The sequence below is a fragment of the Catenuloplanes japonicus genome (assembly GCF_000717135.1).
GTDB lineage: Bacteria > Actinomycetota > Actinomycetes > Mycobacteriales > Micromonosporaceae > Catenuloplanes > Catenuloplanes japonicus.
The window spans coordinates 1-57671 of sequence record NZ_JNXY01000046.1; the positions used below are offsets into that span (position 1 = coordinate 1).

The following is a 57671-nucleotide window of genomic DNA, read 5'->3' on the forward strand; positions in this document are numbered from 1 at the left end:
CATCGGCTACAACGAGTCACTGTTCCTCCTGCTGTCCATCGGCGCCCTCTACGCCGCCCGGCACGGCCACTGGTGGCCGGCCGGCAGCCTCGGCGCGCTGTCGTCCGCGACCCGGCTGTTCGGCATCCTGCTCATACTGCCGCTGGCGATCGAGTACCTGCGCCAGACCGGCTGGCAACCACGCAAGATCCGATGGGACGTGCTGGGGATCGCGCTGGTCCCGGCGGGCCTGGCCGCCTACAGCCTCTACTGCTGGCGGACCATGGGCCACCCACTGCAGTTCAGCATCGCCCAGGACCAGTGGAGCCGCCGCTACACCCTCCCCGGCGAGGCATGGCTGATCGCCGCCGGGCAACGGGACAGCTGGCTGGGCCCACGCACCCTGGGCACAATCATCGACGCCGGCTCGATGCTGGCCGCCGTGGTGCTGCTTGTCTTTTGCGTGAAGAGCCGGTTCCGGTTCCGGCCCGACCAGGTCTACCTGATGGCGTACTCGGCGATCAGCCTCGGCCTGATCCTGTCGACGGAGGTCGGTGGCCGGGCATTGCAATCGGCACCCCGGTACGCGATGGAAGCGGTCGCGATCATCATCGTGCTGGCCCGGATCGGTGCCACGCGACTCGTCGACCGACTCGTACTGACCGTCGGCACGGCGTTGCACGCCGCACTGCTGATGATCTTCATGACCGGCACATACCTGATCGCCTGAGACGCTTCTCAGACCGCCGGCGACCGGCCGGTCCGATCGTGAAGAAAGCGAGCGGCGCTGACACTCGCCGGTCCGGACCAGCGAACCGGCGAGTGGAGCGGGATCCGCCGAGGCCCACCGCCTGTGCGTTACAGGCGGTGCAGCCACGTGTAGAGCTCGGCGGGCAGTTCGACGCGGGCCCGGTCGTGATATTGAGCGAGTTCGTCGTCGTTGAGCAGGCTGGGCCCGTCACCGGACCGGCCGCCCCGGAAGAAGGCCTGGCTGCTCTTCAGCGGCTGGCTGGGAACCAGGTCGTCGGCCCGTTCGGCCATCCGCTTGAAGGAAGCCGCCTCGACCAGGGCAGGCCAGCGGCTCTGCGGCACCTCGATGCCCAGGCGCTCCGCGATCCGGCGCATCTCCCGCTCGAGGTCGGCGGACAGGTCGGCGTAGTGCACGAGGACGACACCCGGGTCGTTCCGCCGCTCCCAGGCGGTCCGGATCATGCGCAGATGGCTGGTCAGCGTGGACTGCTCCGGCGCGGCCGGGTCGCTCTCGGCGATCCAGGACGTCAGGTAGTCGTGCGCGCTTCCGGTCGGGCTGGGATCGTACGACGGCGGCAGCCCGAGACGTGTCATCAGCACGGGGAAATCGATGTTACGAAGATGGTGGTACCACGAGATGCCCGCGTCCAGGGGATGTCGCGCCCCGGCCACGACAGTCATCCCGGGTACGACCGGGATGCCGTCGATCGGCGTGTGGGACTTGATGACGCGCCGGTGCGTCTGGGCTTCCAGCGCCGAGACGACGTCCTCGACAGGGCAGTCGTTCGACTCCAGCCAGGGGGACAGTGCTCCCAGGCGGGCCGGCAACTCCCGGTCCTGGAAGAGCAGCGATGTGCAGATCGTCTGCAGCCATGAGGTCCCGGACTTCACCGGCGCCGAGATGACGATGTCGTCGGCGCGCAACGGCAGCGCGTCCCAGCGGCGGCTGTCATAGGTGACATCCGCGTACACGGCGAGGTCAGTCCGTTTGTCTTCCACTTCTTCTCTCCAGATCTCACATTGATGACGCGCTGAGCCGCCGAGTGTCAGCTCAGGTCGAGAACGATCCGGCCCGCGACACCGCCGCGTGCGAGTCGGCGGTGCGCCTGCGCGGCGCCGTCCATCGCCAGCACCTCCGTGACGACCGGCCGCAGCAGGCCGTCGTCGACCGCCCGGGACAAGGCCGTCAGCTCAGCCGTTCCGGGTTGTCGGTGAAGGCCACGATGCCCGGCCGGAGGGCGGAGACGAGCTGCCCCCGCTGGGCCACCGGCTCGGGAAGGTCGACCGGGCGCAGCACCTCGGCCGGGCCGTACCGGTCATATCTGATCGCTCGCACGAGATCCCACCGTACGGAGACCCGCCGTTTGCAGGTATCAGTCGCGCGACTGCATCATGGGTCATGATCATTGGGCGGGCCGCGGAGCTGCACAGGTTGACGGCCGGCGCAGATCCGCTGCTGCTGCTGGCCGGAGACCTCGGCTCGGGCAGGACCACCATGCTGGAGCACGCGATCGGCGCGGCGCAGGACGCCGGCAGCCGGGTGCTCCGCGCGGTGGGCAGCGAGGCGGAGTCGGCCCTGCCGCACGCGGCCCTGCACCAGCTGCTCCGGCAGCCGCTCAGCTCGCCCGCGGCGGATCCCTTCGCCGCCGGCCTCGCCCTGCTGGACGCGTTGACCCTGCTGGAGCCGGCGCTGGTCGCGGTCGACGACGCGCAGTGGATCGACCGGGCCTCCCTCGACGCCCTGGCATTCGCCGGCCGGCGCCTGAGCGGCACCCGGGTGCGGATCGTGATCGCGTACACCGGAGAGCCGCCGGTGCAGGGGTTCCCCACCGTCACACTCGGCCCACTGGATCCGCGCGCGGCCGCGCAGCTCCTGGACAGCCAGCCGTCCGCCCCGACCGGCCCCGACCGGTCCGAGATCCTCGCACAGGCCGACGGCAATCCCCTCGCGCTGATCGAATTCGCCGGTACGCCGGCAGCCCTCGCCCTGGGACCGTTGCCTGTCTCCGAGCGGTGGCACCGGCACTTCGCCCCGCGCGCGGCGGAGCTCACCACCCGCGAACGGGAAACCCTGCTCCTCGCGTACGCGAGCGGGGAGAAGACCGGCCCCGCCTGGGCACATCACCCGCTGGCCAGGTCGGCCATCTATCACGGTGCCGCCCCGGAGGCCCGGCGTGCCGCGCATGCCACGGTCGCCGCGACGCCGGGGCTCGATCCCGACCGCCGCGCCCGGCAACTGGCCGCCGCCAGTCCCGGGCCTGACGCGACGGTATCGGCGGCGCTGGAACGGACCGCGGACCTCACCCACCGCAGGGGTGGCCATGCGGCGGCGGCCCTGGCGCTGCAACACGCCGCCAGACTCGCCCCGGCGCCGGAGGAGCGAGTACGGCTGTTGCTCCGGGCGGCGCAGGCGGCGGTGGCCACCGGGGATCTGGCCTGGGTGGAGAGCCTCGCCGATGCCGTACGGGTGCAGACCGGCGACCCGCACCTGCTCGCCCAGGCCGCACTCCAGGTCGGCATGCTGGCCGGCATGACGAACCGGCACCCGGTCGTCTTCGAACGACTGGTCCGAGCCGCGGTTCCGCTGCTCGGCCTCGATCCGGTCGTCGCCGGAGACCTGCTGGCCGCGGCCACCGTCGTGCGCTACCAGTCCGGTGACGACGAACAGGGGCGTCGGCTGCAGGCGTTGCTGTCCGCCCTGCCCGACGCCCCGTCCCGCGCCGGCCTGCGCGCGTGGCTCACCGCTCTCTGCGACCCCCACCCCGTCTCGGGGCGTGGTGACCTGCTCGCCGCGGTTCACGGTCCGGGTGAGGACGGCTGTGCGCTGCCCGAGTCGCTCAGCTCCTCCGCCGTCATGGCCTGGCTGCTGGACGAGACCTCCGTGGCCGTACGGCTCTTCGACGAAGCCGCGCAGAACCCGCCGGCGCACGGCTCCCCGGTGGACTGCCTGGGCGGAGCGGCGCCGTACGCCTACCTGGAGCGAGGCCGTTGGCAGCAGGCCCTCGACACCTGCGACCTCATCACCACGACCGGGAGCGCCCTCGGCCTGGATCACGCGGTCGCCAAGGCGGCCGTCGCCGAGGCGACCGTGCTGGCCCTGCGCGGCCGGACCGCTCAGGCCCGCGCCCGTACCGCCGACGCCCTCGCCCTGATCGACCCGTTGGAGAGCCGCGCCGTTGCGGTATCCGCCCGGCGCGCGCTCGGCACCGCGGCCATCGCGGACGGCGACTTCGGCAGCGCGTGGGAACAGTTGCGTGGCGCCTTCACCGCCGACGGCTCCCCCGTGCACTACCACGCCAGCTTCCCGCTGCTCGCCGACCTGGCGGCCGCCGCCACCCACACCGGCAACGACGACGAGGCCCGGCGAATCGTCGAACGCAACGCGCGAAGCATGGACAGCCCGCGCCTGCAGGCGATCCTGCACCGGGCCCGAGGTCTGCTCGCCGGTCCGGAACAGGCGGAGACACACCTACGGGCGGCCCTCGCGGATCCCGCAGTGCGTCATTGGCCGTTCGAATACGCCCAGTCCACCCTGGACCTCGCCGTCTGGCTGCGCCGACGGCGCCGGATCACCGAATCCCGCACAGCGCTCACGGAAGCCCTCGATCTCTTCGACCGTCTCGGCGCCGCCCCCTGGTCCGACCGTACCCGTGCCGAAGCCCGCGCCGCCGGACTGACCACGGACCGCGTCCACCCGGGCGGTCCGACCGGAGGGCACGGTGCCGCCGCCGGCGAGGCGCTGACCACGCTCACTCCGCAGCAACGCGAGGTCGTCCGGCTCGCGGCCCGAGGGCTGACCAACCGCGAGATCGGCGAACGCCTCTATCTCTCGCCCCGCACGGTCGGGTCACACCTCTACCGCAGCTTCCCCAAGCTCGGCATCACCACCCGCGTGGAGCTCAGGCTAATGAAGATCAATTCAGACTGAACAGCCGCCCGGAGCACGTCCGCGAGCCCGGATCGGACCGGGCATCACCGGATCGGCAGGGCCTGGAAGGAGTCCGGGCCGGTGGCGGCAGATCCCGGCGTTCTGCGCCTGAGCGCGGTGTCCGGGCGGGCAGGTCGTGCATGTCCGCACATGAGCCGTCTCACGTGGCGGGTGCGTCCCGGGTGTAGAGCTCCATCATCAGTTCCGTGCAGCGCACGCGGGCCGGCGAGAAATCGTACGGCATCTTTCTGATGGCTTCACCCGCGCTCATGGAGCCGGGTTTCCGCCTGCCGGCGAGCATGTCGGCCTCCTCCTCGGCGGTGAGAGGGTGCAGCGCGTCCCAGGCGTCGAAGATGGCCTCGGTCTCCTTGTCCAGGCCGGACTCCTCGATCGCGGCATTCAGGGCCTCCTCGAAGGCGCACCGCTCGGCGGCCACCGCAGCCACGCGGGGATCGTCCACGGCGACGCTGTCGTCGAGCGCTTCCTCGGCGGCGTCGACGCGGTCGGACTCCGCCTGCAGCGCGGGATGCGCGGCCAGGGCGACGAAGCGGGTGGTCTGGACGGCCGCGCCGAGCGGGCCGAAGATCCGTTCGGTGACCAGCAGAGCGTCCAGGTCCGCCTGGCGCAGGTAGCCCTCGGGCAGGCTCTTGAGGCGCGCGGTGACGAAGTCGGAGAGCAGGCCCATCCTGCTCCCTTCGGAACGCATGCGCTGCACGGCGGTCCGCTGCCGCCGCACGGCCTCCTCCTGCGCGGCGAGGGTTTCCTCCAGCCGCTCCAGGGTGTCCGCGATATCGTCCGCACCGGTGGTGAAGGCGTCACGGATGTCGTCCAGGGGGATCCCGGCGTCGGCCATCCTGCGAATCCACAGCAGGCGGATCATGTCCTCGTACCCGTAGCGGCGGCGGCCGTCACCGCCCCGCTCAGGCTCGGGAAGCAGCCCGATCTCGTGGTAGTGGCGAATCGCCCGTGGCGTGATACCGACGAACACCGCCGCGTCACCGATCTTGACCTGGCGGGGTGGCGTGAAAGAGCGCATTGGCAGGGACCCTTCTCTCAGGGGACCGGGACGTGAGTCAACTGGACCACATGCCGTTACGGAAGGTGCAAACCCTGTGGGCGCGGCGCAGGGTCGTCGCCGCGACTGAGTTCCACGAGCGTCAAGGCATGAACCTCAACGCCTCGCCGAGGAGCCGCCGCACGGTAGCGGCGTCGACCTGTGCGCCCGGCCCGGGATTGAACTCTCGGTCGTAGGACGGCATCTCGCCGCCGAGGAACTGAGCGCGCCATCCGTGGTGAATCCGAGCAGCAGACGCGGATCGTCGTCGACGGCGCCGGGCGCTGACGCCCCGTCGAGGAGCTGTCTCCGAGCGAACATCGCGGTCGCGGGCCGGGCCCCTCGTCACCCCGCGGGACGATCGCCTGGTACTCCCGTTCTCTGGTTACCGCCTCTGATCCGCCGGACAGTGGTAGCCATGACCACCGCACCCCTGATCACCCGCCATGACCGTTCGGTACCCATCACCGTTCAGCGGCGCAGCCCGCTCTCCCCCGCGGACGCGTTCGCGATCGTCGTGCCGATCGACCTCGCGAGCGTGTTCCCGCGTATCCCCGGCGTGCCGGTCATCGCCGGCGTCGAGCGGCAGACCGGCGCATGGGACCACGCGGGGGCGTCGCGCTATCCGCGGTTCAGCGACGGGTCGCAGGCGTTCGAGCAGCTCACCGAATACACCACCGGGCACAGCTTCGCCTACCAGCTGACCGGCTTCACCAACGTGCTGCGCCGGCTCACCCACGGCGTTCGGGGTGAGTGGACGTTCACCCCGGACGGGGACGGCACCGTGCTGCGCTGGACCTACGAATTCCAGCCGAGGCGAGGGCGCCGCTGGATCCTGGCCGGCCCGTTCGTACCCCTGTGGCGGATCCTCATGCGGCGCACGCTGGCGAACATCGCCGATGCGGCGGAACGCGGGTGAACGCCCATCCCGAGCTGGGCAGCGCGCTGCGCGCCTGGCGGGACCGTCTCTCCCCGGCCGATGCCGGACTGCCCGGTACCGGCCGGCGTCGCTCCCCCGGCCTGCGCCGGGAGGAGGTCGCCGAACTGAGCGGGCTTTCCGTGGACTACCTGGTCCGGCTGGAGCAGGGCCGCGCCGGGCGGCCGTCCCGGCGCGTCGCCGAGGCGCTCGCCCGCGCCCTGCAGCTCACCGAGACCGAACGCGACCATCTGCTGCGGGTGGCGGGAATCGCGCCGGCGGCCACCAACCGGGTGCCCCGGCACGTGCCGCCGGGCGTGCAACGGCTGGTGGCCCGGCTCGGCGAGGTCCCGGTCGCGGTGTTCACCGCGCACTGGACGCTGCTGACGTTCAACCGGCCCTGGCAGGCGCTGCTCGGCACCAGCCCGGTCGACGGCAACGTCCTGCACACGATCTTCGCCGGTGGGGACCTCGTGCCCTGGCCGATCACGTCCGACCGGGATCCGGCCGAGATGGCCGCGGCCTTCGTGGCCGACCTGCGCGCGGTCCGCGGCCGTTACCCCCACGACCCCGAGCTGGCGGACCTGATCGCCGGCCTGCGGGTGACCAGCCCCGCGTTCGCGGAGGCCTGGGACGGCGGCGCGATCGCGGAGTACCGGTCGGAGCGCAAGACGATCCACCATCCGGCGGGGCCCGTCACGCTCGACTGCGACGTCCTGACCGTTCCCGGCGCGGACCTGCGGGTCGTCGCCTACACCGCGGCCGAGGGCTCCCCGGACGCGGAGGCGCTGCGATTCCTCACCGTCACCGCCTTCACCTCACTGCACTCCCGTTGAAAGGTACCGTCATGTCCGTTCACACCACCTCGCTCGCCGTCGCGCGCCAATTCTTCGACTCCCTGGAGAGCGGTGACGTCGACGCCATCGGCGCGCTGCTCGCCGACGACGTCGTCCAGGTCCTGCCGCTGTCCTTCACCGGCGATCCGGAGCCCGGGTACACGTTCACCGGAAAGCAGGAGGTGCTCGGCTATCTCGGTAGCATCCCGCAGCGGTTCTCCCGCCGAGTGATCACCGACCAGCGGTACACGGTCAGCGCCGACGGGGACGTGGTCTTCTTCGAGGGCAACGGCGACCTGGCGCATGCCGGGACCGGCGCGCCGTACCGCAATGTCTATGTCTTCAAATTCGAGTTGGCCGGTGGGCTGATCACCCGGATCGACGAGTACGGAAATCCCGTCACCGCATCGAAGGCGATGGGCATTCCGCTCGGCTGAGGCCGGCACTCCATGGCATGATCCCCGGCTCACCCGACCACCGTTGATACCGGCCGGCACCTCCTCGCTCAGCCAGGCGCTGCAGGGCAGCCTGGAGGGATCAGCGTGCGAGCCGGGTGAGCCCGGCCAGGAGGCCGCTGCGCCGCGCGCGCCGCAGGCCCTGCTTGGCGAGCATCCCGTTGCCGAACTGCTGGATGGCCTTGACCGCGGGCACGGTGAAGCCGGACCGGATGTGTGCCGCATACACCGCGCTGCCGTCGTCGGCGACCTCCAGCCCAGCCGGTGCACATCCGGCTGGCCAGGCCGATCGCCCTGGCCCCGGACGAGTGGCCGATCAGGCCCGCCCGGCGCCCTCCGCGGGTAGCGACCCGTGCCGGATCCGCCCGAGGGAGACCCGCGCCGTCCCCTGCGCCAGCACGAGCCCGTCCGCGGTGGCGAGCCCGTGCGCCCGGGTGTGGTGGCCATGGTCACGCAGCAGACGGGGCAGCTTGTGAGGGAATCCCAGTGACGTGGTGAGCGTGATCTCGCCGGCGTCGCGGTCGGCCGCGCCGGCCGGGGCCACCGGCACGGCGAGACATCCGCCGGCCGGCGTGCAGGAGGCCAGCACCGTCACGATGCGCCGCCTGGGCGTCGTCGGGCCGGCGCACCGGCTCGCGGACGTCACTCAGGGGTGGCCGGGAAGCCGATCGGAACGCCGGTGAAGCGTGCCCGGGGGTCGACGCGGGTCTTCACCGCGTGCAGGCGGGCTAGTTTGTCGCCGAACGTCGCCGTGGCCCGCACCGTGTCGCTGTGCTCCAGCAGGTTCGGGCACGCGGCCGGGAGCGCATGCGGCAGCAGGTCGGCGTAGAGCCGGTCGGCCCACGCGGCCTGCGCGTCGTGCTGCTCCGTGTTGGAGGTGATGAGCCACAGTGATCCGTCCGGGGCCACCTCGACGGTACGGATGCGGCCGTACTCGCAGGTCAGGTGCGCGATCGGCGGCCCGGTGGCGGTGGCACCGTCGACCGGGAGCTGCCAGAGCCGCTGCCCGCCGAGCGCGCCGATCCACAGCGAGCCGTGCGCGTAGGCGACGCCGGACGGGCTGGCCTCGTCCGGGTGGATCGTCGCGATGGGCGGCTCGCCGGTGTCGCCGGCGGTTCCCTCGGTCTCGGGCCAGCCGTAGTCGGCGCCGGCCTTCAGGGCCGCCGGCCTCGTCGAGGATGCGCGCGACCGCCGCGTCCGCCGAGGACTGCGAGGTCACGTCCAGCTCCACGACACGCAGCTCACCCGGTTGCGTGTCGCCGTAGGCGATGAGTTCGGCGGCCACGGCGGCGTTCGCGCCGCCGGGTACGCGCATCGTGGCGTAGAGGGAGGGCGTAGTTCTCCGACCAGGCGGCCGACCGGAAACCGACAGATCGCCGTTCCGCCGACGATTCTGCCTCGTTCCCGCGCACCCGCCGGTGATCCCCTGAGGATCGGAAGCCGGGCGGACGACCCGGCGCGGAACGGAGCGGGCGATGTCGGAATGCCGGATGCCGAGCGTGTCGATCAGATGCCTGGGCGGATTCCGGATCGAGGTCGACGGGTCCGGCGTGGACTGCGCGGCGGCCCGGCCCCGGACGGTGAGCCTGTTGCGGCTGCTCGCCGTGCACGCCGGTGCCGCCGTCCACCGGGACGTGCTGCTGGAGGCGCTCTGGCCCGGACTGGCTCCGGAGCCGGGCCGCCGAAACCTGCACGTGACGCTGTCCCGGGCGCGGCGGCTGCTGGCGGGCGCCGGCGCGGGAGCGACGCTGATCCGCGACGGCGCGGCGTACGCGTTGTGGTCCACCGGCAACGACGTGCGTGAGTTCGACCGGATCACCGCGCCCACGCTGCGCGGCGCACCGGCCGAGCTGGGGACGCTGCGCCGGACGCTGGCGCTCTACCGGGGTGACCTGCTGCCGGAGGAGGGCCCGGCCGAATGGGTCGTCGGCGAACGGTACCGGCTGCGCACGGCGGCGGCCCGGCTGTGCGCCCTGGTCGCGGCCGCCGAGCTGCGGCAGGGCCGGATCCCGGCCGCGGTGGCGGTGGCCGAGCGCGGCCTGGAGTTGGACGCCTACGAGGACGCCGCCTGGCGCGTCCTGCTGGCGGCCCGGCGAGAGAGCGGCGACGTGGCCGCGGCCACCCGCGTGCGCGCCCGCTACACCCGCCTGCTGAACGGCTCGTAGTGGCCGGCCGCCGCCAGGCTCCAGCCGGGCCGGCGGGCCAGCCGCGCCGCGAGGGACCGGATCGTGCCTGGGGCGTGCCCGGCCGCGGCGACCAGCGCGGCGGCCTCCTCCGGTTCCGCAGCGACCCGCTCGGCGCCGACCGCCCGCGCCAGCAGCGCCAAGGCCTCACCCGCGGGCAGCGCACCCAGCGGGCGGGCGCCGGGCCAGCGCGGATCGCGGCTGGTCACCAGGACCATGTGGGTACGCAGGGCGGCGAGCAGCGCGCGCATCGAGGCCGGGGCCGGGGCGTCGTCGAGCAGCACGAGCGGCCGCCCGGCCAGGTCGCGCCGCAGCCGGCCGGTCACCGCCGCCGGGTCGGCCGCGTGCAGGCGCGCGTAGAGCGCGCCGTCCGGGAAACGATGCCGTACCAGATGGGCGGCGCGTACGGCGAGCGCGCTCTTGCCGATGCCGGGCGGCCCGGTCACCGCTATCACCGCGCCGCCGCCTGCGGTCAGCGCCGCGGTCAGCGCGGTCAGGTGCTCCGCGCGGCCGGTGAAGTCCGGCGGTGAGGGCGGCAGTTGCGCGGGCGGGCCGGCCTGCGCGGGCGGTGGCGGCGACGGGCTCACCGGCGGGGTGGGAAGCCGTTCCCGCCGGGCCCGGTCCGCCGCCTCCGCCAGCCGGCGCCGCGCGCCGTCCGACAGGTCCAGCGCGTGCGCGAGCGCGGTCAGCGACCGGCGCTGCGGGACCCGTGCCCGGCCGCTCTCCAGGTCGCGTACCGCCCGCACGCTGAGCGACGCGGCATGGGCCAGCGCCTCCTGACTCAGCCGCCGCGCACGCCGCGCCCTCATCAGCAGGGCGGCGACATCATCCACATCGGACATCAATTCCGGCATCTGATAGATTGTCGTCGAAATCGATTGCTTCTCTGCCTGACGGGCGACTGGCGACGTGACGTCATTCGGACAGCAACAGCGATTCGGTCGGCTGCTGCTCGACCACCGCCGCGCGGCCGGTCTCACCCAGGCCGAGCTGGCCCGCCGATCGGGCACCAGCGTGCGCGCGATCGGCGATCTGGAGCGCGAGCGCAGCCTCGCCCCGCAACGCGCCACCGTCGACGCGCTGGCGACCGCCCTGGGTCTGCCACCCGACGCCACGGCCGCGTTGCACCGGGCGGCCGCCGCGCCGGACGGGCTGCCCGCTCCGCCCACCGACTTCACCGGCCGGGGGCCCGAGCTGGCCCGCCTGCGCGCGCTCGCCTGGGCCGCCGTGTCCGGGTCCGCCGGCACGGTCACCATCGCCGCCGTGTCCGGGCAACCCGGGCTCGGCAAGACCTGCCTGGCGTTGCGCGCGGCCCGGGACAGCGCGGGCCGGTTCCCGGACGGCGTGTTCCACCTCGACCTGCTGGGCGCGCACGGGGCCGGGCTGCCGGTCCCCGACGCGCTGTCGCGACTGCTGCGCGCGTGCGGCGTCGCGGAGAGCCAGGTGCCGGCCGACGCGGACGCCCGCGGCGCGCTCTACCGTTCACTCACGCACGACCGGCGCATGCTGCTCATCCTGGACAACGCGGCCGACGAGGCGCAGATCCGCCCGCTGCTGCCGGGCAGCGCGCACAGCATGGTGCTGGTCACCAGCCGGCGGCTGCTACCGGGCCTGGAGACCTCCGCGCGCATCCTGCTCGACGTGCTTCCGCCGGAGAACGCGGTGCGCCTGCTGGGCCGCACCGCCGGTCCCGGCCGGATCGCGGCGGAGGCGACGGCCGCGGCCGATCTGGCCCGGCTCTGCGGCGGGCTGCCGCTGGCGCTGCGGATCGCGGGCAACCGGCTGCGGCGCTCCACCGGGCCCGGCGCGGTGGGTGAGCTGGCCGGCCTGATGCGGTACGAGGAGCACCGGCTGGACCTGCTCGGGGCCGGCGACCAGCAGGTCAGGGCCGTGCTCGCGCTCGCGTACCGACGGCTCGACCCGGCGGCGCGCCGCCTGTTCCGGCTGCTCGCGCTGGTGCCCGGCACCGAGTTCGGCGCACCGGCCGCCGCCGCGCTGGCCGGCGCGGAGACGGCCGGCGACCTGCTGGAGGAGTTGGTGGACGCGAGCATGCTGGAGCCGGCCGGGACCGCGTTCCGCTACCGGTTCCATGATCTGATCCGGTTGTTCGCCACCGAGGCGCTGCACGACGACGAGCCCGCGGCGGCCCGGGACGCCGCCGAGTCCCGGATGATCCACGACCTGATCGGCCGGGCCACCGCCGCCGGGCTGCGGTTCCACCCGGACGGCGACGGCAGCGGCCCGTCCTGGGAGACGGCCACCGCGTGGCTGGACGCGGACTTCGCGCTGTGGTCGGAGGCGGCCCGGCGCGCCGCCGCCCGGGGCATGCACCGGCCGGTGCTCGACCTCGCCGAGGCCATGCACTGGTTCTCCGACTACCGGCGGTACGACCCGGGCTGGTGGGCCGAGCTGTTCGGGCTCGGACTGGCCGCGGCCCGCGCGCTGGGCAGCCGGCCGGAGGAGGTCGCCCAGCTCAACTACCTGAGCTGGGCCTGCGGCTACTACGCCGGGCGGCCCGCCGACGCCGTCCGGTACGCCACCGAGGCGCTGGCCCTCGCCGGGACGCTCGGGAACCGTACCGAGGCCGCCTGGGCCCGCGTCTATCTGGCCGCGGCCCATCTGCGCGGCGGCGACCCGGAGCGGGCCCGGCCGGCCTACCTCGCCGCGGCCGCCGCGATGGCCGAGGTCGGCGACGCCATCGGTGAGGACCAGGCGTCGCGCCACCACGGGGTGACGCTCCGGCTGACCGGTGACCCGGCCGGCGCGGCAAAGACGCACCGATCGGTGCTCGCCCGGTTCCGGGACCGCGCGCGGCATCCGGACGAGTTCCAGCGGGCGACCGGGATGAACGCCACGCTCACCGAGCTCGGCCACGACCTGGCCGCGCTGGGCCGGTGGGCGGAGGCGGCCGGGGCCTACCGGGCGGCGCTGACCTGGCTGCCGGCGCTGGGCGACCCGTGGCACGAGGCACAGATCCTCGCCGGGCTCGGCGCCGCGCTGGACGAGCTCGGCGACCCGGAGGCGCCCGGCGTCCTGCGGCGGGCCGCCGACCGGTTCGCGGAGGCGAACGATCCGCGGGGCCGCGCCGAGGTGCTGGACCGGCTCCGGCCTGCGCGTTGACCGGCCGGTAAGCGCCGGTCGGCATGGTCGGTGCCGCCACCCGGGATCGCCCGGGAAGCACCGACCATCGGGAGGAACCCATGAGAACAGCACGTGTGGCCGCGGGTGCGCTCGCGGCCGCGCTGACCGGCGTGCTCGTCGCCGGTACGGCGGCGCAGGCGGCCGCGACCTGGACGCCGCTCAACCCGGACGGGATCACGTTCGACAAGGGATTGGGCGTGACGACCACCGTCGAGGCGCCGGGCGCGACCCGCACCCCGTACGTCTTCGCCCGTCAGAGCGGCACTCCGACCCGGATGTGGCTGCACCGGGACGCGGTCGTGAACGGCTGGGACTACCTGGACGCGCCGCTCGGGGACACGATCGCCGGCCCGGTGGGTGCCACCACTGCCGGTGCGGACGACTTCCAGCTGCCGCAGGTCTTCGTGATGGGCGGCTCAGGGAAGCTGCTGGTGGCCAGCAAGACCCCGAGCGGTCTCTGGACGAAACTCAACACGATCGGTGGCACGCCCGGCGGCGCGCTGAAATGGGGCGCCGGTGCGGTGGCCCGGAAGGTGCCGGGCGACCGCGGCGGACGGCCTTACGCGTTCATGGTCGACGCCGGCAACCAGCTGTGGACCTACTACTGGAACGGCACCCAGTACAACTGGAACAAGATCGGGGCACCGGCCGGCACCACGCTCACCGGCTCGATCGGCGCGACCGCCGTGGTCGACGGCGTCGACACCGCCACCCCGTACGTGTTCCTGTACGGCAGTGACGGGCACGCGTACGTCGCGTTCATCACCGATGCGACCGGCGAGCAGTGGGCCTGGCAGGACCTGAGCCTCGCGAACGGGCACCGGGTCGTCTCCGGCGTCGGCGCCACCGTCTCCGGTGCGGCCGGCACCCAGCGCCCGTATGGGTTCACGCTGGCCGACGACGGCGCGTTGTGGCAGATCTCCTGGTCCGGTGCGGCATGGGTCTGGAACCGGCCCGGCACGCCACCGAGCGGGGGAATCACGGCGAACGGCGGCATCGGCGCCACCGCCGTCCTGGAGAACAACATCCAGGTCTACCGCCCGAACGCGTTCGTCATCGGCCGCGACGGGCACCAGTGGAACTGGGACGGCACCAGCGGGGCGTGGATCGACGACAGCGGTCCGCCCACCGCTCCGATCGTCTCCGGCGTCGGCGCGACCGTCTTCAGTCTCCCGTTCGCGGTGGACACCGAGGCCGAGACGTTCGTCCTCACCACCGGTGGCCTGCTGTGGGAGAGCGGCAGCTGACACATGACGAGTCCGGCCGCCGGGAATTCGGCGGCCGGACCGGTCGCGGGCGGAACCTGGATCAGCAGTTACGGACCGACCAGACCGGGTTCCAGTCCTGCGATCCGTCGCGCGGCATCGGATCGGTCGAGGAGAACGTCGCCAGCACGTTGCCGCTCTGGCCGTAGAAGTACGACCGGACGTTGCCGGTCTGACGGTTCGACCAGAAGCCGTTCTCGTAGAAGTTGTGCAGGCTGTACCGGTTGCAGTCGTACAGGTCGAAGATCTTGAACTTGCCGACCGTCGGGTCGAAGACACTCAGGCAGAGGTTCCCCTCCGGGCACGAGTGCGACTCACCGAAGTCGACGATGTACGTGCGCCGGGCCGCGGGCGTGATGGTCGGGCTGACCGCCGCCGCCGTGGCCGCGGCGGGCCTTCCGGCAGCCGGTGCGGCGGCCGCCGGTCCGGCCGCGGCGAGCGCGCCGGCCATCGCGACGGCCGCCACCGCGACACGCGTCATGAAACGAAAGTCCAGAGTGGACATTGAGACTCCTTGCCCCCGTTGTTCCCCGTGGTCGACCGGCCTGTCGTCCGGTCAAGGAAGACGTTAAACCCTGGGTCGGCCACGCGCCGGAGGCGAAGTGTCGCAATGTGAAATCGAATGCTGCAACCGTTCGGGCCGATGCGGGTACCAGCGCGAAGGGCAGTGGCTGGCGCTCTCGCCGTGCTGGAAAAGTGGCGTCGCAGCGCCGGTGACCGGCATCCCGACGGTGAGCAGACTCGGGCGGCCCGCGTCGCGCCCCTGATGGATCGCGGCTCACCCGGGCTGCCGGAGAAGCCACGCCGCGAGGTCCGGCGAGGTCAGCTCCCGTACCCGCGCCCGATATCGCAGGAGCTCGGGTTCGCTCAGCACGGCGGCGCCGGCGCCCGAGGTGCCCTGCCGGAAGAAGCTGGTGCGGTCCTTGAACGGCTCGCCCGGGGCGAGCTGGTCGGCGCGCCGGCGCATGTGCGCGAACGTTGCCGCCTCCACCAGGCCCGGCCACCGCGCCTCGGGAACCTCGATGTCCAGGTGGGCCGCGATGCGACGCATCTGGGCGTCGAGATCGGCGCTCAGGTCGGCGTAGTGGACCAGCAGCACCTGCGGGTGGTCCCGCCGCAGCCACGACTGCTGGATGTGGTGGAGGACTCCCGGCAGCGTCTCGCTCTGGGCCCGGACGTCACTCACGTCCTGCGTCACCCAGGCCGTGAGCCATTCGCGCAGGGGCGGCAGCACCAGGGGGCCGTCCTCAGCCCGTACCGGAAGGCGAAGTTTTTCGCTCAACCGCGCGAGATCCAGGTTGCTCATCTGGTGGTAGAACGACACGGCGATGTCGAGCGGGTCGCGCGCGCCGGTCACGTAGCGGACGCCGGCACGTTCCGGCAGCCCGTCGAGGGGCGTGTGGCTCTTGAGGACGCGGCGATGCTGCTGGGCTGCCAGCCTCCGATGGAGCGCGTCCTCGGGCTCCATCTTCGAGTCCACCCAGGGCGACAGCGCCGCCAGTGGTGCGGGCAGCTCCGGGCTACCGAAGATCAGCATCGCGCAGATGGTCTGCAGCCAGGTCGTGCCGGCCTTGACCGGGGTGGTGACGACGACGTCGTCCGGGCGCGCGGCGAGGCCGTCCCAGCGGGTGCTGTCCTCCCGGAAGTTGCGGTAGACGGCGAGCGCGCTCACCGAGGGGCTCCGGAGGCGGCGAGCGCCTCGTCGAACGTCTCCGGCCGGCGGCCGATCAGCCGGGCCAGGTCGCCGCTGGTGACGTGGAACTCGTCGCGTGCCATGCCCCGCTGGGTGTCGGCGAAGATCTCGGCCACCTGCGGCGGCAGCCCTCGCTCCAGGAGCACGGCCCGGAAGTCGTCGACCGGCAGGTCACGGTATGCGATCGGCCGGCCCGACCAGGCGGCGATGGCCGCGGCCACCTCGGCCATGGTGTACGACCGGTCCGCGCCGAGTTCGTAGACCGCGCCGGCGTGCCCCTCCCCGGTCAGCACCTCGGCGGCGGCCAGTGCCAGGTCGCCCCGGCTGGCCGGGCTCAGCCGGCCCGGACCGGACGCGCCGACGATCGCACCGTCGCGCAGCGCCTCCCCGGCGGTCTGCTCGACCAGGACGTCCAGGTAGATCGCGTTGCGCAGCATCGTGAACGGCACACCGGAGTCCCTGATCAGGGCCTCGGTGGCCGCGTGATCGGCGGCCATCGTCATCGTGGAGGTGCCGGCCCGCGGTGTGCTCGTGTACGCGAGAAGTTCGAGGCCGGCCTCACGTGCGCCGGCGACGACCCGGGCGTGCTGATCCACGCGCCTGCCGAAGTCCGGGCTCGAGATGAGAAGTGCCCGGCGGGCACCCTGCAACGCCGTGCGGATGCTCGACTCGTCGGCGTAGTCGACCCGGACCGGCCGGACGTCCCGGTCGACGATCTTCGACAGGTCACGGCCGGCCGCGCGGATCTCGACGGACCGGCCGGCGAGTGCGTCAAGGACGTGACGGCCCAGCCGGCCGGTGGCACCGAGAACGACGACGGACATCGTCGACACCTCACCTCGTGTGTTCGTGGTGGTCTGACGCTTCTCAGCCAATCAGCGACGCCGGCGGGCCACCATGCTGCGCGGTACCCGCGGCATACGCCTTCGTGCGATCCCGGGCCGGCGGCTAACCTCGGGCCGGTGGACATGATCAGCACGGTTCTCAGCAGTGTCCGCGTCGGTGACGCCCTGGCCCGCCGGGTCCGCAAGTCGGGCCGGTGGGGCGCCCGCTACCCCGCGTTCGAGGGCAGCGGTTTCCACGTGGTCACGCGTGGCGACGCCTGGCTGATCGTCGCCGGCAGCGAGCCGATCGCGCTGGCACCCGGGGATGTCGTCCTGGTCCCGGCCGGCGCCGAGCACGGTCTCAGCCAGGACCCGAGGACGCTGGCCGAGCTGCCGGTCGAGATCCTGGACCGGGATCACCCCGAGCCCGGCCGGGCCGACTTCGAGTTCATCTGCGCCGCCTACCGGCTCGGCCACGGCCGGGTCCACCGGTTTCTCCGGGCACTGCCGCAGGCCGTCACCCTTCCCCGCGGCGGCGTCCACCACGAACGCCTCCGCACGGTGGTCGGCCTGTTCGCCGACGATCTGGACAGCGAGGCGGCCACGGCGGACGTGGGCCGCCGCGCCCTCATGGACCTCGTCCTCTCCCACGCTCTGCTGTGGCTGCAGCAGGAGGCGGCGGCGCCCGGGTGGCCTCCGGTGCCCGATCCGGTGGTCGAGGCGGCGCTACGCCTGATCCACCACGATCCGCGGCGTCGGACCGTCGAGCAGCTCAGCGCCGCGGCCGGGCTGTCCCGGACCGCTTTCTCACGGCGCTTCGCGGCCTCGGTCGGCACGTCCCCCACGACCTACATGCTCCACCAGCGGCTCGCGTACGGCGCCCGTCTGCTCCGGGAGACGCCTTCGTCGCTGGCCGCGATCGCGCGTGCCGTCGGCTACTCCACCGAGTTCGCCTTCTCCGCCGCGTTCCGGCGTGAGTACGGGATCTCACCCGGCCGGTTCCGGGAACGGTGACCGGAGTCGGAGAACCCACGCGTGGTGAGTTCCGCCCGCAGTCGTTGAAGCCCGTAGAAGGTACGCGACTTCACGGTGCCGAGCGGTATCGCGAGGACTTCGGCCACCTCGGCGACCGGCCGGTCGCAGTAGTAGACCTCGATGAGCGTGGTGCGCAGCCGCTCCGGCAGAGCACCTAACGCGGCGCGGACGTCCGACCTGTCGAGCCGCCTCTGATTCTCGTCGTCCTCCTGGACGCAGGCGTCGAGGTACTCGACGGGGATCTCCTCCGGCCGGGCCCGGGTGGCACGGATGCTGTCGATCGCGATGCGGCGGGCCACGGTGAACAGCCAGGGACGGTTCCACGTGCCCTCCGCGTTCTTCGCCTCCGGGTGCCGCCAGGCGCGTAGCAAGGTTTCCTGCAGGAGGTCTTCCGCGCGGAAGACGTCACCTCCGGCCATCCGGGTCAGGAAGGCGAGCAGCTCGCGTCCGTGCCTTCGATGAAGGTAGGCGATCGCAATGGCGTCACGTGCCTTCTCCGATCCCGTCTGAGTCTCAGCGGGTACCACGAGCACTGTTCCCTTCGTCCGGTCCATTCATCAATGGGCCGCTGGATGTACCACCGGTCAAACAAGAGCGGTGACATTCGGCCCGTCTTCGCGTGCAATCACGACTTCGCCGCGCAGCCGGGGCACGATGCGTTGCGCCTCGGACACGGATAGGTCGATGATGACCGGCGTCCCGGGGCGTCGGATCGAATCTGTCCGCTCAGCGGACACGCGACCAGAGCTAAACTGATGCGTGGAAAAACAGAGGCATCCCGAACCCAGTGAAACGGGAAGGGGACGCGGCGTTATAGACGGGGCATTTCGGCTGCTCCAACTACTCCCGCATATCAACGATGACTACCAGATCCGGGACCTGTCCCGGTTGTCCGGTATCCCTCGGGCGTCGGTTTATCGGCTGATGTCGCAGCTCTGCGACGTGGGAGCCGTCGAACTGGTCGGGGACCGATATGTGATCGGCCGTACGATGCTCGCGCTGGCCACGCGTGCCGAGCCGGTGCGCGGGCTGCGTCGCCGGGCCTTACCACTCATGCAAGCACTCAGGGAGCGCACCGGCGCGACCGTGTCGCTGGTCAGCCGACGAACCGACGATGCGATGGTGCTGGAGGCCCTTCCTGGCCGGGAACCGCTGCCGGTGGACATATACGCCGGCCTCCCTCTTCCGGACCTGGCCGCAGCGACGTTGATCCTCACGTCGGCCGTCGTTTCGGGACGCATCGATCCGGTACGTCGCACCGCCGTCGATCTGGGTCACACGGTGGCGGGAATGCAATGCCTCGCTGCGGCCCTGACCCTTCCGAACGGTGATGAGGCGGCCGTACAGATCACTACGACCCATCGGGCCGATGCGGCCGATCTGCTCCCGCTGGTGCGAGACACCGGCCGCCGGATCGGCTCTGCGCTACGTGCAACGACGTAGTAAGAATGCACCCGTCGTCGTTCGCCGCGGCGGTGGGCGCTCTTCTCGTGAATCCCACCGGCCGGCACGATAGACGATGGCCACGGATTCGCGGATGCCGGGCGTCTGCCCGAAGGTGCCATGGCACGAACTGTTGGTACAAGATCGTCGGCGCGGAGGCGACTGCTCGCCCTCCGCCTTCCTAACCTGAGCCCATGTCTGAGGTCAGCCTTCGGCCTATGCGTGACGCCGATCTTCCGTCCCTCTCCGCGACGGTGAGTACGTACAACGACTTCGGTCCGACCGCACCGCCCACCAAGGCCGCCCCGTACGATCTGGAAACCCGGGGCGCGTTCGTCGTCGAGGCCGGCGGCGATCCGGTCGGCACCGTCAGCTGGTATCCCAAGCGCTGGGGCCCGAACGAGAGTTCCTCGTGCACGAGGATCGGCGTCTTGCTGCTGCCCGAGCATCGCGGACGCGGGATCGGTACCACGGCGCAACGCGAGCTGGTGACCTTGCTGTTCCGGCACACGGCGGTCCACCGCGTCGAGGCTTACACCGATGTCCGCAACATCGCAGAACAACGTGCGCTGGAAAAGGCCGGACTGATGCGGGAGGGCGTCGTACGCGGCTCCCAGTTCCGTGACGGCAGGTACAACGACGGCTACCTGTACGGGATTCTGCGCACGGACCTCGACGACGCCTGCCCCGGGGTGAGCGCCGACCTTCGTTTCATGGGCGCTCGGCACCGCTTCGTGGGCGCGGTGGAGGCCACCGGTCAGCCGTGAGGCTCGGCGGCCCGCACCGTGGTCAGGACTGGAGGATCAGATAGACGCCGGCGACGATGAAGCCGAGGCCGATGAAGCCGAAAAGCCCGTTGGTACGCATCTCGTTGCGCAGAGACACCACTGTGGCGGTCTCCGGCCGACCGGCCTGGTACACCACCTCGACGCGCTCGCCCACTCCGAACAGGGGCTCGCTGCTGACCGGTTGCACCACGAATTCCCGCGTGGTGCCGTACTCGTCCCGATACGCGATGACTGTCGCGTAGATCTTCGGGGTCGAGGTGCGTCCACGCCGTTCCTCCCGGACGACCTCGCCCGGCGAGCGGACGCCACGACGGAGCAGCCTGGCGTGCTCGATGTGCCGTTGGACGGCCAGGAGCACACCCGCACAGCCCAGGATCAGGCAGAGGATCGCAGCGATCATCGTCGGAGCACCTTCCGCAGCAGACGGGCATCGGCCTTCTCATCCTCGGCGATCGCCGCCGCGGGCGCGAAACCGTCCGGTGACACCGGCTGCGCGGATCGGCCTCTGGACGGTAGAACACGACGGGTGCGAGCACTGCGCCGCTGCGGCGTCGTTGCACCTTGGGGCACTCCTTCAGGCCACGCGACCGTCGGCGCGCGTGTGGTGGATGCCCGCGGTGTGCCGGCGCACGCCGATCAACCGTGCGGCCGGCTCATGCTCCGGTTCCGCCGTCGACCGGGATGATCGCACCGTTGACCATGGAGGCGCGGTCACTGAGCAACCACGCGGCGACCTCGGCGACCTCGACGGGCTCGGCCATGCGATTCATCGGGCTGGCGGCCTCGGCTGCCGCGATGATCCCGGGAGCGGCCGCATCCCACTCCAGCATCATCTCCGTCGACGTGCCACCGGGAGTGATTCCGTTGACACGGATGCCTTGCGGGCCGAGAGTGACCGCCGCGCTCTCCGTGAGGCTGTTCAGGGCTCGCTTCATCGCACCGTAGGCCGGCAGGAACGGGTTCGCGCGCCGGCTGCCGATGCTCGACGTGTTCACGATCGCGCCACCACCGCCGTTGCGCATGAGCGCGATCTCGGCGTTCATCGCCGTCCAGTGCGCCCGGAAGTTCACCGCGAACTGCGCGTCTATGTCGGTGTCGCTGGTGGTGTCGAACGGGCCGGGCTGCTGCCCGATGCCGGCGTTGTTGAACGCACCGTCGAGCCGGCCGTGCAGGTCACCGGCCCGATGCACCGCGGCCGTGATGCCGGCGCGGTCGGCCAGGTCGACGGTGACGGCGTCGGCCACGCCCCCCGCGTCACGGATCTCGGTCACGAGGTGTTGCAGCGCGTTCGTGTTGCGGGCGGCGAGTACGACAGATGCGCCCTCACGGGCGAAAAGGCGGCCGGCGGCGGCGCCGATACCGCGGCTGGCCCCCGAGATGAAAATGACCTTGCCGGTCAGCAGACCGGTCGTGGTGTGCGTCATGGGTCCCAGCGTCGTCCCGCATCCGATCCGGGCACAGGCACAGGTTGTACTACTCTTGGGCGCCGCCCGAGCGCACACACTGGGACCGTGGACAAGCAAGAGCTCGCGGCGTTCCTCAGGAGCCGTCGCGCACGACTGAGTCCGCGGGATGTCGGCCTGCCCGCCGGCCCGCGACGCCGCATATCCGGCCTGCGCCGCGAGGAGGTCGCCGTCCTCGCCCACATCTCGACGGAGTACTACGCGCGTCTCGAGCAGGGCCGCGCTCCCCGCCCTTCGGCGGACGTGCTGGCCGGGATCGCCGGCGCGCTGCGGCTGACCGGCCCCGAGACCGACCACCTGCACCTGCTGGCCGGTACGGCCCCGAACCGCACCGGCCTGCACCGGCGAGACGTGCGGCCCAGCATCCTGGCGTTACTTGACCGGCTGCCCCGGACCGCGGGATTCGTCGTGTCCGCCGGGTTCGACGTGCTGGCCTGGAACGACCTGGCCGCCGCGCTCATGGAGGACTACGCCGTCCTGGACCCGGCCGACCGCAACCTCGCCCGGCGCGCGTTCCGGCCCGATGCCGCCGCGAGCGAGCCGCTGTACGGCCTATCCGACGCCGCCGAGTTCCGCCGGCAGGCTGTCATGGACATCCGGAGAGCCGTCGCACGCTATCCGGCCGACCCGGCGATCACCGCGCTGGTCGAGGAGCTGCGCGCCACCAGCCCGGAATTCGCCCATCTCTGGGAACGCCACGACGTGCAGCCCGCACCCATGCTCACCAAGACGTTCCACCATCCGGTCGTCGGCGAGCTGACCCTGGACTGTGAGTCCCTCCACCTCACCGACCTCGATCAACACCTCGTGCTCTACAGCGCGGCCGCCGGAACCCCCGCCGCAGAAGCCCTGGCCTTCCTCCACGCGCTCGGAAGGGAAGGGATCCCGGCACGCCGGGAGAACGGTGTGTGAGCAGGCCGCACGGTGTCACCGGCCCGGTCGACGCCGCTCGGCGTCGGTGAGCGCGGTGGAGACGTCCCACAGTCGTCGTGCGGCCTCCGGATCGAGCGCCCAGTCGCGGACGCCGTGCAGGCCGTCCACCACCTCGGGGACGATCTCCGCCTCGTGACAGTCCTCGAAATAGCGGCCGCCCGAGCCGGCCAGCTCGGGAGCGGTGGCGACCAGGACGGAGGTCGCCGCGCCCTGTTCCACGGTCTTGACGACGCCGACCGCGCGCTCCTTCTCGGCCGCCAGCACGGCCGGGTCCCAGTGCCTCTGCAGCCCGGTCCAGATGCCGCCGGGCATGACCGCGTCGGCGGTGATTCCCTCCTGCGACCAGCGGCGGGTGGCCTCCACCGCGAAGAGCACGTTGGCGGTCTTCGACTGTGCGTAGGCCAGAGCGGCGTCGTAGGGCCGGTGAGTGAAGAACAGGTCGTCGAACACGACCGGCGAGCCACCGTTGGCGGCGGAGGCGACCGAGACGATCCGGGCCGCCCCGCTCGCGGCCAGAGCCGGCCTCAGCGCCAGCGCCAGCGCGAAGTGGCCCAGGTGGTTGACCGCGAAATGCAGCTCCCAGCCGGCGACCGTGTACGCCTCCGGCGCGTTCATCACCGCGGCGTTGTTGATCAGGATGTCCAGCGGACCCCGTCGGTGCGAGGCGAACGCCTCGACCGTGACCCGATCGTTGCCGGTGGACGCCCGGATGCCGGCGGCGACCCGTTCTCCCGCGCCCACGTCGCGCACGGCCAGGGTGACCGAAGCACCCGCGCCGGCCAGCGCGCGGGCCGTCTCCGCACCGATCCCCGAGGCGGCACCGGTGACGACCGCCGTCCGGCCGGTGAGATCCACGCCGGCCAGCACCTCGTCCGCCGTGCTCCGCGCGCCGAAGCCGCGGATGTCGTTGATTGTCATGGCTGCTGCCTTCGTTCCGGGGTCGGGATCAGGGGAAGCGGTCTTGGCCGCGTCGCGCGACGGCTCGACGGCGCGGCGCGGGTCGCCTCCTTGCAAAAGCGGAAAGCCTTTCCGTATAGTTCCGGAAAGCTTTTCCGCTTACGGTGACCATATCGCAAGGAGACCACCATGCAGTACCGCACCCTGGGCCGGACCGGCATCAAGGTCAGCCCGTACGCCCTCGGAGCGATGATGTTCGCCACCTCCATGGGCAACCCCCCGGAGGAGTCCGAACGCATCATCCATCGGGCCCTCGACGCGGGCATCAACCTCATCGACACCGCCGACGCGTACGCCGACTCCGAGGAGATCGTCGGCCGCGCCCTGCAGGGACGACGGGACGGCGTCGTGCTCGCCACCAAGGTGGGCCGGCCGGTGGACGAGGACATCAGCCACCGAGGCGCGTCACGACGGTGGATCATGAAGGCGGTCGACGGCTCGCTGCGCCGGCTACGTACCGATCACATCGACCTCTACCAGATTCACCGCCCGGACCCGGACACCGACATCGAGGAGACCCTCTCCGCGCTCACCGATCTGGTCCGCAGCGGCAAGGTCCGGGCGATCGGCACATCCACCATGCCCGCCTCCGACATCGTCGAGGCCCGATGGGTGGCCGAGCGTCGCGGCCTGGAACGCTTCCACACCGAGCAGCCTCCCTACTCGATCCTCAACCGCGGCATCGAGAACGAGGTACTGCCCGCCGCGCAGCGCCACGGCATGACCGCCATCGTCTGGGGCCCGCTCGGGCAGGGCATGCTCACCGGCCGCGTCCGCAAGGGCGCGCCGAACGACCTCCGGCGCGCGCGATTCTCCAAGCACCTGAGCGACGAGCGCCGCATCGACGTCGTCGAGCGGCTCATACCGCTGGCGGCCGACGCCGGGCTCCCGCTGACCCATCTCGCGATGGCCTTCACCATCACCCACCCCGGCGTCACCAGCGCCCTGCTCGGCCCACGGACCATGGCACACCTGGACGACCTGCTCTCCGGCGTCGACGTCACGCTGTCCGACGACATCCTCGACCGCATCGACGAGATCGTGCCGCCGGGCACCGACGTGACCCGTCTCGACCAGGCCTACCTGCCGCCGGCCGTGCTGCACCCGGGCCTGCGCCGCCGTCCGAACCCCGAGCGCGCCGCCGCCGGTCCGGCGCCGCGGGACGACCGGGCCACACCGGACGGAAAGAGTGCCGCCGAGGCGCCCGCCGGCAACTGATCCGCACGCCGCGGACCCGGGGGCTCACCACACCGAGTCCGCGGCGTCCTCACCGTGGCGGACCAGCGGACCGGCGTCGCAGTCGCGGTCAGGGTGCCAGCTGGGGTTGCAGAGCGGCGAACCAGGCGTCGGCGATGCGCCGGTAGCCGGCGTCCGTCGGATGGATGCGATCCGGGCCGATGTCCGTGACGGTCAGCGCACCATGCAGGTCGACCAGCACCACTCGGTGCCCGGCCTCGCGCTGTGCCTGCGCGATCGACGGAAGCGCCGCGTTGAACGCCCGGACCCGCTTCTCACATTCGAGATCACCGGAGGGTACGAGGGAGGAGAACACCACGAGCGCACCGGGCCGGACGGCGACGATGCTGTCTATCAGCCGTCGTAGCCGGTCCGGGGCGTCCGCGAGATCCCGGTTCTGAATCGTGTCGTTCGTGCCCACGTTGATCAGCACCACATCCGGGCGGGCATCAGCCAGCCACTGGCTCACGCCGCCGGCCACCTGATCGATCCGATATCCCGGATGTCCCTCATGCTCGGCATCCGTCATGCTCCCCGACCGCTGCGACCCGACCAGGTCGACCGCGACCCCGGCCTCCGACAGCCGTTCCCGCAGAATCCGCCGATAGCCGTCGTCGCTGCTCGATCCGTGCCCCCAGGTGATCGACGCCCCCAACGGCATGATCCGCACCGGAACGGTCTCGACCTGCTGCGCGGCGGCAGGCGCACATCCGCCCACGCCCAGCATGGCCGCCACCAGCACAAGAAGCGCCCCGCCCACGCCACGTGATCCAGCCGCCGGCGCGGACACGTGGTGCGTGCTGTTCACACCGGCCGGGCCCGCCTCGGGTGCAACTCGCGCCGGCACGCGATATGTGCTGTTCACGCCGGGAGTCTCGCCGCTGGTGCGCCGGTTGCGGCAGGGGTGTGCCGGCCGCGCGGCCGCATCAGGAAGCGGTGGTGCCCGACAGGGCACGCGGCGTCCCACCCTCTGCCGCAGCGAGAGTGCCTACGCTCGGCCACGTACCGTGCGGCCGTCGTAGGTACGCGCCGGCGGATGCGACAGCCGTGAGCCTCACCGCGCGGAGGCAGACATCCGGCGTTCCAGGCGTCGCAGGTCCCAGGCCGCGCCGAGGCGAAGGTAGATCTCACGGGCCGTGTCGGCCTCGCGGGCCGCGCCGGCGCGGTCGTCGGCCGCGGCCAGCAGTACCGCTGCGTCCTCACGGGTGGCGGCTTCCTCCGGCAGCAGTCCGGAACGGCGATGACCGGCCGCGACCGCCAGCAGCGGGCGCGGATCGCCGGTGATCAGGCCATGGCCGTGCGGTCCCGCGTCGTGGGCGGCGCGGGCCGCGAGCTCCGCCCGGCCGGTGTCGCCCGCGAGCCGGACCAGGTGTGGCAGCCACGGCCGGACCGGTGCGGGCGACGAGTGGCCGAGCTCCAGCAACGGCGCCAGAATCTCCGCCGCCGCACCGGCGTCGCCCGCGCGTTCCGCCAGGTGGGCGCGCGCCAGCAGCAGGAACACGCTGTTCTCCCGCTCTTCCGCCGTCACCTGTCCACCGGTGTCCCACCATGCCGGGCCCGGGTCGCGGTCCTCCCGGCGGACCGTGATCAGCCCGGTCAGGCCGCGGACCAGCACCTCCACCGCGCCGGGCTCGCGCCGGCCGAGGAACATCGCGGAGATCGCGGCGTCGTCGGCCGCGCTCAGCTCCGCGGCGGCGTCGTCCCACCGGCCGCTCCGGTAGCCGAGGACGGCCGCCGACACCCGGTTCACCGGCAGGCGTCGCCGGAATCCGAATCGCGCGGCGTCCCGGACGGTCCGTTCCGCGGCGTCCAGCTCACCGAGGCCGATCAGCGTCACCACTCGAAGATCAAAGAGATCGACCGCCAGGGGGTACGTGTCCGTCCGCTCCCGGACCATCCTGAGCGCCGCGTCCACGCAGACCAGCGCCGCCCGATGCCGCCCTCGCACCGTCTCGACCATCCACCGCGTCCGCAGCTGCGCCACCCGGTCCTCCACCCGGCCGTCCCGCACCACGCCCGTCTCCGTCACCGGGTGGCCGACGACCTCGGCCGAGGCGGCCTCGACCAGGGCACGCAGGTCTCCGCGGCGGAACGTGTCGAGCTGGGCGCGGTGCCGGGCACGCCAGAACGGGGGCACGGACGGGTCCCTCCATGACGACTCCACCAGCGCGATCGCGCCCGCGTGGTCACCGCTGCGGAAGCGCATCTCGGCCAGCAGCGACCACATCTCGCCGCGGGCCGCCGGGTCCGTGACGGTCTCCAGCACGGCGGCCGTCGCGGCGGTCGGGTTCCGTCCGGCCCGGAACTCGGCGCGGACCAGTGCCGCCGACAACGTCCTGCGCTGCCCGGCGTCCGGGTGCGGAGCGCGCAGCGCGGCCCGGAACAGGGCCGCGGCCGGCGACGGCACCCGCCGGACCAGCGCGGCGTGCTCGGCGGCCAGCCATCCGGTCAGGAACGCGTCCGGCTCCGGAACGCCGCGAACCTGTGCGGCCACCAGCTCCGGCGCCGCGCCGGCCCGGATCAGCGCACGCGCGTACCGGAGCCGGTCGGCGTGCGGCACGGCCGCCGCGATCGACCGGCGCACCGCGGCGTCCCGGAACGTCAGCGTGCTGCCGGACGCGACCAGCGTGCCCGACTCCAGCGCTTCCTCCAGCTCCCCGGCCAGGTCGGCCGCGCTCCGCCCGGTCACCGCTGCCAGCTCCGCGGCGTCGAACCGCTCACCCAGTGATGCCGCGGCCCGTACCGTCCCGCACCGCAGACGGTCACCGGGATGCGCCACGACGGACGGCTCCAGCGCGCGCAGGGCGGGGCCGGGCGCGACACCCAACTCGGAGGCGAGCGTCTCCCGGGCCGCCTCGAACGCGTCCGCCGCCTCGGCTCGACGGCCGGCGCGCAGGAGGGCGCGTACTCGCAGCTCATGGAATGGCTCGTGCAGCGGGTGATGGTGGATCAGCGTGCCGAGCTCGGCGATCAGGCCGTCGTCGCCCGCGTCGAGGAGCAGGCGGGCGCGCAGTTCGCGCGCGGCGAGACGGGCGGTGAGCAGCCGGGTGCGTTCCAGCGCGAGGTGGTCACCGGGCAGCCCGGCGTACGGTTCGCCGTGCCACAGCGCGAGCGCGGCACCGAGATCCGCCGCCGCCCCGGCCGGGTCGATGCCACGGAGGGTGAGCGCTGCCGCGTGCGCGGCCGTGAAGCGTGCGCTGTCCAGGTCGTCGACGGCCAGTGCGTACCCGGTGTCGGCGGTCCGCAGCAGCTCGCGTCCGTGCGGGGCGAGCGCGCCACGCAGGCCGGAGACGTAGGTGTGCACGCTTCCGGCAGCGGTCGCGGGCGGACGGGTGCCCCAGACGGCCGTGATCAGGCGCTCGCGGGAGACGGGGCGTCCGCGGGCGGCGGCCAGCGTCGCGAACAGGGTGCGCTGGCGGGTCGCGCCGAGGGGCAGTTCCCGGCCGGCGAGCCACGCCCGGACCGGGCCGAGGACGGAGACGTTCAGCACGGGTATAGGACGTGCGGGCGCGGCCAGGGGTTCGGTGAGCTGCCTCTCCGTACCCGCCGATGCCGTTCTTCCGAAGCGCGGATCCCGGACGTGACGGTCACGGGAGCACGCCGGCGCTCCACCCCGCCAGGGACCTGATTCTCGTCGGCCGCGCGGACGACGGCGGCGCTGTTCCCCGTCGGGCCGCGCCTCAGTACAGGTGGATCGTCACCTCGCCCATCCACTCGGAGGCCATCCGGCCCGCGGCCGCCGCGGCGGCGCGGACCGCCTCGGCGACGGCGGTCTCCAGAGCGGCCACGTCCGTGATCGCGGACGGGTCGATCCGGACCGAGCGCAGCTCGCCACCGCCGGAGGCCAGCACCACGACGGCGCCGTCGGCGGAGCGGCCGGTGACCGTGGCACGGTCCAGGTGGCGCTGGGCCGCGCGCATGCGTTCCTCCAGTGCCTGCCCGGCCGCCAGCAGGTCCGCCACGGACGGCGGCTGGTCCTCGGAATCGCTCATCCGACGGCCGCCAGTCCGCCGGCGGCGGGCGTGCCGTTCAGGTCGGCGAGCGTGAGCGTGCGGGAGGCGGCGCGGCGGGTCAGCGAGGCGGACAACGCGTGGGCGCCGCGGACCGTGCGGTCGGGCAGCCGCGCGGCGAGGACGGTCAGCGCGGCGCGGACGTCGTCGGGGATCTCGTGTCCGCTGCGGATCAGGTGGCGCAGCGTGATCTCGGCGAGTTCGCCTGCGTCGGGTTCCGCGATCGTCCACTGTGATCCGAACACGTCGGCGGGGACGGGATCGGGTGCGCCGATCAGCACCACGATCGGATCACCCGGATCGGCCCGCACGCGCTCGGCCAGCGCCTCCAGGACCTCCGGCTCGCCGCCCGGGTGGTCGACGATCAGCACTCCCCCGGCCGCGTCGCGCATGGCCGCGTCGACGAGGCTCCACGCCTGGCCGGGCCAGCGCGGTGCGAGCCCGCCGGCCGTGGAGACGCGCACGACCTGCCCGACCGGGATCAGGTCCAGCTCGGACAGCGCGGCCGCGTAGAGCCTGGCCAGCTCGGACCGTCCGGAGCCGGTCGCGCCGGTGAGCAGCACGTTCCCGTGCCGCCCGTACGTGCGGCGGCGTGCCCGGAGCGCGCACAGCCGCAGCACCGTGGCCTGGAACGCGTCCTTGGCGTCGGCCGCACCGACCAGCTCCGTCACCCGGCGCCAGGTGCGACTGGCGGTCAGCGCACGGGCCGGGTCGAGGGCCGTGTCCGGCGGGTCGTCGCGTCCGACGGGCAGCTCCTCCAGCTGCGCGAGCTCCGGGGCGAGGTCCTCGGCGGTGAGGCGGTTGAGGTCGGTGTCGCGGGCCGGTGGCGCGGCGGCCAGCCGGGACGCCTGGTTGTTGATCATGGCCTCGAACAGCTTCCGGGCCACCCGCCCGTTACCGAACGTGGCGTTGCGCGGCACCCGGGAGAAGTACGTGCCCAGCGCCCCGACCGCGTCGTCGGTCAGCTCGTAGTAGTGCTTCGACGCCAGGTTCGACGTGATGGTGACCAGCTCGTCCACCGAGTAGTTCGGGAACTCGACCGTCCGCGTGAACCGGGACGCCAGGCCCGGATTGGACTCCAGGAACCGTTCCATCAACTCCGAGTAACCGGCGACGATCACCACGAACTCGTCCCGGTGATCCTCCATGATCTTCATGAGCGCGTCGATCGCCTCCTGCCCGAAATCCGGCCCGGAGCCGCCCGAACCGGCCGACAGCGTGTAGGCCTCGTCGATGAACAGCACACCGCCGAGCGCCTTCGTGACCAGCTCGGTCGTCTTGATCGCGGTGGAACCGATGTACTGGCCGACCAGGTCCGCGCGCGCCACCTCGATCATGTGCCCCTGCGACAGGATGCCGAGCTCCTTGAGTACCGCGCCGTACAGCCTGGCGACCGTGGTCTTACCGGTTCCGGGCGGCCCGGCGAAGACGAGGTGGCGGCTCATCGGTGGCATCGGCAGGCCCATCCGCTGCCGCGCCTGCGACATCTTGATCAGGTTGATCAGCGCGGTGACCTCGTGTTTCACGCCGCTCAGCCCGATCAGCGAATTGAGTTCGCGCAACGGCCCGTCGGCCTCGCCGTCCGCCGCCTCCGGCGCCACAGGATCAGAATCAGGATCGACCGGGGGTACGCCGTCCTCCACCACGCACCGGGTCACCACCGACCGGGACGCGGGGTCGGCCTCGACACCCCCGCCGCAGCCGAGGATCTCGCAGTCGGTCAGCGTGCCCCGGGCGCCCGCGCGCAGCACCACGCCGGTGCCGCGCGCGTCCCGGACCCGCAGCCGGGAAGCCGTGAGCTCGCCGCCGGCGGCCACGGTCAGCGCGTCGCCGGGCGCGCCGACGATCTCACAGTCGTCCACGGTCAGCACGGCCGCGCCGACCGTCACGTCCGCGCCGCGGACCGTGCAGGCGTGCATGGCCAGCGTCGCGCCGGTGTCGCAGCGGACCGCGCCGACCCGCGAGTCCCGCAGCGTGGCCCGAGCCCGATCGTCGACAGACAGCGAGGGTACGCCGTCCGCGCGCACCCGCAGCCCGGTCGCGTCCAGCGACGCGCCGCCGGAGATCCGCAGGCCCGCACCGTCCGCGCGCAGCCGCTCCACGGTCACGGACGCGCCGCCGCCGAGCAGCATCGCGGTCTCCGTCGTACCCCTGATCGTGCCGCCCTCGACGCGGACCTCGCCGGCCCCCTCGACCGCCAGCCCGTGCCGCGCGTCGTGGAACACGCAGTCGGTGAACACCGGACGGGCCGCGCCGGTGACGTGCGCGGCCGTGTGCCCGGCCGCGAACTCACACCCGGTGAACCGCGGTGCCGCGCCGCCCGCCACGTGCACGGCCTGGACCGGTGCGCCGGAGAACCGGGAGCCGGTGACGACCGCGTCGATCGCGCCGCGCAGGAACAGGTCGACGTTCGCGCTGCCGGTGACCGTCAGCCGGTCGATCCGGGCCGTGGCGCGCTCGTCGACCACCACCGCCGGTTTACCCGCGCCGGAGATCTCGCAGTCGTCGACGGTCAGGCGCGCGTCGCCGTTAGCGCTGATGCTGTTCGCGCCCGAGTCCCGGACCGCGCATCGGCGCAGCGTCAGCGTGCCGCGCTCGCCCGCGACCACGCCGGTCGTGGCCACCCGCTCGATGACCGTGTCCTCGATCGTGCTGGCGCCGGGCGAGGTGACCACGACCCCGGCACCGGCGGGCGCCTCGATCCGGCAGCCGCGCAGCGCCACCGTGCCGTCGATCCGGGCCAGCAGCGACACCCAGGACGCGCCGGAGATCACGCAGCCGTCGAGCGCGGCCTCACCGGAGTAGACGTCCACGGCCGCGAGCTTCGGATCCGCGCCGGTCAGCGTGATGCCGCGCAGCTGGGCGCCGTCGCCGTGCACGACGAGCACACTGCCGGAGTCCGCGTGCACCTCGACCGGGCCGTCCCCGGCCGCGCCGATCGTGATCCGGCCGCCGACGACCAGGCGCTCCGCGTACCGGCCGGGATGGACCTCGATCGTCGCGCCCGGTTCCGCGCGGGCCAGCGCCGCACCGATCGTCGGGTACGCGCCGGGACGGCCGCCCCCGACCGTCAGGATCTGCCGGTTCATCGTTCCTCCTCGGTCAGGCCCGGCAGCCGGCCGAACCGGGCGGCGGACGCCCCGGTCAGCCGTGCCTTGGCGGGCGACGCCGACCAGCGGTCCAGGCTGCGGCGCATGGACGTGACCGCCAGCTCGTCCAGCGAGATCCGGTTGCGGTCCACCCGGCCGTCGCCGTCGATCTCGGTCGCGCCTATCTCGCGCATCAGGATCAGGCCGCGCGCGTCGCCGGACGGCTCGGACAGCTCCAGGATCTTGAAGTTGGTGCCGGGCAGGAACAGCACGCGGTCGTCGGCGTGGTCCGGGCCGTCCGGTTCCAGCAGCGCGGTCCGGCGCGCCGTCATGGCCCAGATCAGCACGTCCGTGTCGCCGTCCTGGCCGACGCTCGGCGCGGTCAGCGCGTGCAGGAAGCCCCACTCGGTGACCAGCTTCCGGTCCCGGTAGAGCGCCCAGCGTGCGGCGTCCGGCGTGGACCGGACGATCGTGGCCCCCCGGTACGACGGGAGCCGGTGCAGCCCCGCGACCGCGCACCGCGCGAACGGCACGTGCGGTCCGTTGCGCGCGGACCGCAGCCCCGCGTCGACCGCCTCGCCGCGGCCGGTCAGATAGAGGCGGACCGCGACCGCGTCGGCCAGCACGTCGTCGGTACGCGCCCCGCCCGTACCCTGCATGCCCGGGTGTTCGGACACGAGCCGGGCCACGGAGCTGGCCATCGTGCCGAAGTCGCCGCTCAGCGTGCGGCGCAGCCAGTCGCGCTCCTCGTCGAGCGCCCGGTCCGGCAGCAGCGCCGACGCCTTCGCCTCGGGCACCGGCTGCACCCGCACCCCGCCCGCGACGCCTTCCGGCACGCCCCCGTCCCCGGTGGGCGAGCCGATTCCCGCGGGTGAACCGGGATCGGCCGGTGCCGCCCGGTCCGTGGGCACCACGTCAGCCGCGTCCGGCGGGGAGACCGGGGCCGGCGCGTCTCCCCCGGTCAGCGACGCGGCGATCGGCACGTGATCCACCGGGACGGCGAACGCGGACGGCGGCGCGATCTCGATGGACGGCACGCCACCGACCGGCGAGGCCTGCGCGGTCGGCGGCGGAGGCGGCGTCGCGGCAGGCGGCGGTAGTGCGGCAGGCGGCAACGCGGGAGGCGGCAGCAGCGTGCTGCCCGGCGCACCGGCCAGCCAGAACCGGTCCACGCCGGAGGTTCCGGACACCGGAGGCGGCCCGGCGGGTGACGGTCCGGGCGTCGGCGCGCCGACCGGCGAGGCCGCACGCTCGGGAACCTGCGAGGCGTCGCGCCCGGCGGTCCCGGACCCAGCGCTCACGGACCCGGTGCTCCCGGCCCCGGCGGCCCGCGGGACCCCCGGTGGAGCTCCGGCGGCCGATGGGGACACGGACGCGAGTGCGGCCGTCACCGGACCGCCGGTGACCGGCGAGGACGGAGCCGCCGTCCCGTCGACCGGCGTGCCCTCGACCGGCGGGGCCAGGTCGGCGGTCGGTGCGGCCGGGACGCGGGCGACGCCGACCGGTGCCGGTGGGTGCGCGGGACCGCCGGTCAGGCCCGCGTCCGCGCGGGAGAACGAGATCGTGGCGCTCGCGCGTCCGGGCGGCCTGCGGCCCGGGGCCAGCACGGACGCCGGATAGAGCGCCGCGGTCACGTCCGGTTCGACGCGGGCGGCGAGGTCCTCGGCGAGTTCGCGCAGGCGGGCGGTTGCCGGCGCACGGCCGTCCTCGAAGATCAGCGTGCCGCCGTCCGGGTCGAGCGGGACCGCGCGTACCTGGTCCGCGTGGGGTGGCTCGTCCGCGGGGCGCATCCAGAGTCCGGCCTGGACGACCTCGATCACGGCGTCCGGCGCGTACCAGTAGACGCGGGGTGTGATCTCCTCGGCCTGGGGCAGGGGCGGCCGGTGCCCGGCGACCGCGGGCCGCCGCGCCACGGACTGCGGGTGGGCGCGCGGCGCATAGGTCAGTGCGGTGGCGTAGGTCGGCCAGCCGAGCGTGCCGTCGGTGCGGACCGTGCGGACGGAGAAGCGCTGCGGCGCGCCGACCGGGACCCCGGTATAGCAGGTGACGTCCGTGCCGAGCAGGTCGGCGAGCGCCTGCCCGAACGCCTCGTGCTCGGGCAGGCGCACGTCGCCGTACTGGACGAACCGGACGGTGGCGCGGGCCGCGTCCGGTAGCGCGCGCCAGAAACGGACCACGTCGTCGAGCGGCAGCGGTGCGGTGCCGGGACAGCCGAGCAGCACCGTCATCGTGTCCGGGTGGACCGGCACGTCCGCGATGAGGCGGCGCCGGTGCCGATCGACCGCGTCCGGGTGGCGCACGTCGTGGATCCAGACGCCGCCGGGCAGCGGTTCGATCTCGGTGAGCGCGCTGGCCGGTCGCGGGTCGACGACGGCCGAGTCCCACACCGGTGCCGGGTAGCGCTTGGCGTCCCACGCGGGCGGCCGTCCGGGCCGGAACCGGACCCACCCGCTGCCGGGCCGGGCGTGCACGAACAACGCCCCGGCAGCGCCGCGGACCAGGTCGCCGTCCGGTGCGATCACGGTCCGGCCGAGCCGTTCGGACAGCCACTGCCCGGCGAGCGCGGCCGAGGCCCGGTGCTCCCCGCACGCGACGAGCCGGATGCCGCGACGGCGCCGGGGCAGGGCCGCGGCCATCGCCTCCCAGGAGCCGATCGGCGGGCCGTCACCGAGGTCGAGCACGACGATGTCGTTGTCGGCGTCCTCGGCCACGGACAGCGCGAGCGACTGCGCCTCCGGGCTGATCGTGTCGCTGGCGTGCAGGACGAGCGCGTTGCCGACGATGTGCCGGGCCAAGCCGTCGGGTAACGGCCGGCCGGCACGAAACAGATCACGGATGGGTGGTGCCATGTCATCCCCTCGCGGCGGACGGACTGAGCGCGGGCCCGTGCGGCAGCAACGCCAGCAGGCCGCGCGGGAACGGGACCGCGACGGCCCGGTCGAGCCCGAGCGCGGGCACGGCGTCGGTGCCGGCCAGCGGATAGGCGGTGCCGGTGTCGTCGACGTACCAGGGTTCGCGCGGATCGTGGCCGATCACCGGCGCGGCGTACACGCTCATGCCGGTGCCTGGTTCGGCGTGCACGCCGCCGGTCGCGCCGGGCGTCCCGCGCGGCGTGACCACGACCTCCTGGGCGAGTACGCCGTCACCGGCCGGGCGCTGGCGCAGGCAGAGCACGGTGCCGGGCGCGTCGGCCGGGCGCAGGCCGGTCAGGTCCGGCAGCCGGTCCATCAGCGTGCGGTCCGCGGACCGGTCGGCGGCGACGATCGCGGCCGCGTCCACCTCGACCGGTTTCCCGGTCGTCGCGGTCAGCAGCAGGAACTCGGTGGCGCTGAGCGCGGCCAGCCCGTCCGCGCGGAGCACGAAGATCTGGTCCGCCTGCCGGAACAGCGTTCCCACCGGGTAGGACCGCCCGGCGACCCGGGGCCCGGCCGAGCCCGCGCCGGGGAGCGCGGCCGGGGCGAGCGCGACGCCGTCCGGCAGCCAGCCGAGCCAGACCGCGGGCGCGGGTACCGGCCGGACGGTGGCGGCACCGAGCGCGACCAGCACAGCCGGGTCGTCGACGCGGTGCTTACGCCCGCCGGTCAGCAGGTAGACCCGGTCGCCGTCGCGGGCGAGCGCGAACGTGCCCGGCGCGACCGGCGTCGCGGGCGCGCGCGGGTCGAGCACGACGCCGAGCCGGTCGCCGGCCTCGTCCGTCACCGAGCCGGCGAGGCAGGCCAGCCACGGCCCGGCGCGCAACCGGTCCGGATCCGGCACGGTCTGCGGCGCGTCCGGGATGCCGACCTGCGGCCCCCGCGGGAGACCGGCCAGCGACGCGGCGGAGATGAGCTTCACCGTGTTCCGGCCGCCCTGGATGAGCATCGCGGACGTCAGGTTCGCGGTGGGGTGCAGCACGCCGTCGAGGTAGACGTAGCGGGTGCCGGTCTCCTTCTCCACCAGGATCGCGCCGGGCGTGGCCCAGGCACGGCTGCCACCGGGCACGAGCCAGCCGTAGACGCCGAACCCCGCGGTGACCAGCAGGGCGAGGACGACGCCGACCAGCAGGCCGGTCTGGGCGCGGCGGCCGGGCAGCTCGGCACCGGTCGGGTCGCCCTCCACCAGAGCGGAGCCGATCCGGCCCATCATGAACGTGTGCGCGTGGACGTGGTCGCGCTGGGTCTGCACGCGGCCCGCCTATCCGGCCAGGCCGCGGGCCCAGGCGTACACGCCGACGAGCTGGCCGAGCACGGGCAGGACCGCGACGCCGGTGGCGACGTCGAGGAAGCGCGCGGTGTACTCCCAGAACGGGAGCATGCGGCGCGGCCAGGGGCGGGCTGCGGCCATGACCAGCGGGATCACGAGCACGGCGAGGGCGGCGATCAGCGGGTACCGCCAGCTGCCGGAGAGTTGTGCGACGACCATCAGGGTGCCGACCGTACCGGCGGTGACCAGGCCGATCCGCTGCCAGAGACCGCCGAACGCCCGTACGCGCAGCAGGACTGCCCCGGTGAGCAGCGACACGAACGTCACGCCCGCCCACCCCGGCGCGGCCAGCGTGTGATGGAGGAGAACCGGCAGCAGCAGCGCGGTGGTCAGCATGGCCACGGTCAGGTACGTGTCCGCGTCCGCGGTCCGGCCGGCGACCAGGGCCGCGTCCTCGGGCGCGATGTCGAAGGTCATCTCCGCGCCGGACTTCGGCAGTTGCGGCCCGCGCAGCCGGGACAGTTTCACGGCCAGCCGGGGTGCCTGCACGACCAGCAGGAACAGCAGCGCGGCCACGACCGCGGCGGTGCCGGGCAGGCCGAGTCCGGTCGCGGCGCGCAGCCCGGCCACGATCAGCACGGCCACGGCCGTGAGCCCGGCGGTGAGCACCGGTGCGGGCCGGATGTGCGGTGTGACCGTCCGCTGTCCGAGCAGCAGGATCGCGGCGACCGCGGTCACGGCACCGGCGGCGGGGGCGATCCCGCCCGCGGCCAGCGCGCCGAAGCCCGCCGCCCCGGCACCGCAGAGCAGTGCGAACGCGGTGTCCGGCTGTCGTCTCCCGCAGATCAGCGCGGCGCCGAGCAGCACAGTCGCGAGCCCGCCGGAGATCCCGGCCCGGACCGCCGTGACGTCCACGGTGGACACCAGGTGGGCGAGCGCGCCGAGCGTGATCGCGGACAGCACCAGGAACAGCGTGCGGCGGTACTCGGGCTGCCAGCGGTCGTCGCGGCGGTTGACGATCGTGGCGACGCCGTCCGCGATATCGTCGAAGTCCAGCTCGGGCAGCGGGTTCTCGGCCGGGCGCAGATGCAGTTCCTCGCCCTCCAGCCAGTCGAGGCTCTCCGGCGTGCCGGACAGCGCGAACGGCTTCTCACCGAGCCGTTGCAGCACCCAGGCACGGTCGCCGTGCGTACCGTCCGAGGTCTTGTCCAGCAGGGACGGCAGCATGGCCGCGACCGTGGTGGTGACCGGGACGGCCAGGTCGGCGCGGCGGACCGGGCCGACGACCGTGATGCGGGCGATGCTCACCGGGGGTTCTCTCTCGTCGTCACGTGTCCGGTCTGGATGAGGCTGACGCCGCGGCGGGTGACCAGTTGCGCGCGGCCGGGCGGGAGACGGCGCGGCACGGCCTCGCCGAGGAAGCGGCCCTCCTCCTTCGGGTAGGACAGCAGCACGCCGGGCGTGCCGAGCTCCCACATGCGGCGCACGACCGGGTCGGTCATCGCGCGGACCGCACCGGACGTGCTGCGCGCGACGATCAGGTGCATGCCGACCGGTACGCCCTGGGCCAGCAGCGGCAGCAGCGGTTCGAGCGTGGAGCCGAGCCCGGATCCGCGGGTGAGCAGGTCGTAGTCGTCGACGACCACGAACAGCTCCGGCCCGTCCCACCAGTCGCGGCGGCGCATCCGCTCGGACGACACGTCCGGTCCGGGCACGCGCTTGTTCATCGAGCCCTGCGCCTGCCCGGCCAGCTCGAACAGCCGGTCGCCGGTGAACGCGGACCCGACCTGGTAGGCGGCGCCGATCGCGGTGTCCAGGTCGCGGCGTGCGTCGCCGATGACGACCTTCGCCCGGTCGGGCGGGTACCGCCGGGCGATCGCACGCAGCACCAGGCGCAGCAGGTTCGTCTTGCCGGTCTCCGCGTCACCGAAGACCAGCAGGTGCGGCGTGGCCATGAAGTCGTGCCAGACCGTGGCCAGCCGCTGCTCGTCGCGGCCGAGCGCCACCCGGAACGCCTCCTCCGGGTCCGGCAGCTCGTCGGCGGGCAGCCGGGCCGGCAGCATGCGCACCGGTGGCGCGGGCGGGCCGGTCCAGAACGTGCCGATCTCCTCGACGACCGCCCTGGTCGCCTCCGCCAGGTCCGCGGTCCCGGAGCCGCCGTCCATCCGCGGCAGCCCGCCGAGGAAGTGCAGGCCGGCGGCGGTCAGGCCGCGACCGGGCTGGTGCGGGACGGTCGCGGCCTTGCGCGAGCCGATGTCGGACTCCATCGCGTCGCCGAGACGCAGCTCCAGCTTCGTGCCCATCAGGTCGCGCAGCCAGGTCCGCATCTCGGACCAGCGGGTCGCGGTGACGATCACGTGCACGCCGAACGACAGGCCGCGCGACGCGAGCTCCTGGAACGCGCCGTCGAGGTCGGCGAAGTCCTGCTTCATCGTGTACCAGCCGTCGATGACCAGGAACACGTGCCCGTGCCGGTCGGTGATCTCGCCGCGGTCGCGCGCGTCCAGATAGGACGTCATCGAGTCCAGGCCGCGCTCGGCGAACACCGCCTCGCGGCGCTCCATCACCTGGCGTACCTCCTGGATCGTGCGGACCACCCGGTCACGTTCCATCCGGGTGGCGACCGATCCGGCGTGCGGCAGCGCGGCGATCGCGGCCAGACCGCCACCGCCGAAGTCCAGGCCGTAGAACTGCACCTCCTCCGGCGTGTGGGTGAGCGCCAGGCCGAGCAGCAGCGTCCGGAGCAGCGTCGACCGGCCGCTCTGCGGCGCGCCCGCGATGCCGACGTGCCCGTCCGCGCCGCCGAGGTCCGCGACGAGCAGCTCGCGCAACTGGTCGGCGGGCCGGTCGACGATCCCGATCGGCACGCGCAGGCCACGACGGGCGGCCGGGTCGGCGACGGTCATGCCCCGCTCCGGGTCCGGGACGACGCCGGGCAGCAGCGTGTCCAGGCTCGGCGCGGCGGACAACGGTGGCAGCCACACCTGCCGGGCAGGCGGCCCCGACCCGGCGAGCCGGTCCAGCAGCACCTCGACCAGGCTCGGGCCGGTCGCCTCCTCCTCCGGTTCGTCGACGGGCACGGGCGCCACCGGGCGCGTGTCGTGGCGCGCACCGGCCCGCCGGGTACCGAACGGGACGATCCCCGCGGACTGCGGCGCCTCGGGCTCGTCCGCACCGGCGACCGGGCGGACACCGGTGTACGGGCCGGACACGTACGCGGCCCGGAACCGGACCAGGTTGCCCGCGTCGACCTTCAGGTAACCGTTGCCGGGCTCCGGCGGCAGCTCGTACGCCTTCGCGACGCCGATCACCGCGCGTGACTCCATCGACGAGAACGTCCGCAGCGCCATCCGGTACGACAGGTGGCCCTCGACCCGGTTGATCCGGCCCTCGTCCAGGCGCTGCGAGGCGAGCAGCAGGTGCACGCCGAGGCTGCGCCCGAGCCGCCCGATCGAGACGAACAGGTCCATGAACTCGCTCTTGCTGCTCAGCAGCTCGGAGAACTCGTCGACGACGATCAGCAGCACCGGGAACGGTGTGAGCGCCGCACCGGACACGCGCGCCTTCTCGTAGTCGAACAGCGACGCGTATCCGCTGGCGCGCAGCACCTCCTGACGGCGCGTCATCTCGCCGTTCAGCGCGTCCTGCATGCGGTCGACCAGCGGCAGCTCGTCCGCGAGATTCGTGATCACCGCGGACGTGTGCGGCAGCCGCTCCATGCCGAGGAACGTGGCGCCGCCCTTGAAGTCGACCAGCACCAGGTTCAGGATCTCCGACGAGTGCGTGGCCGCCAGCCCGCAGACCAGCGTGCGCAGCAGCTCCGACTTGCCCGAGCCGGTCGCGCCGATCAGCAGCCCGTGCGGGCCCATCCCGCCCTGCGCCGACTCCTTCAGGTCCAGCTCGATCACCTCGCCGTCCTCGGTCACGCCGATCGGCACGGACAGCCGGTTCCGCTGCGGCACCCGGGTACGCCACAGCGCCGCGACGTCGAACGTTCCCGCGTCCCGGATGCCGAGCAGCGTGGTCAGCTCGAAGCTGTCACCGAGCGGCTCCTCGACCACGTCCAGCGTGCCCGAGGTGCGCTTCGGCGCGATGATCCGGGCCAGCGCCAGGCACGCGTCCGCGTCCAGGCCGTCCCGGGACGCGGAGCCGGTCGACGCGCCGGACGGGAACTCGACCACGTCGTCCCGGACGGTCAGGCGCAGCACCTTCGGGCCGCCCGGCATCGCGCCGGTCAGGTCCAGCAGCACCACGTTGCGCAGGCCCGCGCCGAGCAGCCGGGACGAGTCCGGCAGCGCGGCCAGGTGCGCGACGATCACCGTGAACGGTTCGGACGCCGACGGGCGCGCGGTCCGGTCGTGGTCGCCGCGGTCGGTCACCTCCGGGCCGAGCAGGTCCAGCAACGCGTCGTGCGTACCCGCGAACAGGCGCAGCGGGCCGGCGTCGTCGGCGTCGGCCGGGTGCGCGTTGTGCGGCAGCCACTTGACCCACTCCCACGGGCCCCGGTGCACCTCCGGCGCCAGCACCGCGATCCGCAGCTCGTCCGGCGCGTGGAACGTGGCCAGCTGCGCGACCATCGCGCGGGCCAGCCCGGTCGCGCCGGCGGAGTCGCCCTCGAACTCCACGCTCGTGAAACTGCGCAGGCCCACCGACGTCGGGATGCCGGACACCGACCGGTACGCCTCCGCGAACCGGCGCAACGCGATCGCGGACAGCGGCTCCAGATCCTCGATCGGCTTCGTCGACGGCGGGGAGAACGACAGCATCGCGGTCTGGCGGCCCAGCCCGATGCGTACCCGTGCGAAGTCGTCGTGGCTCGGCCGCCGTTCCCACAGGCGGCCGCCCATCGCCAGCGACCACAGCCATTCCGGTTGCGGGTTGTTCCACAGCACGTGCGCGCGCTGCCGGTCCGCGGCCGCGCGGGCCTGCGCGCGCAGCTGCGCGATGTAGCGCAGGAAGTCGCGGCGCTCGCCGGACATCTTCCGCTTGCGGTCCGCGGCCGCACGGCCGATCTGCACCGCGCCCATGATCAGCATTCCGGCGCCCATCGCGCCGCCCATCAGGTACATGACCGGCGCGCGGTTGTAGAGCCCGAACATGGCCATCATCGCGCCCATGCCCAGCCCCATCGGCACGATCATCACGAACGACCGGAAGTCCAGCGGCGCCTCCTCCGCCATCAGCGGCGGCTCCTGCAACTCCACCTGCCCGTCCGGCGCCTCCGGCGGGTCCGCGCGCGGCGGCCGCTTGACGGTCACCGTGCTCATCCGAGCACCCCGGTGTCGGTCGCGCCGCCGTCCCACGCCGCCCGGTCCTGGCGCAGCGCATAGCGGTCGGCCTTCACCGGTTCCGCCTGTTCCCGTGCCCGTTCCTCCCGGTAGGCGCGGTCCCGGGCCCGGATCTCCGCCAGCCGCTGCGCCACCGTCAGCGCGGGCCCGCCGCACATGGGCACGAAGTCGTCCGCGATCGGCCCGCCACCGTCCCGGTCGCGCCGCCACACCGCCCGTTCCGCCATCTACCGCTCCCCTCCCCGCACACCTGAGTGCCCGGTCAGCCATTCCGCGCCGTCGTCCCAGCCGGCCGGATCGTCCTCGCCGGGCCGCACCACCGGCACGCGCTCGTCCTCCGCCGGCGCACCCTTCCCACTTCTCAACACCGCCGGGGGTACGGAATCCGCCCGCGACCCGTTCCCCACCGCCCCACCGGCCGCGGCCATCCACGGCCCTTCGGCGGCGGGATCTGACGAATCGGATCGGGGCCACGGGTCCTGCGCGGGTCCTTCGTCGACCGGGCCGGAGCCGGGCGGTGTGTTCCCGCCGGGCGTGACCGGCCGGCCGGGCCCGGCGGAGCCGCGCGGGCCGTCGGCGGGCGCGGGCACGCCGGGCAACACCGGGGGCACCGGCATTCCTGCGGCGGGTGATGCCTCTGCCGGGCCCGGCTCCGGCATGCGCTCCGGAACCGGGGCCGGCAGCGGCGGCGGCGCGGGAACGCCGGGCGTGGCACGCAGATCCAGGCCCACACCGCCGGGCCCCGCACCGGGAGGTGCGTCCGGAATGCCCAGGTCGCCCGCGTCGATCGGGGACCAGTCCTCGTCGTCGCCGGTGACCAGCGCCGACGCGTCGGGTGCCTCCGCACGGTCACCGGCACCGCCGGCGCCACCGCCGGGCGTGCCCGGGAGCATCGGTGCCATCGGGCTTCCTGCGGCGGCAACGGCCGGGGCGTCGAGACCGGCGCCTCCGCGAGACGCGCCACTCGTCGTGTCCGGGACGTCCTGACCGCCGGTGTCGATCGGCGACCAGTCCTGGTCGTCGCCGGTGATCAGGCCGGACGCGTCGGGGGCCTCCGGCAGGCCGGGACCACCGGCACCGCCTGCGGGCGAGCCGGGCATCATCGGCATACCGGCACCGGGGGGCGTGACGGCGGGGGTGCCCGCGACGGCACCACCACCGGCCGAGGAACCGATCCCGGCACCGCCCACCACCGGTGTGTCCAGGCCGGCTCCACTCTCGACCGGCGCGTTCAGGCCGGTTCCGCTTCCGACCGGCGCGTTCAGGCCGGCGCCACCACGCGAAGTGCCGCCCGGAACATCCGGGATGTCCAGGCCGCCCGCGTCGATCGGGGTCCAGTCCTGGTCGTCGCCGGTGACCAGGCCGGACGCGTCGGGACTCTCCGGCAGGCCGGGGCCACCGGCACCGCCCGCCCCGCCCGCGGGCGAGCCGGGCATCATCGGCATCCCGGCACCCGGGGGCGTGGCAGCGCCGGTGGGCGGAGTGAGGCCGCCGCCCAGGCCGCTTCCTTCGCTGGCGCCGAGACCGGATGGCGGGCTGACCATGCCCGGCTCGGAGATCCCGGCGCCGAGGCCGCCACCGGCTCCGCTTCCGCCCGGGAGGTCGCCGACGGCCGGAACCCCGCCGATGCCGGACCCGCCGCTCCCACCAGACAGATCTCCTACGCCCGGAACGGAGGCGCCACCGGGCAGATCGCTCACGCCCGGAATGGAGGCGCCACCAGGCAGGTCACTCACGCCCGGGATCGCGCTGCCGTCCGGCAGATCACTCACGCCCGGAATCGAGCCACCATTGGGCAGGTCGCCCACGGCGGGGGTGGGCAGGCCGGAGCCCGGGGACAGGCCGTCCGGTACGCCGGGCAGGCCGAGGTCGTCGCCGATCGGTGTGAAGTCGGCGGCGTCGCCGTCGACCAGGCCCGCGGCGCCGGGGGCGTCGGGGTTGCGCGCGGAGGACGGACCACCGCTGCCGGGTGCCGGCAGCAGCCCGCCGCCCGGACCACCGGCGGCACCGGGCGGGGCTGCGATCGACGGCGCGTTCACGCCGGCCGTGTCGACGGCGGGCAGGTTCGCCGCCTCCGGTGCGGCCGGGACGTCGCCCACGCCGCCGGGCAGACCGCCCGGATCACCGGCGCCGGGCACTCCGGATGCGCCGTCGGGCAGGGCGCCGACGGACGGGGGCTCGGCCGCGCGGTTGCGGCCGGTACCCGTACCCGCTGATGGGGGTGGGGTGTCATCGAAGCCGGGGAGGCCGCCGGCAGCCGGACCGCCGGCACCGGGTCCGGGCGCGTCGTCCAGGCCGGGCGGCGTGACGGCGCCGGGATCGTCCACGCCGGGCGGGCCGTCGACGCCGGGCGGCGTGACCGCGCCGGGATCGTCCACGCCGGGCGGGCCGTCGACGCCGGGCGGCGTGACCGGCGCGTCCGGACCGGGCGGTGGCACGTTCGAGCCCGGGGGCGGGTCGACCGGCGGGGGCACCTCGGATCCGGGCGGTGCCTCGACCGGCGGGGGTGTCACGTCGACCGGCGGGGGCGTGGTGATGTCGGCCGGTGGCGGTGTGGTGATGTCCAGGGGCGGCGGCGTGGTGATGTCGATCGGGGCGGGGGTCGTGAAGTCGATCGGGGCGGGCGTGGTGATGCCCGCCGGGTCGGGGGTGGTGATGGACGGCTCGCCGGTACCGCCGGGCGGGGAGACGGAGCTGTAGGTGATCACGTACTGGCCGGCGAGCGTGTTCGCGACGGAGAGCATCTGGTTGGTCATCGGCCGCGCGTACTTACTCTTGCTGATCGCGATGTTGCCGCTCTCCGTCTTCGGCTGACCGTCGGCGGCGGCGAGTGCGGCCCAGGCCGAGTCGAGGTGCTGAAGCTGCTGCTTGGCCCAGCCGAGGTAGCGGGCGCTCGTCATCAGCTGGTTCATCACGGACGCGCTGTCGGCCATGCCGGTGCCGCCCGCGATGCGTTCGGCCTGGTTGCCGAACTGGTCGGCGAGGTTCTCCATCTTGGCCAGGAACGCGTCCGCGGCCGGGCCCTTCCAGGCACGGCCCTCGCCCGCGATCGCGGCCGCGCCGTCCCTGATCGTCCGCTCGAGGTAGCTGAACGTGTCGTAGGCCTGCTGGAACGCGGACGCGGCGTCGACCAGCGTGTTCTGATCGACCAGCCCGGCGGCGTAGTCACGGCCGTCCTGGTTCTCGATCGCGGAGCCGCCGGTGACGGCCGCCTTGATCTTGCGCCAGCCGGGCGGGTCCTCGGCGGCCCACGTCGACAGGTCGTTCTCGTCCTTGACGTCGACGTCCGAGGGCGGATAGGTGCCCTTCGCGTCGCGGGAGTCCGTCCATTCCTCGGCCATCGCGGTGTCAGTCCTCGTCGTCCGACGAGCCGGAGTCCGAACCCGAGTCCGAACCCGAACCCGAACCCGAGTCCGAGTCCGAGTCCGAACCGGAGCCGGAATCGCCGGAGTCGGAGTCGGTGCTGCCCTCGCCGGAGCTGGCGGTGCCGTACTCGGAGAGGCGGTTGATGCTGCCCCACGGGTCTTCCATGGCGTCGCCGAGCTGCTCGGCGGTCATCTTGTTGAACTCGTCCGCGGTCTCGTAGTCGGTCATCATCTGCCGGAGGCTGACCCGCAGGTCGAACAGGGCCTCGTGCGCGGCCCGCAACGCGCCCGCGGTGTCGCCGCGCAGCCCGGGGTTCGACTCGTCGGTGCCGGTGATCGACCGGCGCAGCAGCTCGGCCTTGGCGAACCGGCCCGGCTTCAGGTCGATCGCGTTGACCGCGGTCCGCGCGGTGAGCAGGATGCCGCCGCCCTCCGGCGCGATCGCGTCCAGCTGGCGGCAGAAGTGCTCGATCGCCTCATGGCTGACCGCGACGCTCTTGTTCGCGTTGTTGTCGCCACCGGCGTACTCGTGAACGCCCTCCGGTGCCTCGAAGTCCTCGCTCAGCTCGGACGAGTAGGAAACGCCCTCCTCGGGTTCCTCCTCGAATTCCACGCTGTCGTCCGACGGCTTCTCGTAGTTGTCGATCTTGTCCTTGTTGTCCGCGACGATCGCGTCCCACTTCTCCTTCGGAGTGATCTCCGTGGTGTAGTAGTCGTAGGCCGCGCGTTCCTCGTCGGTGAGGTCCTGGTCGTCGACCAGCTCGTCCGAGTCCTGGATCGTCTCGACGACCTCCCAGGCCCAGCCCGCCTCGTGACCGTGCTCGGTGCTGTAGTCGTCGAGCGGCTTGAGGTACTCGACCGCCTTGCTGTTCGCGTACGTGAAGTCGATCGCCATCGTCGCCCCTCACTGTCCGGGTGCCGGGACCGGCCGCGCGGGGCGGCCGGTCGTCCACTGGTGCGGCGGGTTCAGCGGTTCTGCCACATCGCGGCGTTGCGCTGCTCGGTGTTGCCGATCTGCTCGGAGATGCCGCCGAGCGTGGCTCGTGCCGCGTTGAGCGCGTTCGTCATCCCCTCCGCGGACTGGTGCCAGACGCGCTTGGCCTCCGTGTACTCGTCCTTCGGCCGGCCGACCCACTCCTGGACGTGCGGGTCCACCTGGCTCTGCAGGTCGGCGAGCGCCTGGTCCATCTGCTGCTTGACGTGCGCCATGTGGTCGAGCGTCTGGTTACCGACGCTGAAGTTGAATCCGTAGTCGGACATGTGTGCTCTCCCTCGTTGACCGGCGGATCAGAAGCCGGGAAGCGACGCCTGCAACTGCGCGGCGGCCTGGTCGGTTTCCTGCGCGGTGCTGATGTTCTGGTGCATCGAGGAGTCCATGACCTGGCGCATCCAGTCGAGCTTGTCGATGACGTTCTTGAGCGACCCCGACCAGGAGTCCATCGCCGCCTGGAACGTGTTCCCGGCCTCGCCGGTGAAGTACGGCCGGAGCGCGGACATCTCGTCCGCGACGCTGGAGCGCATGGCCTGGATCTCCGAGGACTTCGCCGAGAACTCCCGGGACGCGATGCGCATCCCCTCGATGGCGGTCGCCATCCCCTGGCCCGACGTGTTCGGCTGGGTCATCGCGATACTCCTCTCGCGTGCTGAGCGCGGAGACGACCTCCGGCGCTGCCCGGCCGAGTCTTCGGGGCCGGGAACACCCGGGCCATCCCGACGTGTCCGGATTGCACGAACAGCACCCGGCATTGCCCGGTTCGTCGCCGTTCGCGGCCCGGCGGCCGCCCGAGTGGGAAGAGGCGGTGCACGATCGCACCCGTACCCTCGGGGAAATGGTTCTTCCGGCGGCCTGGCCGCCTTGACTGGCCCGGTGAACTTCAGCGACCACATCGAGACGCTGTTCGCCGAGTACGAGCGGCATCGGGAGAGCGCGTCCGACCTTCAACGACGCCTGAACGAGGTCTCCGCGACCGCGACGTCCCCGCGGCGCGAGGTCACGGTCACGGCCGGGCCGCAGGGCGCGCTGACCGGTATCGCGTTCCCGACCGGCGCGACCCGGCGCCTGCCGCCCGCCGAACTGGCCGCGTTGATCATGAAGACGTACGCGGACGCACGCGAGCAGGTGATGGACGCCTCCGCCGCGCTCCTGGCGCCGATGCTGCCGCCCGGGATCGACGCGGCCGCCATGGTCCGCGGTGAGAGCAGCACGGACGCGCTGATGCCGCCCGGCGCACCGCCGATGGTCAACAGCGTCCGCGAGGCGCTCGGCCTGGACCGGAGCGACACATGAGCCAGCCGACCGGCGACTTCTGGGTCCGGCCGGACGGCGTCGACGCACTCGGCCGTGTCTACGACGAGCACACCTCCGACTACGACGCGCACATGGAGGCGCTCGCCGACATCCGCGCCCGGTACGCGGACGCGTTCGGCGACGACGAGATCGGGCGCGCGTTCCTGAAGCAGTTCACCGCGAACCTGGACACGATCGAGGGCATCATCGGCGGCGTGCAGGGCTCGCTCGGCTACGCCGGGTCCGGGCTGCGCCAGGCCGGGAAGTCGTACGCGGCGGCGCACGACGTCGCGCAGGAGGACGCACACTCACTGGAAGCCGCCTTCGACGAGTTCGGCGCGACGCCGATCGGGCCCTTCCAGACCGGGGTTGCGCCGTCGGACGCTTCCCAGGCCGGTGTGGACGCGCCGCTCGTCGCCGGGGTGCGGAACCGGGGTGTCCCGCTCGGTGGTGACATCACGCCGGACGCGGACAGCGCGCACGCGCTGACCCCGACGACGAAGGCGACGTCGCAGTACCGGCTGTCGCTGGAGTGGGCCGGCGCCACCATCGACGGCGAACCGCCACCCGACGGGTACGGGCTGATCGAGCTGCGACCGCTCCCCGACGGCATGGTCCGGCTCGACGCCAACCGGTACGAGTCGATCCTCCCCGTCGCCGCGGACAGCAGCGTCACCGCCACCGACGGGCACGAGGTCAAGCCGGAAGACGGCCGGTTCTTCCTGCTCAAGGAGAAGCCCGACGTCGACGCGGGCGCGGACGGCTACCGTCCCTCGGTCGTCACGTTCGACGCCGACGGCACGCTCGTCGCCGACGCCTGACCGGACATGGGCGACTTCCAGATCCCGCAGGACCCGCACTGGCAGTGGGTCTACAACTTCATCCTGGTGACGGTCGGTGAGCACTACCCGAAGGGCAGCCCCGACCAGATCGGCGCGCTCGCCGAGGAACTGGACGCGTTCGCCCGGTCGATCGCGGCGGGCGCCGCCAGCACCGGCGGGATCGGGCGGTCGCTCAACGGCAGCCTGGAGGGACCGGCCGCACGCTCGTTCGGCACGTACCAGGCCGGGATCACCGATCCGCTGGTCCCCGGCGCGCAACAGCTCGCCAACATCGGCCAGCTGCTCCAGCTCGCCCGCCAGGAGATCGACTACGGCCAGATCAACATCCTGGTCGCCGCGTTCACGATCCTGCTGGGCATCGTGGCCGCGATCGCCTCCGGCCAGTTCGGCGCCGTGCCGGGGCTGCTCAGCGCCGGCCGGCAACAGGTCAATCAGATCTTCAGCCAGACGTACGGCCGGCTGTCCCAGATCCCGGCCCGGATGGTCATCGAGGGGATCCAGGAGGGCATCCAGGAGGTCGCCGAGGGCGCCGTCAGCCAGATAATCCAGCTCGGACGCGGCACCCGGAAGAAGTTCGACAAGAAAAACATGGTGAACGACCTCTGGGCAGGCATCCACATCGGCTTGGTGACCAGCGGCGTCACCAAGGTCGGCGGCAAGTTCTACCCCGGCCTGGACAAGAACCACCACGGCAAAATCGGCAGCGGCGCGGTCGGCGAGACGATCGGCGAGGCGTCGTTCAGCGCGATCGTCGGCTCCTCCTTCGGCGGCGTCTCCGCCGCCGCCACCATGTCCTCGTCGATCCTCGCCGGATACGCGGAGAAGTCCGCCCGCGAACTCGGCACCAATCTCGGCTCCGGCGGCCCAGAGTCACCGCCACCGCCCCCGGCGACGCCGCGACCCACCACAGTCGACATCCCACGACCGGGTGGCGACCCTGGTGGCACCGGCCCGGCCGCGGGAGCCGGCGCGGGCACGGGAGCCGGAATAGGGCTGGGCGCCGATGGTCGTGGGGGCGGTGCGCCGGGGGCACGCGGCGGTGCGGCGCCGGGAGCAAGCTCGGGCGCCGGTTCCGGCAGCGACCTACCGGTCGCGGGATCGAACAGTGCCAGGCCGGACAGCCGTTCGGACGGCGGTGGCCTGAGTACCCGTTCCGGCGGCGCCGCGGGCGCCGGTTCCGGAAACGCGGCAGGTTCCGGCGGCAGCGCGGGCACCGGTTCTGGAAACGCGGCAGGTTCCGGCGGCAGCGCGGGCACCGGTTCTGAAAGCGCGGCCGGTTCCGGAAACGCGGCTGGTTCCGGAGCCGGAAGCATTCCGGGCATCGGATCGGGCGGCGATGCGAGCGGCGGTTCCGGAAGCTCGCATGGGGACGGCTCGAACGGCCTAACCGCCGGATCCAGCGGCGCAGCAGGGTCCGAATCTGCCGGTATCCCGTCGCCGGGCGGCAATCCCGCACTCAGCAGTAGTCCAGCACTCGGCAACAGTGCTCCGCCCGGCGGTAATGCTGCACTCGGCAACAGCGCGCCATCCAGCAACAACCATTCCTCCGGCGGCAACGCAGCGTCCAGCGGGAACACGGCGCCAGGAGGCGCGGCGAATGGTTCCGATCCTGGTGCGGCGGCCGGAGCGAGCGGGGACGTGGCCGTGGACCGGTCCGGCGTGCCGCAGGGAACCGCTACCAGAGGCGGCACCGGTGTGCCCGCCGCAGGCGGTTCCGCCGCAGGCGGTTCCGCCGCAGGCGGTTCCGCCGCAGGCGGTTCCGCCGCAGGCGGTTCCGCCGCAGGCGGTTCCGCGGGTCGGTTTCCGAGGCCGGATCCAGTACCCGCCCAGGCCAGTCCGAACAGCCTGTGACGACCGCTCCTGCCCAGGGCGGCCCGGTGACGACTGCCCCTGCCCAGAGCAGCCCGGTGGCGACCGCCGACGCCCAGAGCAGCCCGATATCGGCCGCCCCGGGTCCGTCAGACGCCGTCCCGCCTGCGGCAGCGACTCAACCCGGCGATTCCGGCAATCCCAGTCTTTCCGGTAATACCGCTCAGACGATCCCGCCTACCGCCGACAGCGCCGCGGATTCCCGGCCGGATGGAGTCGTGGGCACCGTCCCCGCCCAGTCCGCGAACGGCACGGCGGCACCCGGCGGCCCGGCCGGGTCTGATGGTCCTGCCACCGCCGGCGGCCCGGCGGGAGTAGCCGGCCCAGCCGCCCCCAGCACCACCGACCGCCCCGGAGCCGACACCGCCGGCACCATCGGCGGCACCGCAGCGGGCGGCATCGACGTCACCGGCGACGCGCAGCGCCCGGAGACCGCACCCCATACCGGGGACGATCCCGGCTCCGCCGGTGCGGTCCGCCCGGACGACCCCGGCACACGCGGCCCGGCGCACGGAGACCAGACGTCCCCGGCCCGGCCTGGAACGGCGACGGACAGCGCGACGACCGTCGTGCCACCGCCCACGCACGACGGAGAACCCACCGGACATCAGACCGGGACGCCGAACCCGGACCGCACGGTCGACCCAGGACCGGCCGAGCGGCCCGGCACGAACGGGACGGCTACGGACCCGGCTCCGGCCGGTCCCGGGCCGGGCACGGCCCGCGGCCCGTCGTCGATCGCGGCGCTGTCGATGGACGGCTGGAGCGTGGCCGACTGGCAGACCGGCACACCGAATCCGGACTACACGGTGGACGCCGGTCCTACCGCCGCGCCGACTGCAACGGAGTCCGACAGCACCTCGCCGTCGGAAGCCGGACCGTCGACGGCTCCGACGGCGGCCGCCCCGGCACCCGTTCCCGCAGCGACACCGGCAGCGCTCTCCGGAGCGGCACCAGGCGCCACACCGGGAGCCACGCCAGGAACCACACCGGGGTCGCCCCGGAACACCGCCGCCGGGCCCGCCACGGAGGACCAGGCCGACGGGACTGCGGACACTCGCGACACCAGCGTAAACGTGACAGACGGCCTCGCGACCCACCCCGCACCGGCCACGATCGAATCGCTGTCGACGGACGGCTGGGGCACGGCCGACTGGCAGACCGGCGCACCGAATCCGGACTACACGGTGGACGCCGTACCGGTGGTGGAGGACACCGCGGCCGGGCCGGACCGGACGGGCACGTCACCCGCGGAGTCCGCGACACCGGAGCCGGCCTCCCGGCCGCTTCCGGATACCGCACCGGCGACTGCCCCGGCCCGGCCGGACCTGACGATCGACACCGATCTCGCCCGGCCGGACGACGGTCCGGTGTCGCCACTCACGGACGACGACACCTCCGCGTCCGGCCCGAGCACGCCGGCCACTCCGGTCAGCCCGTTGAGTCCGTCGCAGCTGGCTGCGGCGCCGGCCTGGCACGGGCCGGTGGTGTTCGGGCGACGGTCGCCGAACTCGTTGCCGGTGGCGTTGAACCCGGCCGATCAGCTCGTGGTGGAGATGGAGTCCGCGGACGGCCGGTTCTTCGGCGTGTCGTTCCCGATGAACGAGGACGAGGCAAAGGCGATCCGCACGTACGCCCCGCTGCTGGCCGCGTCGTCGCTGCGGACCTATGACCGGGTCGTCCGGAGGAACGAGGACGGAAGCTTCTGGGCGCGGCCGACGCCGACCGGGCTACCGGCACCGGACCGGCTACGCGTGATCGACGGCCACGGCACCGAGGGTTTCGCGGGCATCACGTTCAAGGACGGCCGGACCTGGCTGTTCGACGGACCGGGCCTGCTGCGGTCCGCGGAGGCACACGGGCTGCGCAGGGGCGTCCCGGACGGAGACCCCGCGCTGCTGCTGCTCCAGTGCCAGGCGGCCGTCGGCGGCCCGGACTCGCTGGCGGCGACGCTGCGCGACGCGGCGGTACAGGACGGGCTTCAGGCACCGGTATACGGATTCACCGGCGATGTGAGCCTCGACGCGGCCGCCGGCCCGGGGCACGTGATCGACGTCAACCGGGGCGTTGCCCTGAAGCGGTTCGGCGCGTCGCTCTCGCCCGAACCAGCACCGGCCACCGATCCGGCGCCGTCCGTACCGCGTGGTGAGCGTCCGCATGCGCTGCGGCGGGCCGTCGGGCCCGAGGCAGAGATGGACTACACCGAGCTGGAGCCCGCGCGCGGGATCGAGCTGAACGAGAAGGACCTGATCGCGCGGCACCCGTACTTCGACATCACGGCCGTGGAGACGGCCGGGGGCATCCGGCTGGAGTTCGGCTTCCGGCCGGTGCGCAACTATCCGGAGGAGACGCACCTGCCGACGCCGGACGCGGTGCTGGCCGTGTTCGCCGACACCGTGAACCGGATCCGGAGCGCGCCACGCCAGGCCAGGCTGGGCTCCGTGCTGGGGTCGCAGTTCCGGTTCAACAACGCGCTGGACACCGCTGACGCGCGCGTGCGCAACTTCGGCTCGGGGACCAAGCCGTACCTCTACATGCAGTACACGTTCGGCGTGCCGATGGCGGGCATGTACGACGTGCTCGACCACCTCTATCACAGCGCCGCCGCGCTGCGGCCGAACGCGCGGGACACCACGGGCCTGATGGGGCACGCGCTCACGTTCGGCACGGACATCGCCAGCCGGTACGCGGGCGTGCCGTTCACCGCGCAGCCCGGCGCGGCGCCACCGCTGGGCGTACCGGGCGTGTCGTCGAGCGAGCAGGCCAGCGAGATCCGCGGGCATCTGGCGCTGACCTATGCGCACACCGCGGCGCTGGTCTACCAGTCGGTGGACGACAGTCCACTGTCGAAGAACCGCACGCTGGCGCTGTCCCGCACGTCGATGGCGGACAACCTGGCCGGGCTGTCGCCGGACGCGCGCACGTACCTCGCGTCCAACGGTGCGGGGATCAAGAACGCGATGCGGCAGTCGATCCTGGAGCGGTCCGGACAGGCGCCGGACGCCCGGGATCCGCTGAGCCGCCGGATAGCGGACGACACGCAGCGGCGGCGGATCGAAGCGTACGTGGATGCCGCGCTGTACCCCGGCGTGGAGTCGATCGGGCAGAACGAGGCGTTCGACAGCCTGATGACGACCGTGCCACCGGACACGAACGACGGGCGCGAGTTCCCGGGCAAGCCGGTCGTGGAGGCGCGCTTCGCCGGCCCGCCGCGCGTGACGCCGGACGGCTTCGCACACGACTTCCGGCAGATCAGCGACGTGGTCCGGACCGCTCGTGACCGCGCGGTGTCCTTCCAGTCGCCCATTCCACCGACGGGGTACGGCAGTACCTACCCGGATCCGTATGCACCGGCGACGTATGCGCCGAATCCGTACGCCGATCCCTACGCGCCGGGCCCGTCCTCGTATGCACCGGGCCCGTCCTCCTACGCGCCGCCCGCACCTGCACCCGCACCACCTGCGCAATCCTCGTCATCGGGGTCGTCGAGCAGGCGGCCCCGGTTCTGGAGCCGGCGCCGCGGTGACGGGACGACGCCGGCCGCCCCGCCGCCGCCCCGCGCCGGCGTCCCGGTATCGGGACGACCGCTCGCCACCGGCGCCGGACTGGCCTATGTGGACGACAGCGATCCGGTACCGCGCGGACGGGACGGTTACTACACCGTGTTCGGGCACGGCAGCCCTGGTTCGGTCGCCGGTCACGGGCCGGAGCAGATAGCGGCCGACATCCACACCGACCCGGCATTCGATCCGGCCACGCCGATCCTGCTGGCGTCCTGCGACACGGCCGATTTCGCCGAGGAACTGGTCCTGCACCTGCCGCCCGGCGTCACGGTCATCGCACCCACGAACACGTTCTGGACCGGTCCCGACGGCTCCGGGGGGCACGTGGCGGGCACGGCCGTGGACGCCGACGGCCGGATGTACCCCGCGCCGGCGGGCGACTCCGACCATTTCGTCGCCGTCGGCCGCGGCGAGGACGACGCCGTCACCGTCACGCCGATCGCCAACGACCCCCGGGTCCCGGCCTCGCCGCGAGCGTGGATGGACCCGTACCGCCCGAACGGCTATTACGGCTACTCCGGATATTCCGGTCAGCCCGCCTACGCTCCGGGCCAGCCCGCGAGCTACTCCGGCTACGCGCCGTACCCGGGCGGGTACGCGCCACCACCACCGCCGCCCCCACCACCACCGTCCATGCCGCCGATGCCGCCGCCCGCGCCCGTGGCCGCTCCTCCGGTGGAGGAGATCAAGGCGATCAAGAACCACGGCGACACGTGGGAGACGATCCAGCCCGCGTGGGTGAAGCACGTCATCACCTACGAGGGCTCCGTGCCGATCGCGATCGGCTTCCCGCGGGACGACGCCGAATCCGCGCTCATGCAGAGGCAGGCCCGGTACGCGCACAGCCAGGGCATGGCCGCCTACGACCGCTATCCTCGGCACGAGCCGGGCGCTCCCCGGCACGAGTGGGCGCACCGGCGGCAGCAGATCCCGATGCCCGGCGGTCAGACCGGTCCACCGGCCTCGTCGAACATGCTGTTCATCGACGGCCACGGCGGCGCGACCATGATCGGCCTGGTCTTCACCGACGACTCGTACTGGGGAACCGACGGCAAGAACCTGGCCAGGCTCATCAACCACTACGGCGTGCTGCACCGATCGAGGGGCGGCCTCGCCTCGGACATCGTCATGACGCACTGCAACGCCGCCGAGTCGGCCGGGCCGGGCGGTGTCGCCTACGACTTCTCTCGCCAGATGGCCCGCTACGGCCACGTCGGCGCGGTCTACGCCGGTACCGACACCGTGCAGCTGCGCCAGCCGCCGCCGCAGCATGTACCGGCCGACCAATACCCGACGCCGCTCGCGGTCCGCGACGACGGCATCATGATGCGCTTCGACGCCTCGGGCCACCACCGGTCCGGCTCGTCGTACGCCGAGTCGTCGTCCTCCGGCGCGCGCCGCGGACCAGACCGGCACTCCTCGTCACACGACTACCCGCCGCAGAGCGGTGGCGGCAGCCGTCGCCGCGGCGGCCTCGCGAACGACCCGGCCCTCGCCGCCACGGTCCCCGTCGGCCCCGTGGCGGTCCCGCTGACCGGCGGATCAGGAATCACCTACACCGCGGATGCGTCGCTGACCGGCCCGGACGGGCACTTCACCGTGTTCGGCCACGGCAACCCGCACAGCATCGGCGGGCACACACCCGAACAGGTCGCCGCCGACCTCCGCACCAACGGCCACCAACGGCACCCACGGCCACGTCGCAGGCACCACCGTCGACACCGACGGACGCATCCACCCCGCACCCGCCACCGACACCGACCACCTCGTCACCATCACCCGCAACGACGACGACACCATCACCACCACGCCGATCGCCGGCGACCCCACCGCGCCGGCCGATCCGGTCCGGTGGATGTACGGGCATTCCTACGCCGGCCAGCCGGTCGCCTACACGCCCTATCCGTCCTACGCGGGCGGCTACGGTCCGCCGCCTCCGCCTCCGCCGGGAAGGGGCGGTGGTCTTCCGCCGGACAAGCCCTACGTGCCGCCACCGGCTCCGCCACGCCGGCCGCCGGTGCCCGAGATCCGCGCGATGCCCGCCGAGGGCGAGTCGCTGGCGACCGAGGTGATCGATCCGGCCGGCGTCGACGTACAGGTCTTCACGGACGGCCGATACCGGATCTTCGGCTTCACCAGCGAAAGCGACGACGAGGATCTGCTGATCAATCTCAACGCGATGCTCCGTCTGCGGAACTTCGCCCGGTTCGACCAGTACGAGGGCGAGTCCGACCTGTCGGGTACCCCCGCGGACACGGAGTATGCGATGCCGTCCATCGGGGGTGTGACGCTGTCCGAGACGAACCCGAACCTCTTCTTCGCACACGGTGACGAGTTCTACGCGGACATCACCTACTACGGCCGGGAGTACCAGATCGACGGCCGCAACCTGTTCAACCTCGCCGTCACGCGCGGCTTCCTCTCCACGCCCGGCGCGCTCGACTCTCCGATCATGATGATCGGCTGCGAGGCCGGTCAGCTCACCACCGCGGGCGGGCTGGCGTTCGACTTCAGCTCGCAGGCCCGGCAGCGCGGCCATCGCAACGCCACCATCGCCGCCACCCAGCCGATGCTGGTCAGCGCATGGGTCACGGAGCCACGCAACATGTTCGGCATCGAAAACCGTGGCCGGTTCCGCCAGTTCGGCAACGCCCCCGCTCCGGCCGGCTACGCCGGACCGTCCGGATACGCGGGACCGTCCTCGCAGGGCGGCAACCACACCGCATCGCCGCAGGAGCGGCCCCGAGGCTACTCCCGTCGCGGCGATCAGGCGCCGGCCGCCATCGTCCCGGACGCCGCCCCGGCGGTTCCGCTGACCGACGGATCAGGAATCGGCTACACCGCCGACCCGGCACTCACCGGCCCCGACGGGCACTTCACCGTGTTCGGCCACGGCAACCCGCACAGCATCGGCGGGCACACACCCGAACAGGTCGCCGCCGACCTCCGCACCAACGGCCACCAACGGACGGCCGGGTGCTCCCCGCACCCGCCACCGGCACCGACCACCTCGTGGCCGTCACCCGGGACGAGGCCGACACCATCACCAGGGCACCGCTGCCCAACAGCGCGCACCTGCCCGGACCCGACGCGATCGCGTGGACGGATCCGATCCACGCGCGCCCGACAATGGGTTCGCCGGACGAGCAGATCGATCCGGACGCGGTCTGGGTGGAGGTGATGCGGGACCGGTGGGGCAACCGGAACGGGATCGGCTATCCGTGGAGCGCCGCGGACTACGGCAACTTCGAGCAGGCCGCGAGCGTGATCGGCGACGACCGGCTGATCGCCTACCACCGGTACCCCGGCGCGCACGATCAGCAGGCCCAGGTGGTCACGCAGGCCTATCCGGGTCAGGAGCACGGCGGCACCGGCATGCGGGCCGAACTGCTGCTGGTACACGGGAGCCCGTACCGCGGGCAGATCTGGGTCGGCGGCCGGATGATGTTCATCGACGGCGCGAACCTGACCCGGCTGAGCCTGTACCACGGCTTCCTGAACAACGCGAGCACGGCGGTCCGGCAGCGAATCCTGATGTTCTCCTGCGTGTCCGGCGCGGTCGCCGGGCCGGGCGGGCTCGGGTTCGACGTCGCGACCGAGACGGCCCGGCAGGGGTTCAGCGTGTCCGTGTTCACACCGACGCAGAACGCGGCCGCGTACGCCACCTCGATACCGGACGAGCCCAGCCTCTACGTGGAGCATCGCGGCGTCTTCCGGCGTTTCGACAATGCCCCCGTCACCGCGCAGTCCGGCTGGTCGTCGGACGACAGCAGCAGCGACGACGAGCCGTCCCCGCCGCGCGGCTCCGCCCGCCGGGGCGATCCGTCACCCGCCGCACCGGCACCGGTCGGCCCCGCAGCGGTCCCGCTGGCCGGCGGATCAGGAATCGCCTACACCGCCAGCCCGGCGCTCACCGGCACGGACGGGCACTTCACCGTGTTCGGTCACGGCAACCCCGGCGCGATCGGAGGGCATACGCCCGAGCGGATCGCCGCCGACATCCGCACCAACGGACACCAACCCGGCCAACCCGTCCTCCTCGCCGCCTGCGACACCGCCGACCTCGCCCGCGAACTCGCCCTCCACCTACCACCCGGCACCACCATCACCGCACCCACCAACACCTACTGGACCAACCCAGACGGCACCCACGGCCACGTCGCGGGAATCGTGGTCGACACCGACGGCAGGATGCTCCCCGCACCGGCCACCGACACCGACCACCTCGTCACCGTCACCCTCAACGACGACGACACCATCACCACCACCCCACTTCCCAACAGCACGCACACACCCG

Annotated in this window: 45 protein-coding genes and 2 pseudogenes (1 of these 47 running past the window's edge); 18 read left to right on the forward strand and 29 right to left on the reverse strand. The window is 73.0% G+C overall.

Annotation, left to right across the window (positions count from 1 at the left end; genetic code table 11):
* Positions 1 to 709, forward strand: a 709-nt coding sequence (locus OP04_RS55140) for a hypothetical protein (RefSeq protein WP_033346185.1), incomplete at its 5' end; no start/stop codon positions are given.
* 128 nt (positions 710 to 837) lie between these two features.
* Here OP04_RS55140 and OP04_RS44920 read toward each other — a convergent pair.
* The 3 genes from OP04_RS44920 to OP04_RS54185 are packed head-to-tail and all read right to left on the reverse strand — an operon-like array spanning position 838 to position 2065.
* Positions 838 to 1728, reverse strand: a complete 891-nt coding sequence (locus OP04_RS44920; RefSeq protein WP_198154244.1) for a sulfotransferase domain-containing protein — start codon at positions 1726 to 1728, stop codon at positions 838 to 840.
* A 47-nt stretch (positions 1729 to 1775) separates the two neighbouring features.
* Positions 1776 to 1919: a zinc-binding dehydrogenase gene (locus tag OP04_RS52660; RefSeq protein ID WP_085067283.1), complete on the reverse strand. Its 144-nt coding sequence runs from the start codon at positions 1917 to 1919 to the stop codon at positions 1776 to 1778.
* Entirely contained in the window at positions 1916 to 2065 is a 150-nt protein-coding gene (locus OP04_RS54185; protein WP_157241195.1) for a hypothetical protein, read from the reverse strand. The genes OP04_RS52660 and OP04_RS54185 overlap by 4 nt, the downstream gene beginning before the upstream one ends.
* Before the next feature lie 63 nt (positions 2066 to 2128).
* On the opposite strand from OP04_RS54185, the gene OP04_RS44925 reads away from it, so the two are divergent.
* Complete coding sequence (locus tag OP04_RS44925) at positions 2129 to 4657, forward strand: LuxR family transcriptional regulator (RefSeq protein WP_051800029.1); 2529 nt, start codon at positions 2129 to 2131, stop codon at positions 4655 to 4657.
* A 160-nt stretch (positions 4658 to 4817) separates the two neighbouring features.
* Here the strand turns inward: OP04_RS44925 and OP04_RS44930 are convergent, their stop codons facing one another.
* Positions 4818 to 5693: a MerR family transcriptional regulator gene (locus OP04_RS44930; RefSeq protein WP_033346188.1), complete on the reverse strand. Its 876-nt coding sequence runs from the start codon at positions 5691 to 5693 to the stop codon at positions 4818 to 4820.
* A gap of 436 nt (positions 5694 to 6129) precedes the next feature.
* On the opposite strand from OP04_RS44930, the gene OP04_RS44935 reads away from it, so the two are divergent.
* The 3 genes from OP04_RS44935 to OP04_RS44945 are packed head-to-tail and all read left to right on the forward strand — an operon-like array spanning position 6130 to position 7900.
* Positions 6130 to 6630 (forward strand): SRPBCC family protein, encoded by a 501-nt coding sequence (locus OP04_RS44935; protein ID WP_033346189.1) that lies wholly within the window; start codon positions 6130 to 6132, stop codon positions 6628 to 6630.
* Entirely contained in the window at positions 6627 to 7463 is an 837-nt protein-coding gene (locus tag OP04_RS44940; RefSeq protein WP_157241197.1) for a helix-turn-helix transcriptional regulator, read from the forward strand. Before OP04_RS44935 ends, OP04_RS44940 begins: the two co-directional genes overlap by 4 nt.
* A gap of 11 nt (positions 7464 to 7474) precedes the next feature.
* Positions 7475 to 7900 (forward strand): nuclear transport factor 2 family protein, encoded by a 426-nt coding sequence (locus OP04_RS44945; RefSeq protein WP_033346190.1) that lies wholly within the window; start codon positions 7475 to 7477, stop codon positions 7898 to 7900.
* 100 nt (positions 7901 to 8000) lie between these two features.
* Here OP04_RS44945 and OP04_RS54190 read toward each other — a convergent pair whose 3' ends face one another.
* The 3 genes from OP04_RS54190 to OP04_RS56645 all read right to left on the reverse strand — a co-directional run bounded on the left by OP04_RS54190 (position 8001) and on the right by OP04_RS56645 (position 9076).
* Positions 8001 to 8147 carry a hypothetical protein gene (locus tag OP04_RS54190; protein ID WP_157241199.1) on the reverse strand — a complete coding sequence of 49 codons (147 nt, stop codon included), beginning with the start codon at positions 8145 to 8147 and terminating at the stop codon, positions 8001 to 8003.
* 87 nt (positions 8148 to 8234) lie between these two features.
* A complete protein-coding gene (locus tag OP04_RS44950; RefSeq protein WP_157241201.1) occupies positions 8235 to 8513 on the reverse strand; it encodes a hypothetical protein in 279 nt (92 codons plus the stop codon).
* A gap of 47 nt (positions 8514 to 8560) precedes the next feature.
* On the reverse strand, positions 8561 to 9076 hold the full coding sequence (locus OP04_RS56645) for a PQQ-dependent sugar dehydrogenase (protein ID WP_198154256.1): 516 nt from the start codon (positions 9074 to 9076) through the stop codon (positions 8561 to 8563).
* A 341-nt stretch (positions 9077 to 9417) separates the two neighbouring features.
* Between OP04_RS56645 and OP04_RS44960 the strand changes: the two genes are divergently transcribed.
* A complete protein-coding gene (locus OP04_RS44960; RefSeq protein WP_198154246.1) occupies positions 9418 to 10083 on the forward strand; it encodes an AfsR/SARP family transcriptional regulator in 666 nt (221 codons plus the stop codon).
* Here OP04_RS44960 and OP04_RS44965 read toward each other — a convergent pair.
* Complete coding sequence (locus OP04_RS44965) at positions 10056 to 10955, reverse strand: helix-turn-helix domain-containing protein (protein ID WP_085067285.1); 900 nt, start codon at positions 10953 to 10955, stop codon at positions 10056 to 10058. The two genes, OP04_RS44960 and OP04_RS44965, sit on opposite strands and share 28 nt — an antisense overlap.
* A 55-nt stretch (positions 10956 to 11010) precedes the next feature.
* Here OP04_RS44965 and OP04_RS44970 point away from each other — a divergent pair, with 55 nt between their 5' ends.
* A complete protein-coding gene (locus OP04_RS44970) occupies positions 11011 to 13221 on the forward strand; it encodes an ATP-binding protein (RefSeq protein WP_051800031.1) in 2211 nt (736 codons plus the stop codon).
* A gap of 80 nt (positions 13222 to 13301) precedes the next feature.
* Complete coding sequence (locus OP04_RS44975) at positions 13302 to 14489, forward strand: hypothetical protein (protein WP_157241203.1); 1188 nt, start codon at positions 13302 to 13304, stop codon at positions 14487 to 14489.
* 61 nt (positions 14490 to 14550) lie between these two features.
* On the opposite strand, the gene OP04_RS44980 is transcribed toward OP04_RS44975, so the two are convergent.
* The 3 genes from OP04_RS44980 to OP04_RS44990 all read right to left on the reverse strand — a co-directional run bounded on the left by OP04_RS44980 (position 14551) and on the right by OP04_RS44990 (position 17024).
* Positions 14551 to 15012, reverse strand: a complete 462-nt coding sequence (locus OP04_RS44980) for a hypothetical protein (RefSeq protein WP_198154248.1) — start codon at positions 15010 to 15012, stop codon at positions 14551 to 14553.
* A 273-nt stretch (positions 15013 to 15285) separates the two neighbouring features.
* Complete coding sequence (locus OP04_RS44985; protein ID WP_033346196.1) at positions 15286 to 16179, reverse strand: sulfotransferase domain-containing protein; 894 nt, start codon at positions 16177 to 16179, stop codon at positions 15286 to 15288.
* Complete coding sequence (locus OP04_RS44990) at positions 16176 to 17024, reverse strand: NmrA family NAD(P)-binding protein (protein WP_051800032.1); 849 nt, start codon at positions 17022 to 17024, stop codon at positions 16176 to 16178. The genes OP04_RS44985 and OP04_RS44990 overlap by 4 nt, the downstream gene beginning before the upstream one ends.
* Before the next feature lie 144 nt (positions 17025 to 17168).
* Between OP04_RS44990 and OP04_RS44995 the strand changes: the two genes are divergently transcribed.
* Positions 17169 to 18038 carry an AraC family transcriptional regulator gene (locus OP04_RS44995; protein ID WP_232323992.1) on the forward strand — a complete coding sequence of 290 codons (870 nt, stop codon included), beginning with the start codon at positions 17169 to 17171 and terminating at the stop codon, positions 18036 to 18038.
* On the opposite strand, the gene OP04_RS45000 is transcribed toward OP04_RS44995, so the two are convergent.
* Positions 17960 to 18613, reverse strand: a complete 654-nt coding sequence (locus OP04_RS45000) for a sigma-70 family RNA polymerase sigma factor (RefSeq protein ID WP_085067286.1) — start codon at positions 18611 to 18613, stop codon at positions 17960 to 17962. The genes OP04_RS44995 and OP04_RS45000 overlap by 79 nt on opposite strands.
* 205 nt (positions 18614 to 18818) lie before the next feature.
* Between OP04_RS45000 and OP04_RS50835 the strand changes: the two genes are divergently transcribed.
* Both OP04_RS50835 and OP04_RS45010 read left to right on the forward strand, forming a co-directional pair.
* Positions 18819 to 19502 carry a helix-turn-helix domain-containing protein gene (locus tag OP04_RS50835; protein ID WP_085067287.1) on the forward strand — a complete coding sequence of 228 codons (684 nt, stop codon included), beginning with the start codon at positions 18819 to 18821 and terminating at the stop codon, positions 19500 to 19502.
* 218 nt (positions 19503 to 19720) lie between these two features.
* A complete protein-coding gene (locus tag OP04_RS45010) occupies positions 19721 to 20269 on the forward strand; it encodes a GNAT family N-acetyltransferase (protein WP_051800034.1) in 549 nt (182 codons plus the stop codon).
* Between the two features lie 22 nt (positions 20270 to 20291).
* On the opposite strand, the gene OP04_RS45015 is transcribed toward OP04_RS45010, so the two are convergent.
* Both OP04_RS45015 and OP04_RS45020 read right to left on the reverse strand, forming a co-directional pair.
* Complete coding sequence (locus tag OP04_RS45015; RefSeq protein WP_033346199.1) at positions 20292 to 20690, reverse strand: DUF3592 domain-containing protein; 399 nt, start codon at positions 20688 to 20690, stop codon at positions 20292 to 20294.
* 253 nt (positions 20691 to 20943) lie between these two features.
* A complete protein-coding gene (locus OP04_RS45020; protein ID WP_033346200.1) occupies positions 20944 to 21714 on the reverse strand; it encodes an SDR family NAD(P)-dependent oxidoreductase in 771 nt (256 codons plus the stop codon).
* An 87-nt stretch (positions 21715 to 21801) separates the two neighbouring features.
* On the opposite strand from OP04_RS45020, the gene OP04_RS45025 reads away from it, so the two are divergent.
* Positions 21802 to 22665, forward strand: a complete 864-nt coding sequence (locus OP04_RS45025) for a helix-turn-helix transcriptional regulator (protein ID WP_033346201.1) — start codon at positions 21802 to 21804, stop codon at positions 22663 to 22665.
* Positions 22666 to 22680: 15 nt separating this feature from the next.
* Here OP04_RS45025 and OP04_RS45030 read toward each other — a convergent pair whose 3' ends face one another.
* A complete protein-coding gene (locus OP04_RS45030; RefSeq protein ID WP_033346202.1) occupies positions 22681 to 23604 on the reverse strand; it encodes an SDR family NAD(P)-dependent oxidoreductase in 924 nt (307 codons plus the stop codon).
* A gap of 168 nt (positions 23605 to 23772) precedes the next feature.
* Here OP04_RS45030 and OP04_RS45035 point away from each other — a divergent pair, with 168 nt between their 5' ends.
* Positions 23773 to 24861, forward strand: a complete 1089-nt coding sequence (locus OP04_RS45035; RefSeq protein WP_085067289.1) for an aldo/keto reductase — start codon at positions 23773 to 23775, stop codon at positions 24859 to 24861.
* A gap of 88 nt (positions 24862 to 24949) precedes the next feature.
* Here OP04_RS45035 and OP04_RS45040 read toward each other — a convergent pair whose 3' ends face one another.
* From OP04_RS45040 to OP04_RS55150, 14 genes and pseudogenes are all read right to left on the reverse strand, one after another.
* A complete protein-coding gene (locus OP04_RS45040; RefSeq protein ID WP_157241205.1) occupies positions 24950 to 25744 on the reverse strand; it encodes an SGNH/GDSL hydrolase family protein in 795 nt (264 codons plus the stop codon).
* A 189-nt stretch (positions 25745 to 25933) separates the two neighbouring features.
* Positions 25934 to 28369, reverse strand: a complete 2436-nt coding sequence (locus tag OP04_RS45045; protein WP_033346203.1) for a BTAD domain-containing putative transcriptional regulator — start codon at positions 28367 to 28369, stop codon at positions 25934 to 25936.
* 190 nt (positions 28370 to 28559) lie between these two features.
* The gene (locus tag OP04_RS45050) at positions 28560 to 28871 is read right to left on the reverse strand and encodes a YbaB/EbfC family nucleoid-associated protein (protein ID WP_051800036.1); all 312 of its coding nucleotides are present in this window, start codon (positions 28869 to 28871) and stop codon (positions 28560 to 28562) included.
* Positions 28868 to 31978 (reverse strand): right-handed parallel beta-helix repeat-containing protein, encoded by a 3111-nt coding sequence (locus OP04_RS45055; protein WP_033346204.1) that lies wholly within the window; start codon positions 31976 to 31978, stop codon positions 28868 to 28870. The genes OP04_RS45050 and OP04_RS45055 overlap by 4 nt, the downstream gene beginning before the upstream one ends.
* On the reverse strand, positions 31975 to 34827 hold the full coding sequence (locus OP04_RS45060; protein ID WP_033346205.1) for a hypothetical protein: 2853 nt from the start codon (positions 34825 to 34827) through the stop codon (positions 31975 to 31977). The genes OP04_RS45055 and OP04_RS45060 overlap by 4 nt, the downstream gene beginning before the upstream one ends.
* A gap of 1 nt (position 34828) precedes the next feature.
* A complete protein-coding gene (gene eccB / locus OP04_RS45065) occupies positions 34829 to 36142 on the reverse strand; it encodes a type VII secretion protein EccB (protein ID WP_033346206.1) in 1314 nt (437 codons plus the stop codon).
* A 9-nt stretch (positions 36143 to 36151) separates the two neighbouring features.
* On the reverse strand, positions 36152 to 37468 hold the full coding sequence (gene eccD / locus OP04_RS45070; RefSeq protein WP_033346207.1) for a type VII secretion integral membrane protein EccD: 1317 nt from the start codon (positions 37466 to 37468) through the stop codon (positions 36152 to 36154).
* Positions 37465 to 39270 (reverse strand): annotated as a pseudogene (eccCb, locus tag OP04_RS56930) (type VII secretion protein EccCb); the annotation flags it as partial. The gene eccD and the pseudogene eccCb, both read right to left, overlap by 4 nt.
* A 74-nt stretch (positions 39271 to 39344) precedes the next feature.
* Positions 39345 to 41427 (reverse strand): annotated as a pseudogene (gene eccCa / locus OP04_RS56935) (type VII secretion protein EccCa); the annotation flags it as partial.
* Positions 41424 to 41675, reverse strand: coding sequence for a hypothetical protein (locus tag OP04_RS45080; RefSeq protein ID WP_033346209.1), 252 nt, complete (start codon positions 41673 to 41675; stop codon positions 41424 to 41426). The pseudogene eccCa and the gene OP04_RS45080, both read right to left, overlap by 4 nt.
* A complete protein-coding gene (locus OP04_RS45085) occupies positions 41676 to 44789 on the reverse strand; it encodes a hypothetical protein (protein ID WP_033346210.1) in 3114 nt (1037 codons plus the stop codon).
* Between the two features lie 7 nt (positions 44790 to 44796).
* Positions 44797 to 45708, reverse strand: coding sequence for a hypothetical protein (locus OP04_RS45090; RefSeq protein ID WP_033346211.1), 912 nt, complete (start codon positions 45706 to 45708; stop codon positions 44797 to 44799).
* Between the two features lie 71 nt (positions 45709 to 45779).
* On the reverse strand, positions 45780 to 46073 hold the full coding sequence (locus OP04_RS45095; RefSeq protein WP_033346212.1) for a WXG100 family type VII secretion target: 294 nt from the start codon (positions 46071 to 46073) through the stop codon (positions 45780 to 45782).
* 27 nt (positions 46074 to 46100) lie between these two features.
* Entirely contained in the window at positions 46101 to 46436 is a 336-nt protein-coding gene (locus tag OP04_RS55150) for a WXG100 family type VII secretion target (protein ID WP_033346213.1), read from the reverse strand.
* A 244-nt stretch (positions 46437 to 46680) separates the two neighbouring features.
* Here OP04_RS55150 and OP04_RS45105 point away from each other — a divergent pair, with 244 nt between their 5' ends.
* From OP04_RS45105 to OP04_RS45125, 5 genes are all read left to right on the forward strand, one after another.
* Complete coding sequence (locus OP04_RS45105; protein WP_033346214.1) at positions 46681 to 47100, forward strand: YbaB/EbfC family nucleoid-associated protein; 420 nt, start codon at positions 46681 to 46683, stop codon at positions 47098 to 47100.
* Positions 47097 to 47921 carry a hypothetical protein gene (locus OP04_RS45110; RefSeq protein WP_033346215.1) on the forward strand — a complete coding sequence of 275 codons (825 nt, stop codon included), beginning with the start codon at positions 47097 to 47099 and terminating at the stop codon, positions 47919 to 47921. Before OP04_RS45105 ends, OP04_RS45110 begins: the two co-directional genes overlap by 4 nt.
* A 6-nt stretch (positions 47922 to 47927) precedes the next feature.
* Positions 47928 to 49793, forward strand: coding sequence for a WXG100-like domain-containing protein (locus tag OP04_RS54200; RefSeq protein WP_051800038.1), 1866 nt, complete (start codon positions 47928 to 47930; stop codon positions 49791 to 49793).
* A 236-nt stretch (positions 49794 to 50029) separates the two neighbouring features.
* Complete coding sequence (locus OP04_RS45120; protein WP_033346216.1) at positions 50030 to 55705, forward strand: hypothetical protein; 5676 nt, start codon at positions 50030 to 50032, stop codon at positions 55703 to 55705.
* 645 nt (positions 55706 to 56350) lie between these two features.
* Positions 56351 to 57671: the start of a hypothetical protein gene (locus OP04_RS45125; protein ID WP_157241207.1), read on the forward strand. Its footprint extends 3317 nt past the window's final position; only the first 1321 of its 4638 coding nucleotides appear in the window; it begins with the start codon at positions 56351 to 56353; the stop codon falls past the right edge of the window.

Bases quoted from the DNA above. Each gene is read 5' to 3' on its own strand.
- OP04_RS45010 (WP_051800034.1), top strand. From the start codon at position 19,721: ATGCGTGACGCCGATCTTCCGTCCCTCTCCGCGACGGTGAGTACGTAC.
- OP04_RS44995 (WP_232323992.1), top strand. From the start codon at position 17,169: ATGATCAGCACGGTTCTCAGCAGTGTCCGCGTCGGTGACGCCCTGGCC.
- OP04_RS45055 (WP_033346204.1), bottom strand. From the start codon at position 31,978: ATGAACCGGCAGATCCTGACGGTCGGGGGCGGCCGTCCCGGCGCGTAC.
- OP04_RS45020 (WP_033346200.1), bottom strand. From the start codon at position 21,714: ATGACGCACACCACGACCGGTCTGCTGACCGGCAAGGTCATTTTCATC.
- OP04_RS44965 (WP_085067285.1), bottom strand. From the start codon at position 10,955: ATGCCGGAATTGATGTCCGATGTGGATGATGTCGCCGCCCTGCTGATG.
- OP04_RS45050 (WP_051800036.1), bottom strand. From the start codon at position 28,871: ATGAGCGATTCCGAGGACCAGCCGCCGTCCGTGGCGGACCTGCTGGCG.
- OP04_RS45035 (WP_085067289.1), top strand. From the start codon at position 23,773: ATGCAGTACCGCACCCTGGGCCGGACCGGCATCAAGGTCAGCCCGTAC.
- OP04_RS54200 (WP_051800038.1), top strand. From the start codon at position 47,928: ATGGGCGACTTCCAGATCCCGCAGGACCCGCACTGGCAGTGGGTCTAC.
- OP04_RS45000 (WP_085067286.1), bottom strand. From the start codon at position 18,613: ATGGACCGGACGAAGGGAACAGTGCTCGTGGTACCCGCTGAGACTCAG.
- OP04_RS45095 (WP_033346212.1), bottom strand. From the start codon at position 46,073: ATGTCCGACTACGGATTCAACTTCAGCGTCGGTAACCAGACGCTCGAC.
- OP04_RS44935 (WP_033346189.1), top strand. From the start codon at position 6,130: ATGACCACCGCACCCCTGATCACCCGCCATGACCGTTCGGTACCCATC.
- OP04_RS45085 (WP_033346210.1), bottom strand. From the start codon at position 44,789: ATGGCCGAGGAATGGACGGACTCCCGCGACGCGAAGGGCACCTATCCG.
- OP04_RS45030 (WP_033346202.1), bottom strand. From the start codon at position 23,604: ATGACAATCAACGACATCCGCGGCTTCGGCGCGCGGAGCACGGCGGAC.
- OP04_RS45110 (WP_033346215.1), top strand. From the start codon at position 47,097: ATGAGCCAGCCGACCGGCGACTTCTGGGTCCGGCCGGACGGCGTCGAC.
- OP04_RS45060 (WP_033346205.1), bottom strand. From the start codon at position 34,827: ATGGCACCACCCATCCGTGATCTGTTTCGTGCCGGCCGGCCGTTACCC.
- OP04_RS44945 (WP_033346190.1), top strand. From the start codon at position 7,475: ATGTCCGTTCACACCACCTCGCTCGCCGTCGCGCGCCAATTCTTCGAC.
- OP04_RS44980 (WP_198154248.1), bottom strand. From the start codon at position 15,012: ATGTCCACTCTGGACTTTCGTTTCATGACGCGTGTCGCGGTGGCGGCC.
- OP04_RS44990 (WP_051800032.1), bottom strand. From the start codon at position 17,024: ATGTCCGTCGTCGTTCTCGGTGCCACCGGCCGGCTGGGCCGTCACGTC.
- OP04_RS45080 (WP_033346209.1), bottom strand. From the start codon at position 41,675: ATGGCGGAACGGGCGGTGTGGCGGCGCGACCGGGACGGTGGCGGGCCG.
- OP04_RS45015 (WP_033346199.1), bottom strand. From the start codon at position 20,690: ATGATCGCTGCGATCCTCTGCCTGATCCTGGGCTGTGCGGGTGTGCTC.
- OP04_RS44975 (WP_157241203.1), top strand. From the start codon at position 13,302: ATGAGAACAGCACGTGTGGCCGCGGGTGCGCTCGCGGCCGCGCTGACC.
- OP04_RS44925 (WP_051800029.1), top strand. From the start codon at position 2,129: ATGATCATTGGGCGGGCCGCGGAGCTGCACAGGTTGACGGCCGGCGCA.
- OP04_RS55150 (WP_033346213.1), bottom strand. From the start codon at position 46,436: ATGACCCAGCCGAACACGTCGGGCCAGGGGATGGCGACCGCCATCGAG.
- OP04_RS44930 (WP_033346188.1), bottom strand. From the start codon at position 5,693: ATGCGCTCTTTCACGCCACCCCGCCAGGTCAAGATCGGTGACGCGGCG.
- OP04_RS45090 (WP_033346211.1), bottom strand. From the start codon at position 45,708: ATGGCGATCGACTTCACGTACGCGAACAGCAAGGCGGTCGAGTACCTC.